The following is a 56310-nucleotide window of genomic DNA, read 5'->3' as shown; positions in this document are numbered from 1 at the left end:
AGGGGAAATCCGCCTCGGCCGGGTCCTGCACCACCAGCACCCCGCCCGCGGCGTGAAAGACCTGCGCCCCCTGCGCCCCGTCGCGGCCCGCGCCCGACAGGATCACCGCCGCGGTCTTGCCCCCGGCGCGCGGCGCCAGCGAGGCGACCATCGTGTCGATGGGCCGATACGGCACCGGGTCTTCGGGGGCATGGGGCGCGGTGCGAAACACGTCGCCCTGCAAGTCCGCGCGGGTGTCCGGCCGGTTCAGGAAGATCGTATCGGGCGCGATCTCGGCCCCGTCCTCGATATGGCGGATGGCCAGCCGGGTTTTCCGCGCCAGCCATGCATCCGTGATCGGGCGGTGATCGGGCGACGGGTGCTGAATGACGACAAAGCACCAGCCCGCGGAATCCGGCGCATGGGCGAAGAAGCGTTCCAGCGGCACCAGCCCCCCGGCCGAGGCCCCGATCACCACCAGCGGGATCGCCCTGTCCCCGGGGGCCTTTTCTTCGGAGTCGGTCATGACCTGTTCCTCCGCTTTCCGGTGCCACCTGCCTGGCACCGCCCCACCCGACGCCAGCGGCGCGCAGCGACGGCGGAGGCGGGCGCGGGGCGACAAAAGCGTCTCACGCCGTGCGATAGGCCCGCTCGGGCGCCGGGCGGCCGAAGTGATAGCCCTGGGCAAGGATGCAGCCCATGCCGAGCAGCATCTCGGCGGTCGGCGCGTCCTCGACCCCTTCGGCGACCAGCGACAGGTTGAAGGCCCGGGCGATCTCGATCAGGGATTTGGCGATCACCCGCTGCGAGGGGCCCTGCCGCATCTCGGCCACGTAACTGCGGTCGATCTTTATCATGTCCACCGGCCAGAGCCGCAGATGACCCAGCCCGCCATAGCCGGTGCCGAAATCGTCCAGCGCCACCCGCGCCCCGCGACGGCGCAATTCGGTGAGGTTCTGGAACACCGGCCCGGTGGTCGCCCCCAGCATGGTGTTCTCGGTCACCTCGACCACGATCTGTTCCCAGCGCAGGCTGTGGCGGGTCAGCAGCGTCTGAACCTCGAACACGAATTCCGGCTTGACCAGATCGGCCATGCCCAGATTGACCGACAGGGTCTGCCCCGGTGCCTCGGCAAAGCCGGCAAAGGCGGCCAGCGCCTTGTCCAGCAGCGCCTCGGTCAGCTTCTCGGCCAGTTCCGGGGCCGAGAACACCGCCGAGAATTGCTGCGGCACCAGCAGGCCCCGGGGCGGATCGTTCCAGCGCGCCAGCATCTCGTAGCCCGCGCGCCGCCCGGTGGTCAGGTCGATGATCGGCTGGAAATAGGGCTCCAGCTCGCCCCGCCGGATGGCCCGCAGGAACCGCGGCCGGATCAGCGTGGCGCTGAAATTGGCGTGGACCGACGCGTCATAGATCTCGCCCGGACGGCACCGGGACTGCTTGGAGGCGTAGAGCGCGGCATCGGCCTGTTCGATCAGGACATCGAGCGGGATCTGCGGGCTGGTCTGCGCCGCGGCGCCGATGCTGACATGCCCGAGGTTGGGCTTGCCCAGCCGCGCCGCGACCCGCTGCACATCGCTGCCGCAGCGGTTCATCTGCGCCTCGAGCTGGTCCTTCACATCGGCATGCAGGGTCACGAGGGCCGCGAATTCGTCGCCGCCGATCCGGCCGATCACCGCGTCGCCGGGCAGGCTGCGCTGCAGCGCCGCGGCGATCTCGGACAGATAGACATCGCCGAACGGATGGCCGTAGACGTCGTTCACCTGCTTCATCCGGTCGACATCGACCATCATCAGCGCATGCCGTCCTGCGCCGTCGCCCAGCCGCTCGTTGCAGCGCGCGCGGAAGGCCTGATGGGTCAGCAGCCCCGACAGCCCGTCCCTCTCGGCCAGCGCCGCCAGCCGCTGCGCGCGCCGCTTCTCGATGCTGTAGGCCAGAAGCAGCTGGTGGGCGCTGCCGCTGCCCTTCACCAGGCTGCGCAGCAGCGCCAGGGCCGAGGCGACGCAGGGCTGTTCCAGCGGCGCCGTCCCCGCCTCGCGGGTGGCGATGACGAAGAGGCCCAGCGCCTCGCCGTCCGGACCATGGATCGGTACGCCGCGCATCACCCCCTCGCCAAGGGGCCATGCCAGCGGCCATTCCGGCGCTCCGCCCGCCTCCGGCGTGGCCAGCGCGCGCGGCCGGTGCCGCAGTGTCCGGGCCAGCGCGCCAATGGCGTCCTGCAGCGGCGCGGCGGGCCCGGCCGGGTCGCAGACGATCACCGTGTCAAAGGCGGGGAAAAACGCGGCGAGCGGGATGAAGGCCGCACCCAGACACGCCGGTGTCAGGCTGAGCCGAAGGACCAGGACGATCTGCTCCCGCAACTCCGAGGTCTCGACGAAACGCTCGTCATCCAATTCCTTACCTCCGCAGGGACTGGGCAATCACACGCAACTACGACGCGAATCTCGCGGTCGAAGGGTTATTAGGACGCTAATCTCCTGTCTTTCTCAAGCCTTGTGATGCGTCAGGCCGAATTGGCCTGCGAATGCCGACACGGTCGACACAGGGTCTGTGCTCTGGCCGCGCCGGTCAGGCCCGATCGGCGAAGATGCGCGGATCGGGGACCCGGCAGGCACTTTCGTCTCGAACGGAGCGCCGCGCTGCGCTATCGGGGGGACGAGCGGCCGGGGCGGCGCCCCCGGCCCGGAGAGTGTGGCGCAACCGTCACACTTGGTGAGCAATATCGGTTGAGTTCGTGATTCACCGTGCTAGGTGACGTGAGGATTTGCGCGGTATGGATGGCTGTGACATTGATACGGAAACATCGCGCGCACATTGGAATTGTGAGAAGATGATGACGACGCACGAGATGGGGCCAGTGGACCGGGGTACAAGTATGCTGAACATGGTCCGTCGGACCCTTTCAAAGGGCGTTGGCGCCTTGGCGCTCGCTCTGGCGGTGGGGGCCTGTTCAGATGGCTACGTCCGCTTTCCGGTGACCGAGCAGGCGCAGCGCTCGCTGGGCCCCGATATCGAGGTCGTCGTGCTGGATGCGACGAACATCGACGGCTTCACCCGCCCTGCGCGCGGCTTCGCGGGCACCGACCTGCCGACCGGGCGCAACTGGACCTATATGGTCGGCGCGGGCGACATCCTGTCGGTGATCGTCTTCAACCACCCCGAGCTGACGCTCCCGGCCGGTGAATCGCGCAGCGCCGCGGAGAGCGGCTTTCAGGTCGGCGCCGACGGCACCTTCAACTATCCCTATATCGGCCAGGTGCAGGCTGCCGGGCGCCCGGTCGACCAGATCCGCAGCGATATCACCCAGCGCCTGCGCGAATTCATCCCCGACCCGCAGGTCGATGTCCGCATCGCCGATTACAACGCCCAGGCCATTGTCGTCTCGGGCGAGGTGCGCGAACCCAACCGCCAGCCCCTCACCGCCGTGCCCCTGACGCTGATCGAGGCCGTGAACGCCGCGGGCGGTTTCACCGACGCGGCCGATCTGCGCGCGGTTTCGGTGCAGCGCTCGGGCCGGGTGCATACCGTCGATGTTCAGGGCTTCCTCAGCGCCGGCATGCGGCAGAACAACCCGGTCCTGCGCAACGGCGACATCGTCAGCGTGCCGCGCCGCCGGGCCGAGGAGGCCTATCTGCTGGGCGAGATCGCGCGGCCGGACGTCATGGACCTTTCGGTCGAGCCGATCACCCTGACCCAGGCCGTGACCCGGCGTGGCGGTCTGCAGCAGGGCCGGGCCGATGCCCGCGGCGTGCTGGTGTTCCGCCGTCAGCAGCTGCTGGAAGGCGGCGTGACGCGGGTCTGGACCCGGGTGTTCCAGCTGGATGTCTCGGATCCCGCGGGCCTGCTGCTCGGCACCCGATTCGTGCTGGAGCCGGGCGATGTGGTCTATGTCCTGCGCTCGCCGCTGCAACGCTGGAACGACACGATCAGCCGCCTGCTGCCCAGCGCCCAGGCCCTGAACCTGGCGCAGGATCTGCAGCCGGAATAAGCCCCGGGGCCAGGCGCCCGGGCCGGGAACGGCGCCCCCCGGGCGCCGTTTTTCGTGGCGGTCCAAAGGCCTGGGTCAGGGGGTCGGCGGATCGGCGCGCAGCCCGGCCCGAAGCCCCGCAAAGTTGTTCACAACTTTCGCGATAGGATTGAGGGAATCCGTGAATTCGACTATGATTTTAACCGTTCAAGTGGCGTTCAGTTCGGTTTTGCTTGACCTTCGGGCACCTGGCGCCGCGTCGATGATGACGTTCCCGAGCGTGACAGGGGCATCACTGCGAGACTGTTGACCCAGACCAAGGACCCCTTCTGACCGATGACGGAACGCAGGCCCTCGCTTTGCGAGCTCTTACTGCTTCACACGGATATTCTTTGAGGTTTTTTCAGATGTTTAGTGCTTTTGTCGACAGCGAGGAGCTGGCCGCCCTTCTGGTGGCCGCGACGGTCTGCGGCGTCCTTGTTATCAAGACCCGCAGCAGCTGGTCGCGGCTGATGCGCGTGGGTGACCTCGGCGCCATCCAGGCCGCCCATTCGACCCCGACACCGCGCCTTGGCGGCATCGCCGTCTTCGTGGCGGTCGTCACGGCGGCGCTGCTGGGCCTGCCCGGCTGGGATTCGCTCTGGGTCCTGCTGCTGGTCGCCTCGGTGCCGCTCTTCCTGTCCGGCGCGGCCGAGGATCTGGGCTTTCCCGTCGCGCCGGTCGGCCGGCTGGCTGCGGCGCTGGCTTCGTCGGTGCTGGTGGTCTGGTTCGGCGAGACCTGGATCACGCACACCGGCGTGCCGTGGCTGGATCTGTTCCTGGCCTGGTCGCCGCTCGCCATCGTCGTTTCGGTGGTTGCCGCGGCCACCGTGGCGCATGCCTTCAACCTGATCGACGGGCTGAACGGCCTCGCGGGATCGGCTGCCTTCATCTGCGCGCTGAGCCTGCTGGGCACGGCGCTGTCGGTCAACGACATGGAGATCGCCGTCATCGCCTCGGTGCTGGCGGCGGCGGTGCTGGGCTTCCTGCTGTTCAACTTCCCCTTCGGCTCGATCTTTTTTGGCGATGCCGGGGCCTATACCGTGGGTTTCCTGCTGGCCTGGATGGGCATCCTGCTGGCGGGGCGCCACGCGGATGTCACGCCCTTCGCGATGGTGTTGGCAATGTTCTGGCCGCTGGCTGACCTGACGCTGGCAATCTTCCGCCGCTATCAGCGTCACTCGCCCCTCGCCGCGCCGGACCGGCTGCATTTCCACCATCTCGTGCTGCGCAGCCTGGAGATCGCCTTTTTCGGCCGGGCGCGCCGCAACATCGCCAATCCCGTCGCCACGGCGGTGATGCTGCCGCTGATCGCCGCGCCTGCCGTGGCGGGTTTCCTGCTGCATGACCAGCCGGGCGAGGCGGCGGTGACGCTGGCCTGCTTCTTCGCGCTCTATTTTACCGTCTATCTGATCGGCATGCGCCTTGCGATGCACCGGCTGCGCAACGGCTCCGTCAAGGGCCGGCGCGAGGGGCCCAGGGGCCTGCACGCGGCCCAGTGACCCTGTGTGACCGCGGGGCGCGCGCGGCCGGGGCGCCGGTCAGGCCGTCGGCTTGCGGGCGACGATCTTCTGATAGGTGATCGGACCGCGCCTGACCTCGGGCGCGACGCGGTCGCCGAAGCAGACGTGATAGCCGACCAGCCCCGCCACCGCGTTGCGGGCGAAATAGCGCGGGATCACCCGCAGCGCCATGCGCCACTTGCGCTCGGTGAAGGCCTTCGTGGCCCGGCTGTGCAGCCGCACGAGCCCCGCCCGCGTCTGCTCGGTCACATCCTCGGCTGCCGTCACCTCCAGCTCCGCCGCGGCGAAGGCCTCCTGCCAACGCCCTTCGTCATGAAAGCCACGGGCTACGGCGGTGGTGATCTCGTAAAGCTTGGTCGCCGTGACCAGATCCTCGGGGAAATTGGCGAAACCCGGCTTGCGATGGGCGTCGAACAGGACCACATGGCCGCCCGGACGCAGATGCCGGGCAATCAGCCGGGCGACAGGCCCGGGGTCGTTGGCATAGCACAGCGTCTCGATGCCGAAGATGGCGTCGAACTGGCCCAGATCCTCGGGCAGATCCTCGAAACTGGCCTGACGGAAGCCGAGGTTCGGCAGCTTGCGGGCCTTGGCCTCGGCACGCTCGACATGCTGTGCCATCAGGTCGGTCCCGAGGAACGAGACATGCGGCAGGCGTTCGGCCAGATGCAACGAATTGGCCCCCAGCCCGCAGCCCAGTTCCAGCACCCGCTGGCCCGGCCGGTCGTCCAGATGCCGTGCCACCTCGGCCGCCTGGGCGAAAAAGGCCTCGCCCTCGCTCAGCGTGCCGTCGTGCAGCGGCAGATGCATGCATTGCCACGGGTTGTAGAGCCGCGAATAGCCCGGCAGCGATTGCCGGTAGTAGGAATCGACGAATTCATCCCCGCTATCGGCGATGATCCGGTCGATCCCGAACGAGCGGTCGATCAGCGCCAGCGAATGGCTCAGGGAAAAAATCAGCGGCGCCTCGCTGATGACCTGCGGGACAGGCGTCGCATCGTCGGCCGCAGCCTTCATGTCAAGATTCGTCACGGAAAGAACTTTCGAGGATCAAGAAGGGAAGGTCGCGTCGCAATTTCGCGGCGTCTGTAGCAAACTCGGTACAACAAGGTCCAGATCGGGTTTGCCCTTGCCCGACGGGGTCGGAATGTCCCGTGCCCGTCAAAGCGCCGTATCCCGTCCTGCGTGCCGTCGCGGACCCGGGCTGGCGATAGAGCAGGGCGCACCCGGTGACGACAGCGAATCGCGGGCCCAACGCCCCCCGGACGACTGAACGGGCGCGCCGCGCCCGCGTTTTCAATCGGTCCGCTGCTTGTATTCGTAGCGATAGCCATAGGCATAGCCATAGCGGCTGCTGTTGCGCGCCTTGCGTGGATCGAAGCCGTTCAGCACGGCACCATTGTAGCGCAGCCCGGCCGAGGCATAGATCTTCATCGAGGCGTCAATCTCTTTCGGATGGGTCAGGTCGTGGCGGGCGATGAACAGCGTGGCCCCGGCCTCGCGCGAGACGATGACCGGATCGGTCACCGCCAGCGTCGGCGGGCAGTCGAGGATCGTCAGGTCGAAATTCTCGCCGCACCAGTCCAGCAGCTCGCGCATCTGCGCCCGCAGCAGCAGTTCGGAGGGGTTGGGCGGGTATTTGCCGGTTGGGATGACGTAGAAATCGGGGACCGGCCCCATCAGGATGACGTCCTCGACCGCGCGTTCGCCCGACAGGATGTCGGCCAGGCCCGGCTGCGAGCGGGGCAGGTTGAAGAAGCGGCGCAGCTGGCCACGGCGCATGTCGGCGTCGATCAGGCAGACGCGCTGCCCGGCCTGCGCGGCCACCACGGCCAGGTTGGTCGACACGAAGCTCTTGCCCGCCGAAGGATGCGCCGAGGTGACGGCCAGCGTCGGGGATTTGGCATCGAGCATGCCGAAATGCAGGCTGGTGCGCAGCGAACGGAAGGCCTCGATCGCCATATCGTCTGGACGCTCCAGCGCCAGGATCGGCTGCTGGTCCTTGCGCTTGCCCATCGTGTCGGAATGCGGGCTGTAGTTGATGGTGGCGAACATCGGCAGACCCAGCTGCTCGATCTCCGAGGCATCCTGGACACCCTTGTGCAACGCATTGCGCACCAGAACCAGCGCGATCCCCGCGATCATGCCCAGTATCAGGCCGATCATCAGCACCTGCGCGCGGCGGGGGGCGATCGGGTTGAGCGTGGCGGCGGCGGTATCGACGATGCGCACGTTGCCGATGGTGCTGGCGCGCAGGACCTCGACCTGTTGCGCGCGGGTCAGCAACTCGGTGTAGAGCTGCTGGGCCAGTTCCATGTCGCGGGTCAGGTTGACGATCTGGCGCTGGGTCTCGGGCAGCTCGCCCACCTGGGCACGAAGCTCGGCCAGCCGGGCCTCCAGCCGGGTGCGCTCTTCGATCAGCAGCCGGTAGGTGGGATGCGACGGCGTGTAGCGCTGCGACAGCTCGTCCTCGCGCAGGCGCAACTCGGCGATCTGTCCCTCGATATTGGTGACCGAGGTGAGCAGCGTCTGCGTCTCCAGCGTCAGATCGACCGAGACCTGCTGCTGGCGGAAAGCGTTCAGCGCAGCCTCGGCATCGCGCAGCGTCTGCTCGGCCTGCGGGATCTGCTGGCGGATGAAATCGAGGCTGCCTTCGGCCTGCGCCGCGCTGCGCGACACGTTCTGGCCGCGATAGGCGTTGAGCACCGCGTTCAGCGCGCGGACGTTCTCGCTGGAATCGGCGCCGGTGATCCTCAGGTCCAGGATCCCGGAACTGCGGCCGCGCTCGCTGACGCTGAGGCGGTCGCGCAACGAGGTGATCGCTGCGCTCTCGTTGACCTGCATGAGCGTGTAGACCCGGCCCTCGGGCGCCTCGATGCGGCCCACGGTCAGGTAAAAGCCGATATCGGGCAGGGCGAGCGGTTCGCCGACGCGACCCTCGCGGGATTCGCCATCCGGTGTGGCCAGCGTGAAGGTGCCTGCCTCGCCCACTGTCAGCTCCAGCGGCGTGTCCAGCCACGACGGCGGGACCGTCAGCTGCTGCAGCACCAGGCTCTCGCCTGGGCGGGCAAAACGCACGGGCAGGAAGGCGCCGATCACGGGCAGGTTGTAGCGGGCCACCATCGTGCCGAACCCCGGCGCCAGTGCCGGCTCGACGCGCCAGTCCAGGTTGAGGCTGGCCACCGCCTGACCGACCACCAGCCGCGAGCGGATGATCTCGATCTCGGTGACGCTGCGCGGGTCGTTGGCGCCGAGCAGGTCGCTCATCTCGCTGGGCAGCGCCAGGGCGTTGCTGTTCTCTTCCAGCTGCAGGAGAGCGTCGGCCTGATAGGTCGGCTCGGTGTTCAGCAACATCACGAAGGCCAGCACCAGGGCGATGCCCATCGCCAGCATCACCTGGATCTTGCCCTTCCAGATCTTGAACACGATCTCCAGGACGTCGATCTCGCCGTCGTTGCGGGAGGCCTTGTTGTCCTGGGGCGGCGGCGCGGCAGCCTGGCTGCGGCGCGCGCTGGCGTTCTGGTCTTCCAGCATTCTACCGACCCTTTCCCGGCACCAGTTTGCTCGCCCACCCGTCGGCGGCCTTGGCAATGAGATCATACACAGTTTCGTGGAAAGCGCGCGGGTGACGATAGGGGTCGGGAATGCCCTTGCCGCCCACCCAATGGTCGAACAGCATGACCCGGCCCGACAGGTCGGGGGCACGGCGGGCGATCTCGTGCCGGTGGCCGGGTTCCATGACCAGGATCAGATCCGCCTGCTGGCCCAGCTCGCGGGTGAACTGGCGCGCCGAATGGCCGTCCAGGCTGAGGCCGTGCTCGGCGGCGACCTCGGTTGCGGTCTCGTCGGCGGCATGGCCGACCAGCGCGCCGATCCCGGCCGACGTCACGACGGTGGCGGCGCCGCTCTCGGCCAGGCTCTTGGCCAGCAGTCGTTCGCCGACCGGCGAGCGACAGATATTGCCGACGCAGACCACCAGAATGTGATTGACCTTCATGTCAGGATCTCAGCTTTTCGGAAGGGGGGGCTGCCCGGGATGCGCGCCCATAAACGGAGCGCGGCCCACTTGGCAAGCCGGAAACACCCGTGTCCCCGAGCAGTTCCCGATACCCGCGCTTTCAGCGCATGGGGAAGGATCGGGCCCGCACAGAAGATTTCGTACAAGACGCTGTATATCAATGAAAACGGGCCAAAATCGATGGAAGACGCCCGTTTCTAGCACAAACCAGGCCTCAAGAGAAAGGCTTGTCTTGCAGTTGCAGCATGGCGTGGGCAATCGCCTGCCGTCCGCGCAGGCCGTTCAGAACACGGGAAAAATCCGTATCGCAGCCGCCGGTTTGGGGGCCGCTGACTGACACGTGAACGGGGCCGGTCCGTGCCCGGGCGGGCTGGACCGGCCCGACGGGTCACAGGCTGGTGCGCAGCGCCCAGAGCTCGGGGAAGAGCTGCACCTCCAGCATGCGCCGCAGATAGGTCACCCCGCCGGTCCCGCCGGTGCCGCGCTTGAAGCCGATCACCCGCTCGACCGTGGTCACGTGGTTGAAGCGCCAGCGGCGGAAATAATCCTCGAAATCCACCAGCTTCTCGGCCAGTTCGTAGAGTTCCCAATAGCGGTGCGGGTCGGCATAGACCTGGCGCCAGGCTTCCTGCACCGGCTCGGACAGCTGCCAGGGGCGACGCAGGTCGCGCTCCAGCACCTCGGCCGGGATCTCGAACCCTGCCTGGGCCAGCGCCCGCACCGCCACATCATAGAGCGAGGGCTTGGCCAGTTCCGCCTCCAGCGCTTCGGTCAGGTCGGGGCGATGGGCGTGGGGTTTCAGCAGCGCGGTGTTGCGGTTGCCGACGCTGTATTCGATCAGCCGGTATTGCCAGGACTGAAAGCCCGAGCTTTCGCCCAAAGCGCCGCGAAAGGTGGTGTACTCGCTGGGGGTCATGGTCCTGAGCACATCCCAGGCGCTGTTCAGCTGCTCGAAGATCCGCGCCACGCGGCTCAGCATCTTGAAGGCGGGACGCGTCTGCCCCGCTGCCAGCACGGCCCGCGCCGCGCCGATCTCGTGCAGGGCCAGCCGCATCCACAGCTCGCTGGTCTGGTGCTGGATGATGAACAGCATTTCGTCATGCGCGTCCGAGCGCGGGTGCTGCGCGCTCAGGATCGCGTCGAGGCCGAGGTAATCGGTATAGGACATGCGGCCGTCAAAGGCCATTTGCGCGCCCTCGCGCGCGGGATCATAGGCGTCGGTCATTTCGGACTCCGGGTCGGGAAAGGGCAGGGAAGGGCGGTTTCAGCCCGCCCGCCCCGCATCCCGCGCCCCGACCATGGCCAGCCGCCGCCAGATGGCGATCCAGCCCGCCGCGCGGCAGACCGGCGGCAGATCGGCCCGCGCCCTCATGCCGCCGCCCCCTGGGTCAGGTCCAGCGCCATGTGGAACCGCTCGAACGGCGCGCCATTGGGCAGGGCCATCGGCTCCACCCGCTCGACCTGCCAGCCGCGACGGCCGAGGAACCGGCTGGAATACTCGTTGGCATGGACCGTCAGCCGGGATAGCCCCAGCGCCCGGGCCCGCAGCAACAGCCGTTCGTACAGCGCCGCGGCATGGCCCTGGCCCATCGCCTCGGGCAGCACGAAGGCGGTGTCCAGATGCCCGTCCGGCATCAGCGACATATAGCCGGTCAGCTGGCCGTCAACCTCGCTGACCCAGCAGTCCTGATCCAGCAGCTTGTCGCGGGTGGTCAGGTCAGGCGTCGCGCGCGGCGCCCAGCCGTCGCGCATCTGCTGGTCATAGCGCACCGCCCCCTCATGCACGGCGCGGCGGAAGACGTGGAAACACGCCTCGCGGTCGCTGGGCCGGTAGGAGCGGATGCGGATCATGTCACCTTCGCGCGGGTCTTGAATTCGGGCCGGTCCCAGGCGTTCGTCGCCAGGATCTCGGCCAGGATCCTCACCGCACCTTCGACCTCGGCAAGGCCGATGTAAAGCGGCGTGAAGCCGAAGCGCAGGATATCGGGCGCCCGGAAATCGCCGATCACGCCCTGCGCGATCAGCGCCTGCATCACCGCGTAACCCTCGGGGTGGCGGAAACTGACCTGACTGCCGCGCATCGCCGGATCGCGCGGCGTGGCCAGTTCCAGACCGGGGCAGGCGGCCTCGACCCCCTGGATGAAGGCCTCGCAGAGTTCGATGGATCGGGCGCGCAGATCGGCGATCTCGACCCCGTCCCACACGTCCAGCGCGGCGTCCAGCGCGGCCAGTTGCAGCACCGGCGGTGTGCCCACGCGCATCCGCTCGATCCCGGCGCCGGGGCGATAGTTCAGGTCGAAGGCGAAGGGCGCCTCGTGCCCCAGCCAGCCGGACAGGGCCGGGCGCGCGACCTCGGCATGGCGGGGCGCGACATAGATGAAGGCCGGGCCGCCGGGGCCGGAATTGAGGTACTTATAGGTGCAGCCGACCGCGAAATCCGCCTTGCCCTCGGCCACTTTCACATCCGTGGCCCCGGCCGAATGCGCCAGATCCCAGACCGCCAGCGCGCCCACCGCATGGGCCTTGGCGGTCAGCGCCGCCATGTCGTGCCGCCGCCCGGTGCGGTAATCGACCTCGGTGATCATCAGGACCGCGACCGTTTCGTCGATGGCGTCGAGCACCTTGTCCGGCGCGACCGTCTTCAGCGAGTAGTCCGGCCCCAGCGTCCGGCACAGCCCCTCGGCCATATACAGGTCCGAGGGGAAGTTGCCGGTATCCGACAGGATCACCCGGCGCTTGGGGTTCATCTCCAGCGACGAGGCCAGCGCCTGATAGACCTTGATCGACAGCGTGTCGCCCAGCACCACATGCCCGGCCTCGGCCCCGATCAGCCGGGCGATCCGGTCGCCCAGCCGGGTCGGCAGATCCATCCATCCGGCCTTGTTCCAGCCGGTGATCAGCATCTGGCCCCATTCATCGACCGCGGCCTGTTGCAGGCGGGCGGGCACCGCGCGGGGCAGCGGCCCCAGCGAATTGCCATCCAGATAGATCACCCCTTCGGGCAGGTCGAACAGGGCGCGGGTGGCGGAGAAATCGGTCGGCACGGGACAATCCTCTGGCGCGTTTCCCGGGAAGGCTAGACCCTGCCCGGTATAGTTTCAAGTTTAAAATAATGGCGGTGCAGGGTGGATCGGCGATTGACAGGCGGGGGTCGGGTCTGGCATCCCTGACGCAGTAATGAATAATGAGTAATGAGTAACACGCAAGACCCACCCGCAGAGGAACGGCAAGAATGAGCGAGATTCGCATCGGCATCGACGTTGGCGGCACCTTCACCGATTTCGCGCTGGCCACGCCCGGGGGGCTGCGCACGCTGAAACTGCCGACCACGCCCCGCGCCCCGGAACGCGCCATCCTCGACGGCGTGCAGCAGATCCTGCGCGAGGCTGCAATCGCGCCCGAGGCCGTCACCGGCATCGTCCACGGCACAACGCTTGCCACCAACGCCATCATCTCCCGGCACGGCGCCCGCACCGCTTTGGTCACGACCGAGGGTTTCCGCGACGTGCTGGCCATGGGCGACGAGGGGCGTTTCGACCAATACGACATCACCATCGTCAAGCCCGAGCCGCTGATCCCCCGCTGGTGGCGCTATGGCGTGCCCGAACGCCTTGCCGCCGATGGCGCGGTGCTGCTGCCGCTTGATGAACAGGCGCTCCATGCCCTCGCCCGGACCCTGCGCGACGAGCGGATCGAAAGCGTCGCGCTGTGCTTTCTGCATGCCCATGTAAACCCGGCCCATGAACGCCGCGCGCTGGAGGTGCTGCAACCGCTGCTGCCCGGCGTGCTTTTCAGCCTCTCGTCCGAGGTCTCGCCCGAGATCGGCGAATACGCGCGCTTCTCCACCACCGCCGCCAATGCCTTCGTGCAGCCGCAGGTGGCGACCTATCTCGACCGGCTGGAGACGGGGCTGGCGGCGCTGGGCCTGACCGCGCCGGTGTTCATGTTCCTGTCGAACGGCGGGCTCTGCCATCTGGATCTCGCCCGCCGCTTCCCGATCCGGCTGGTCGAATCCGGCCCGGCGGGCGGCGCGGTCTTTGCCGCCCAACTGGCCCGCGATCTGGGCGAGGAGGCGATCCTCGCCTTCGACATGGGTGGCACCACGGCCAAGATCTGCCTGATCGACAAGGGCGTGCCCCGCCGCAGCCCCTCGTTCGAGATGGCGCGCGAACATATGCACCGGCAGGGCAGCGGCCTGCCCGCCCGCATCCCGGTCATCGATCTGGTCGAGATCGGGGCGGGTGGCGGCTCGCTGGCCCGGGTCGATGCTCAGCGCCGGTTGCAGGTCGGTCCCGAAAGCGCCGGTTCGGACCCCGGCCCGGCCTGTTACGCCCGGGGTGGCACGCAACCCGCCGTGACCGACGCCAACCTGCAGCTTGGCCGCCTTGCGCCGGAGGATTTCGACGGCTCCGGCATCCTCATTGACCCCGGCCTCGCCACGCAGGCGCTGGAGGCGGGGGTGGGCGCCCCCCTCGCCCTCGACCCGCTGGCCGCCGCTGCCGCGCTGGCCGAGGTGGTTGAGGAGCAGATGGCCGGTGCCGCCCGCGAACATGCGCGCGAGAAGGGCGTCGACTTGCGCCCCCGGCCGATCATCGCCTTCGGTGGCGGCGGCGGCGTCCACGCCGCCCGCATCGCCCGCAAGCTGGGCGCCACACGGGTGATCGTGCCGCAGGGGGCGGGCATCGGCTCGGCCATCGGGTTCCTTCAGGCGCAGGCGGTCTATGAACTCTCGCGCAGCGTGGCCATGCCGCTCTCGGCCTTCGACGCCGGGCGCTACAACCGCCTCTATGCCGAGATGGCGGCCGAGGCTGGCGCCTTCGTCACCGCCGCCGCCCCGGGCGCGCAGCAGGTCGCGCAGCGCACGTTGTTCCTGCGCTACAAGGGGCAGGGCCAGACCCTGCAAATCCCGGTGGAGGATGCCGACCTCACCGATCAGGACGCCCCCCGCCTGCACGCGCTGTTCCAAAGCCATTACGCCGCGCTCTACAAACGCGCGCTGGAGCGTATCCCGGTCGAGATTGTCGCGCTCAGCCTGCGCGTTGCCGCCGAAGGCACCGCCCCCACGCCCGCCGTCACCGACCGGCTGGACCGCCCGCTGCCGGAGACCGCGATGCTCTATGACCTGACGACCGGCGCCATGGTCCCCGCCCGCCAGATCCTGCGCGCCGACCTCGGGCCCCGGCCGCTGCAAGGCCCCGCGCTCATCAAGGACAAGGGCACCACCATCCACGTCCCGCGCGGCTTCGACGCGCGGACCATCGAGGGCGGCCATGTGCTGCTGACCTACACCGGGCAGGAGGGCTGACATGAACCCCGCACAGGACGAAATCCGCTTTCAGGTGATCTGGTCCAACCTCATCGCCATTGTCGAGGAACAGGCCCGCACCCTGATGCGCACCGCCTTCAGCCCGGTCGTGCGCGATTCGGGCGACCTCAGCGCCGCGCTCTTCGACCGGGCTGGCAACATGCTGGCGCAGGCCCAGACCGGCACCCCCGGCCACGTCAATTCGACCGTCGCCGCCGTGCCGCAGATGCTGGCCGTCCATCCCGCCGAGACGCTGGAAGAGGGCGATCACCTTATCACCAACGATCCCTGGATCGCCTCGGGGCATGTCCACGACATCACCGTCACCTCGCCCGTGTTCAAGGACGGGCAGGTCATCGGCTTTTTCGCCTGTACCTGCCACCAGCTCGACATCGGCGGGCGGGGGCAGGGGCCGGACGGCGCCTCGGTCTTTGAGGAGGGGCTGGCGATCCCGGTGATGAAGCTGATGAGGAAGGGCGTCGTGAATGACGACCTGATGGCGATGATCCGCGCCAATGTCCGCACCCCGGACGAGGTGGAGGCCGATATCCTCTCCTACGTCGCCGCCAACGAGGCCAGCGCGCAGGTGCTGGTCGAGGCCGTGGCGCAGCTGGGCCTGACGGATCTGGAGGCGGTGGGCGCCGAGATCCTCGCCCGCTCCCGCGCGGCGATGATCGCCGAGATCCGCAAGCTGCCCAAGACCTCGGCCAGCAACACCATCACCCTCGACGCCTTCGGCACGCCGATCACCATCACCTGCACCCTGACCATCGGCGAGGATGAGGTGCTGCTGGATTTCGCGGGCACCAGCCCCTCGCACCCCAAGGGGATTAATCTGGTCTACAATTACACCAACGCCTACGCGTCCTTCGGGGCGCGCTGCATCATCGGCGCGTCGGTCCCCAACAACTCGGGCTCGCTGTCGACCGTCCGTGTCGTGGCGCCCGTGGGCTCGATCCTCAACGTCACCCGCCCCAACCCGGTCAGCGCGCGGCACATCATCGGCCAGTTCCTGCCCGAGGCCGTGCTGGGCTGTCTGGCGCAGATTCTGCCCGACAAGGTCCCGGCCGAGGGCTCGGCCGGCCTCTGGGGTATCCAGCTGAGGGGCGGGCCCGAGGTCGCGCGGCATTTCCCCGGCGACTGGCAGGGCCCGGCCTGGGAGACGCTCTTCTTCAACGCGGGCGGCGGCGGGGCGCGGCCGATGGCGGACGGGCTGTCCACCACCGCCTTCCCCTCGGGCGTGCGGGCCATGCCGGTCGAGGTGGTCGAAAGCCACGCCCCCATCGTGCTGTGGAAAAAGGAATTGCGCCCGGGGTCGGCGGGCGACGGCACCTTCCGCGGCGGCTATGGGCAAAGCATCGAACTGGCGACCCGCGACGGTAGCCCCGTGGCGCTGTTCGCCATGTTCGACCGCACCACCGTGCAGGCGCAGGGCCGTCAGGGCGGCACCGCCGGGGCGATGGGGGCGCTGGGCCTCGCCTCGGGCCAGCCGTTGCAGCCCAAGGGCGTCCAGATCGTCGGCCCCGGCGAAAGGCTCCGGTTCGAGGTCCCGGGCGGCGCGGGTTTCGGTGATCCGGCCTTGCGTGACCCGCAGGCGCGCGCGCGCGACCGCCACTCGGGGCTGGAACCGGGCTGAGGGGCGTTGTCGCGCCTCCGCCCGACCCGTAAGATCGCCCGGCCCTTGACCGCAGGACGCCGCATGAACGCCAGCCCCCCGACCGACCGACCCCGCGTCCTGCGCCGCGAGCGGCTCAGCGATCAGGTCTTCGACTGGGTGCTCGAGTCCATCCGCTCCGGTGATTACGGCCCTGACGATCTGATAACCGAACCCGCCCTCGCCACGGCGCTGGAAACCTCGCGCACCCCGATCCGCGAGGCGCTGTTCCGCCTCGTCGGCAACGGCATCCTGACCGAACGCGGCCGTGGCTATTGCCTGCCGCTGCTCAGCCCCGCCGAGGTCGCGCATATGTTCCACACGCGGCTGCTGGTCGAGGCCGACATCCTGCGCCAGATCCCGGACCGGCCCGATGTGACCGCGCTGAACGCCGCCTCCGAGGCCGAGAAAGCCGCGATCCGGGCCGACCAGCCCCGCGATTTCATCGCCGCCAACACCGCCTTCCGACGCGCGCTGTTCGACCTCTGTCCGAACCGCTTCCTCACCGAGATCGCCGATCATTGCAACGACCGGCTGCAAGCCTATCGCAGCGTGACCATGGCCGAGGCCGCCACGCGCCAGGCCGTGGCCCGGGACCACGCCGCCGTTGTCGCCGCGCTGTCCAAGGGCGACCGCGAGGGGGCGGCCGCGCGCTATCTCGACACGCTGGGCCGGGCGCAGGCGGCCTATGCGGCGGTTGCCGGGGCCGCCTGACCCTCTGGCCCTGCGCGCGGAAGGGCGATAGACCGCCGCCTCCGCGACAAGGAGGCCCGCAGATGACCGACGACGCAAACGGCTGGGAAGCATCGGCCGCCGCCTGGATCGCCGATATGGGCGAGACGGGCGATTATTCGCGCCAGCATATCCTCGACGCGCCGATGCTGGCCCGCGCCCGGCTCAGCGGCGCCCGGACCGCGCTGGACGTGGGCTGCGGCGAGGGGCGTTTCTGCCGGATGCTGCGGGCCGAGGGGATCGAGGCCGCCGGCATCGACCCCACGGCCGGCCTGCTGGCCCAGGCCCGCGCCCGCGACCCGCAAGGCCGCTACGAACTGGCCAAGGCCGAGGCGCTGCCCTTCGCCGATGCCAGTTTCGGTCTGGTGGTCAGCTACCTGACCCTGATCGACATCGCCGATATCGACAGCGCCATTGCCGAGATGGCCCGCGTCCTGACCCCCGGCGGCAGGCTGCTGGTGGCGAACCTCAACCCCTTCACCACGGCGGGCGGCTGGGTCGAGGACGCGCAGGGCAACCGGCAGATGCAGGTCCGCGACTACCTTTCGACCCGCGCCGACCGCGTGGGCTGGCGCGGGATCCAGATCGTGAACTGGCACCGGCCGATGCACCGTTACATGCAGGCCTTCCTCGCGCAGGGCCTGCGGCTGGTGCATTTCGACGAACCCGCGCCCCATGGCGGCGACCCCGACCGCGCCCGGCGCTATCACGATTGTCCCTATTTCCACCTCATGGAATGGGTCCGGGACTGAGGCCCCTCACCCCGGCCTGCGGATTTCCGGCGAATGTTTTTCGATATCGGAAGGATCGGCCCCGGCCGTCTTTCCGCCGCTCCCGGCTGCCCTCATGCTGCGGCTAACGCGCTGAAAACCCATGACGGAGAGCTGCCCCGATGAGCCGTGCAATCGACGTGACGAACCCAAGGACCGGGCTCGTCGACACCAGGATCGAGGCCCTGGACCTGCCCGCCCTCGAGGCCAAGGCCGCCCGTCTGCGCGCCGGTCAACGCCGATGGCAGGAGATCGGGCTTGAGGGGCGCAAGGCCGCCATGCTGGCGCTGTGCGACGCCGTGGACCGCCATTACGACGCCATCGTCGACGCGCTGTCGGTGGATACCGGCCGCTACGGCATGTCGGTGGCCGAGGTCGAGGGGCTGAAAGGCATCACCCGCATGCGCGTCGCCACCGCCGAGGCCGCGCTTGCCGCCGCGACCGGTGCCTCGGGCGACGGCGCGCTCAGCTTCCGCCAGCAATACGTGCCCCAGCAACTGGTCGGCATCATCTCGCCGTGGAACTACCCGCTGATCCTGTCGATGATCGACGCGATCACGGCGCTGCTGGCGGGTTCGGCCGTGCTGGCGAAACCCTCCGAAGTCACGCCCCGCTTCATCGCCCCCTTCATGGCGGCCGTGGCCGAGGTCGAGCATCTGCGCGATGTCCTCGATTACGTCGCGGGCGATGGCGAGACCGGCGGCGCGGTGATCGACGTGACCGACATGGTGGTCTTCACCGGCTCCGTCCCCACCGGCCGCAAGGTGCATGAACGCGCCGCCTCGCAGTTCAAGACCGCGTTTCTGGAACTGGGCGGCAACGACCCGGCGGTGGTGCTGGACAGCGCCGATGCCGACGAGGCCGCCGAGATCGTGGTGCGCGGCGCGATGGAGAATTCGGGCCAGCTGTGCTGCTCGATCGAACGGGTCTATGCCGGGCGCGACATCTATCCCACCTTCGTGGATCGCGTGGTGGCCCGGACCCGGGCGCTGACGCTCAACACCGAAGGGCTGCAATCGGGCGAACTGGGTCCGGTCATCTTCCGCCGTCAGGCGCAGATCCTGCAGGCGCAGCTGGACGATGCCGTGGCCAAGGGCGCCCGCGTCCTGACCGGCGGCAAGCTGATCGAGAAGGACGGCGGCATCTGGTGCGAGCCGACGGTGCTGGTCGACGTGACGCAGGACATGGAGATCATGCAGGCCGAGACCTTCGGCCCGATCATCCCCATCGCCCGCTTCGATGAACCCGAGGAAGCGATCCGCCTCGCCAATGACACCATTTTCGGCCTCTCCGCCACCGTGATCGGCGACGAGGACGAGGCGGTCGCGGTGGGCGAGCGGATCAACGCGGGCGGCGTCTGGATCAACGATTTCGACACCATGGGCGGCGTCGGCGACCGGGCCGAGAAGACCGCTTTCGGCGCCTCCGGCCTCGGCGGCACCCGCTATGGCCACGGCGGCTTCCACCGTTTCCTGCGCAAGAAGGCGCTCATCATCCGCAAGTCCGAGGAGGCCTGAGCCATGAAGGACCGCATCTTTTCCGGCTCTCCGGCCGAGGATTTCGCCGGTTTCGCCAAGGCGGTGATCGACGGCCCGGTGATCCATGTCTCGGGCAGCCTCGGCCCCGATGCCGACGGGACCTTCCCCGACAGCGTCGAGGCGCAGCTGGAGAACGCGCTGGCATCGGTCGCCAAGGCGCTGGGGCAGGCCGAAGCCAGCCTCGCCGATGTGAAGACCGTCCGCGTCTACATCACCGAGCCCGGTTTCGCGAAGGGCGTGGCCATGGTGCTGAAGAAACACTTCGACGCCGTGCGCCCGACCAACACGCTGCTGGTCTGCCAGCTTCCCGCCCCGGGGGCCAAGGTCGAGATTGAGGTCTCGGCCTCGCGCCGGTAATCTGGGACGGATCGCCAGCACGGGAGGAAGCGGCCCGCCATGACCGGCCAGCGCGACAGTCAATCCGCCGCGAAAAGCCTGTGGCGGCGCGAATTCGGGGACGACAGCGGCACGCTGGCGGGGGTGTTCCGCAGCCTCGCCGCGCAGCCCGACCGCTATGACACGCTGGCCGACCCCGCGCAGAGGCTCTTCTCGGCCCGGGTCGATCTGGCGCCCGGGGCGGGCAGCGGTTTCTACCGCTTCCTTTCCGTCCGCGATCAGATCTTCTGCGGCATCACTGAATGCACCACCCTCGATGAACGCCACGAGGAGGTCCGCGACGAGGGCCTGATCGAGCTGCATTTCCAGATCGAAGGTCCGGTGCGTCTGAGCTGGGACGTCGAGGAGGGCAGCCCGCCCCCGGCGCAGGGCAACGACCATCCGGTGCATGAGGCGACGATGGTGGCGCTGCGCTGCCCACCCGACCTCAGCTACACCGTCCGCTTCCCGGCGGGCAGTTACCGGCTGCTGGGGATCTACGTCGCCCCCGACCTCTTGCGCGACAGTTTCGGGCTCGATTCGAACGCCGTGGAACGCCTTTTCGCGCCCTTGCCCGGGGAAATCCCGCTGGTCGAGCGCAAGATCAACAGCGCCTTCGTCCGTGCGTTGCAGGCGCTGTGGGACATTCCCTTCGACGGCCCGCGCGACCTGATGCTGGCCTCGGCCAAACTGACCGAGATCATCTGTCTGGTCGCCGACGCGCTGGACGATGGCTCGGACGAGGGCACGCAGAGCTTTTCCCAGCGCGACCTCGCCATGTTCGAGCGCGCGCGCGAGATGCTGGCGACCGATTTCTCCAAGAACTATTCGGCCACCAACCTCGCCAAGGAACTGGGCACCAACGCCACCAAGCTGAAGGCCGGGTTCAAGTTCTTCTACGGCACGACGATCTTCGAGTACCGCAAGAAATACCGCATGGATTACGCCCTGACCCTGCTGGAACAGGGCGATCTGTCCATCGCCGAGATCGCCCAGACCGCCGGCTACAAGCGGCAGGCCAGCTTCACCTCGGCCTTCAAGCTGCATTTCGGCGTGTTGCCATCCAGCGCCAAACACGCCGCGGCCCCGGCCAAGGGCCGCGACGCCTCAGACTGACGCAAGGATCTGCGCCGCCGCCCGCTCGCCGCTCGCCGCGGCGCCGGTGAGCAGCGATTGCGCCAGATAATCGCCGCAGAACGCCAGCCCCCCGGTCTGCCGCGCCCGGAAATCGGCCACATTGCGCGCATAGCCGGGGTAGAAGGTCGGGAGTTTCCGCTCGATCCATTGCTCCACCCGATCCTCGCAATCCGCGTTGAGCGAGGGGTAGAGCTGCACCAGCCGCTCCTCGATGATCGCATGCAGATCGCCGGTGCGCCCCTCGGCCTTTGCCCGGGCATTCGCCTCGGGCGAGAGTTGCGCGTAAAGCTGCGCCGCCTGCCCCTTGGCCGGATTGGCGGCGCTTTGCTGATAGGTGGCAATGGTCCCGGCAGCCTCGCGCGTGAAGAAATTCATCTTCGGCGCCACATTGCCCTTCAGCCGGTAATGCACGATCCCCAGCGAATTGTAGCGCACGCCGTTGAAGAACGCTCGATCCTCGGCCCCCAGATCCGGCATCAGACCGGCGACCAGCGAGCCCTCGACCGCCATCACCACCCGGTCGGCCCGCAGCGTCTCGCTTTCGGTCGCGACCGCGTAACCCGCCCCCGCCTTGGTCACCGCGCGCACCCGCGTGTTGCAGCGCAGATCGAGCCCCCGGGCCAGCGCATCGGGCAAGGTCGCCATGCCCTGCTTGAAGACGTAAACCGTGTCCTGCCCGATCAGATGCGGCGTGGTCGAGGCGAAGAAGGCGCCGGAAATCTCTTCCGAATTCCAGGACCGCGTGCCCCGGAACACCGGATCGACCATCCGCGCCAGTACATTGGCGCCGGTCTTCTGCCGCGTGTAATCGGCCAAAGTCATCCCGTCCGCCGCCAGGGCGCTCGCCGCGTCGTCGGGATCGGTGCGCGCCTTCGCCAGCAGCATCCCCGCCCCGAAGGCGATGAAGCGCAGCCGCTCGGCCAGGGTCAGGCCCGGGGTCAGCAGGCTGGCCGGTCCCGGCATCAGCTCGATCCGCCATTCCTCGCCCGCGCCCAGACATTGGGCCGAGAGGTTGCGCACCGGCACCAGTTCCCCGGTCAGGCCCAATTCATCCAGCAGCGCGTTGAAGGGTCTGGAGAACGGATAGACCAGCCGCGCCCCCGCGTTGTACCGAATCCCCCGCGTCTCGCGGTCGCCGACGCGCCCGCCAGGCACTGCGCCGGCCTCCAGCACGGTCACGGCATGGCCCGCCCGATGCAGGCGATAGGCGGCGGTCAGCCCGGCGATCCCGGCGCCGATGACGATGATATCGCTCATGGTTTCAAGGCCTCCTCGCCGGTCATCAGTTCAATCAGCGTCGGCCCGTCCTCGGCCAGCGCCGCCGTCAGGGCCGGGCCGAAGTCGGCGGTCGTCCGCACCTTCCAGCCCTTCACCCCCATCGCCCCCGCCAGCGCGGTGAAGTCGACCGGCGCCAGCGCGGTGCCGCTGCGCCGCCCGAACATCCGGCTTTGCGAGGCGGCGATGGCCCCGTAAAGGCTGTTGTTCACCACGATGGTCAGGACCCGCAGGCCATAGAGCGCCGCCGTCGCCAGCTCCTCGCCCTGCATCAGGAAGCAGCCGTCGCCCGCCACCGCGACCACCCGCCGCCCGGGCTGCGCCGACTGCACGCCGATGGCGGCGGGCAGGCCATAGCCCATGGCGCCGCTTTTCGGCCCCAGCTGCGTGCCGAAGACCTCATGCCCGAAATATCGCTGCGGCCAATGGGCATAGGCCCCGGCGCCGACGGTCAGCATCGCGTCGGCGGGCAGCGCCGCCCGCAGCGCCCGGAACACCGCGTTCAGGTCCAGAGGGCCGGGGCAGGGCCTGCCGGTGGTGAACACCTCCCGCGCCGCGCGCAGGTCGCGTTGCCAATCGCCCGTCTCGCGCCGCTTTGGCCCCCGGGCGCGCAGGGCGGCCAGCACGTCGCCCGGATGCGCCAGCAGGGCCGAGGTGGTGCGATAGACCGCGTTCAACTCGGCCGGGTCGGGGTGGACATGGTGAACGGCCTGCGCGGGAACCGGCGCCTCGATCAGCCGGTAGCCTTCAAAGACATTGGCGCCGAAGGTGTTGATCTCGCCCAGCCGCATCCCCAGCACCAGCAGGCAATCGGCCTCGGCCACCTTGCCCGCCAGCGCCGGATCGGCGCCGATGCCGAGTTCGCCCACCATCAGCGGATGGCTGGCCGGCATCAGGTCGCGGCGGCGATAGGCGGTGGCGACCGGGATGCCGCTTTCCTCGGCGAAGAGCGACAGGCAGCGGGTTTCCTCGGCCCGCCAGCCGGTGCCACCGACGATCATCAAGGGGCGCTGGGCGGCGGCGAGGGCATCGGCCAGCCGGTCCAGATCCTCGCCCGGGGCCTGCGGACGCGGCGGCGCCGGGGGCGTGGCGGGGAGCGAGGCGGCGGGGATCTCCTCGTGCCAGACCTCCTCATGCAGGGCCAGCACGACCGGCCCGTGACGGCCGGTCAAGGCCTCGACCCAGGCGCGCGAGAGCATCTCGACCAGCCGCGACGCGCTGTCGCAGGATCCCACCCATTTGGCCGAGGGCGCGAAGGCCTGCACGAAATCGGCATTGGCCAGATAGGGCTCGCGCCCCGCAATCGCGCCCGAGGGCTGGCCCAGGATCAGGATCATCGGCGCCCCGTCGGTCCGCGCCGTGTGCAGGGCCAGCGCCGCGTTCAGCGCGCCGGGCGCCCGGCCGACCAGACAGATCCCCGGCCGCCCGGTCACCTGCCCCGCCGCCTGCGCCGCCACCGCCGCGCCCGCCTCGTGCCGACAGGAAACCAGCGGCACGCAAGCGCCTTCCAGCGCGTCGACCAGCTCCAGTATCCCCTCGCCCGGGACATGAAAGGCCGGACCCTCCGCCCAGTCGCGGATCAGAAGGGCCAGCGCCCCGGCGCCCGTCAGGTGATCCATCTCGCGTTTCCCGTTTGTTGATTTCGCACAGGTTTTCACCCGGGCCGGGGCAGTTGCAACGGGCTTCACCCCCTGATTGCGGGCCAATCCGGTGAAATGACCGATAACAGAAAAATCAGAACTGGAATCTGAAACCCCCCTACTGGCGAGAACGGGGGCACGCCGGAATACTCCAGGAACCGCAACAAAGACGCCGGAGACAGAGCGAATGCTCGCCCGGTGTCCTGCCGGGGCAACCGGGCCATTCGACCCGCGCAACAGGGAAATGACATGACCAAGACACCGACCTCCCCGACCTTCGCCATGAGCCGCCGCGCCCTGCTGCTGGCCTCGGGTGCGGGCCTCGCCGCCGGAATCCTGCCCTTCGGCCCGCTGAAAGCCCAGCAATCGGGCACCCTGGCCATGTGCGTGACCCCCGAACCCAACGCCATGTGCGCCGCCTTCAACACCGCCTCGCCGGTCACCGTCGTCTCGGGCAAGATGCTCGAAGGCCTGCTGAACTACGATTTCAACGTCTCGCCCACCCCGGCGCTGGCGACCGCTTGGGAGGTCGCGGCGGACGGCCTGTCCATCACCTTCTCGCTGCGCGAAGGCGTGATGTGGCACGACGGCCAGCCCTTCACCTCGGCCGATGTGCAATACACGATCATGGAGATCCTGAAGCAGCACCACCCGCGCGGCCGCTCGACGCTGGCCAGCGTCACGGCGGTGGAGACGCCCGACGACCACACCGCCATCCTGCGCCTCAGCCAGCCTGCGCCCGCGTTGATGTACGCGCTGGCCGGCTGGGAATCGCCCATGCTGCCGAAGCATGTCTATGAGGGGACCGATGTCCTCCAGAACCCGGCCAACAACGCGCCCGTGGGCACTGGCCCCTTCGTCTTCCAGACCTGGGAGCGCGGTTCGCATATCATCATGACCGCCAACCAGAATTACTGGGGCGAGGGCGAGCCGAAGCTGGAACGGCTGGTCGTGCGCATCATCACCGACCCCTCGGCCCGTGCCGCCGCGCTGGACGCGGGCGAGCTGCATCTGGCCGGTGACGGCCCGATCCCGGTCAACCAGGTCCAGCGCTTCATGGACAGCGCCGACTTCCAGGTCGACACCCGCGGGACCGAGATGAACAACTCGCTCGACATGATCCACACCAACCTGCGCAACGAGCATCTCGCCAAGCTGGAGGTCCGTCAGGCCCTGATGCACGCCATGAACCGCGAGGCGATGCTGGGCGTGGTCTATTACGGTCTGGCCGAGATGCTGACTGGCCCGATCCCGGAAACCCTGCCCAACTTCTACACCGCCGATGTGCCGAGCTACGACTACGACCCGGCCCGCGCCAACGCGCTGCTCGATGCCGCCGGTTACGCCCGGGGCGCCGACGGCATGCGCTTCAGCCTGCGGCTGATCGCGCCGACGGTGGGCGACACCTATGAACGGATGGGCCAGTTCCTGAAGCAGAACTTCCGCGACGTGGGCGTCGATCTGGAGCTGATCTCGGCCGATATCCCGACCTTCATCCGCTCGGTCTTTGGCGAATACGACTACGATCTGACGCTCTATCCGGGCTCGGTCACCGCCGACCCGACCATCGGCTCGCAGCGCTTCTGGTGGTCGAAGGCCGCCTCGCAGGGGACGCCCTTCGTCAACTCGACCGGCTATGAAAGCGCCGAGATGGATCAGATCCTCGAGGACGCCTCGGTCGAACCCGACCCCGAGGCCCGCCGCGCCCTCTTCGTGCGCTTCCAGCAGCTTGCCATGACCGATCTGCCGATCCTGCCGGTGGCGCGGCCGATCTATGTCACCATCGCCGCCGCCAATGTCGTGAATTTCGTTCCCGGCCCTGACGGCATCCGCGCCCCCTATGGCTCGCTCGCCTTCACCGGATGAGCGATCCGCAGCCAACCCTGCCGCCTGTCGGCGTCCTGTTGCTGGACACCCGCTTCGCGCGGCCACCCGGTGACATCGGCAATGCAAGCACCTTCGGCGGCAGGGTCCTTTACGAAACCGTGGGCGGGGCCAGCATGACCCGGATCCTGCAGGGCGATCCTGAGGATCCGGCGCTGGCCGAGGGGTTCCGTGCCGCGCGCGACCGGCTGGTGGCGCGGGGGGCGGAACTCCTCACCACCTCGTGCGGGCTGCTGGTCTTCCAGCAGGCGCGGCTTTCGCAGGGTTGCCCGGTGCCCTTCACCGCCTCGTCGCTGTTCCAGATCCCGCTCCGGCAGGCGCAGCACGGCAAGGTGGCGGTGATGGGGCTGCTTCAGGGCTCGATCACCCCGGCGCATCTGGCCGCGGCCGGGGTCGCGCCCGACCTGCCGGTCGGCGCGCTGCCCGAGGATGCGCATCTGCTGAACGTCCTGCGCGCCAACGACCCCGACCGCCCCATCGACGCCGCCCGGGCCACGGCCGAGCTGATCGCCGCCGCCCGCGCCCTTCTGGACCGCGCGCCCGACACAGGGGCGCTGGTCCTCGAATGCACCAACCTGCCGCCCTATCAGGCGGCGCTGGCCGAGGCGCTGGACCTGCCGGTCTATGGCTTCTACGACTGGCTTGTGGCCATCCATCAGGGGCAGGCCCTGCCTGATGGCCGCCTGCCACCTGCATGCCCTACGGAAATCCCCGCATGAAACCGATCCGACGCCGCTTCCCCTGGGCCTTTCTGGCCAAGCGGGTGGCCTATGGTGCGCTGGCGATGCTGGCCATTGCCATCATCAACTTCTTCCTGCTGAAACTCGCCCCCGGCGACGCGGCCGAGGCCCTGGCCGGGCAGGCAGGCACCGCCGACCCCGCCTATATCGCCCAGCTTCGCGCGCAATTCGGACTGGACCAGCCGCTGCTCAGCCAGCTCTGGGCTTTCCTGGTGCGGCTGGCGACGCTGGATCTGGGCTATTCCTATGTCTTCAACGAGCGGGTCTCGGTGCTGATCTTCAGCCGGATGCCCGCCACGCTGATGCTGATGGGTGCGGCGATCGTCATCGCGGTCATCGGCGGCATCGTCTTCGGTGTCACCGCCGCGCGCTATGCCAACCGCTGGCCGGACCGGGTGATCTCCTTCGTGGCGCTGCTGCTTTACGGCACGCCGCCCTATTGGATCGGCCTGATGATGATCCTGATCTTCGCCGTGACGCTGGGTTGGACGCCCACCTCCGGCATGGAAAACGTGCTGGCCTTCAACACCGGCTGGGACCGGGTGGCGGATATCGCCCATCACCTGATCCTGCCCGCGCTGGCGCAATCCATCTTCTACCTCGCCATCTACATCCGGCTGGTCCGGGCGGGCATGCTGGAGGTCCTGTCCCTCGATTTCATCCGCGTGGCCCGGGCCAAGGGGATTTCCGAGCGCCGCCTCTCCTATCGCCACGCGCTCAGGAACGCGGTCCTGCCGCTGGTCACCGTGGTCGGCACCAACGTTGGCAACTTCCTCGGCGGCGCGGTGCTGACCGAGACGGTGTTTTCCTGGCCCGGGGTCGGGCGGCTGATGTTCGACGCCATGTTCCAGCGCGACCTGAACCTGCTGCTCAGTATCCTCGTGCTCAGCTCGTTCTTCGTGATCCTCGCCAATCTGATCGTGGACCTGCTCTATGCCGTCATCAACCCGACCGTGGAGCTGAAGTGATGGACCGCCTGAAATCCCTTCTCACCGCCATCCTGCGCGACTGGATGATGCTGCTCGGCCTCCTGCTGCTGGCGACGGTGTTCTTCATGGCCGCCACGGCGCCCCTGTTCTTCCCGCAGCCCCCCGACACGATGATGGGCCCGCCGCTGCAATGGCCCGGTCAATACGCCGGCGCGCCCCTGGGCACCGACGGGTTGGGCCGCAACATCCTGGCGGGGCTGTTCTACGGCGCGCAGATCTCGCTTCTGGTCGGCTTCGCCTCGGTCACCGTCGCCATGGTCTTCGGCATCCTCGTCGGCGCCTTCGCCGGCTATTACGGCGGCTGGATCGACAACCTGCTGATGCGGGTGACCGAGCTCTTCCAGACCATCCCGCAGTTCATGCTGGCCATCGTCGTCGTCGCCGTCCTCGGCCCGTCCATTCAGGTCATCATCTTCTCGCTCGCCGTGGTCAGCTGGCCCGCCATCGCCCGTCTGGTGCGCGGCGAGTTCATGGTCCTGCGCGAGAAAGCCTATGTGCAGGGCTGCATCGTCGTCGGGATGAGCGACATGCGCATCATCTTCACCCAGATCCTGCCCAACGCCATGTCCGGCGTCACCGTCATGTCGACCATCATGATCGCCACCGCCATCCTGATGGAAAGCGCGCTCAGCTTCCTCGGCTTCGGCGATCCCAATGTCACCACCTGGGGCACGATGATCGGCATGGGCAAGAACAACCTGCGCGATGCTTGGTACATCATGACCATCCCCGGCATCGCCCTGCTGCTGACCGCGCTGGCGCTGAACCTGGTGGGCGACGGGCTGAACGATTACCTCAACCCGCGGCTTCGCAGCCAGAGGGGGCAGTGATGAGCAACCCCATCCTCCAGGTCGAGAACCTGCAGATCTGCGTGCGCAAGAAACCCGGCGTCCTGATCCTGCGCGGCGTCTCGTTCCACGTGAACGCGGGCGAGACGCTGGCCATCGTCGGCGAATCCGGCTGTGGCAAGTCGATGACCTCGCTCGCCATCATGGGCCTTCTGCCCGATGCGGTGGAAAAGCTCTCGGGCACCATCCGCTTCAAGGGCCGCGAGCTGCCGATCACCGACAACCGCGCCATGCGCAAGGTCCGCGCGGCCGAGATCGGCATGGTCTTTCAGGAACCGATGGCCGCGCTCGATCCGCTCTATCCGGTCGGCAAACAGGTGCTCGAGGTGATCGAGGAGCACGAGAAACTCCCCCGCGCCATGGCCTGGGCCCGGGTCATCGACCTGCTGACCAAGGTCGATCTGCCGAACCCCGAGACCCTCGCCTGGTCCTATCCGCACAAGCTGTCCGGCGGGCAATTGCAGCGCGTGGTCATCGCCATGGCGCTGGCCTGCAACCCCGATGTGCTGATCGCGGACGAGCCCACCACCGCGCTGGACGTCACCGTTCAGGCGCAGATCATGCGGCTTCTGAAACGGCTGCAACGCGATACCGGCGTGGCGATCGTGCTCATCACCCACAACCTCGGGCTGGTGGCGCATACCGCCGACCGGGTGATGGTCATGTACGCCGGCAACAAGGCCGAGGAAGCGCCGACCCGCGACCTGTTCCTCAACCCCCGCCACCCCTATACCCGCGGTCTGCTGGACGCGACGCCGAACCCTGAGCGCGCCTCGGCCCAGGGCGGTGTCCTGCGCGAGATCCCCGGCACCGTCCCCTCCATCGCCGACCCGATGCCCGGCTGCCGGTTCGCTCCGCGCTGCCCCAATGCCAGCGACCTCTGCCATGCGCGCTTCCCCGATCCGACCTATGAGGGCGCGCATGGTTACGCCTGCCACCACCCCGTCACCGACGCGAGGGTCTGACATGACCAACCCCCTCCTGCGCATCGACGACCTGCACGTCAGCTTCCGCGTCGGCAAAGAGATGATCCACCCGGTGCGCGGCATCTCGCTGCATCTGAACCGGGGCGAGACGCTGGCGCTGGTCGGCGAATCCGGCTGCGGCAAGACCACGCTCGCCCGCACCATCCTCGGCCTGCAAGCGCCGTCCTCGGGCGTGATCGAATACGACGGCAACGATATCGCCGGTCTCGACCGCTTCCAGCTCAAACGCTTCCGGCCGCATATCCAATGCGTGTTTCAGGACCCGTTTTCCTCGCTGAACCCCCGCAAACGGGTTGAGCAACTGATCCGCGAGCCCTTGGACATCCACCAGATCGGCGACAAATCCACTCGCCTGAAACGCGCGCATCAGATGATGGAGCGGGTGGGCCTGCCCATCGACTGGGGCCGCCGCTTCCCGCATGAATTCTCGGGCGGGCAGCGCCAGCGGATCGGCATCGCCCGGGCGCTGGTCATGCAGCCGGACCTGCTGATCTGCGATGAACCGGTTTCCGCGCTGGACGTGTCGATTCAGGCGCAGATCATCAACCTGCTGTGGGAACTCAAGCGCGACATGGGCCTGAGCTATCTGTTCATCAGCCATGACCTGATGCTGGTGGAAACCTTCGCCGACCGCGTGGCGATGATGTACAAGGGCGAGATTGTCGAGACCGGCCCCGCGCGGCAGGTCTGGTCCAACCCCCAGCACGAGTTCACCCGCCGCATGATCGACGCCATCCCGGTCCCCGATGTGACCCGCCCCACGCCCCCCGCCTTCCGCATCGACGCGGAATGAACGGCGAAGACGCGCTATGGGCGGCGATCACCGCCGCCTATGCCCGCCCGGGCATCGCCCCCCTCTGCCTGCGTCTGCAGGATCAGGGCGGCATCGACGTGATGGTCCTCTTGGGCCTGTGCTATGCCGCCCGGGAGCTGGGCGCGCCCCTGTCCCCGGCCGAGGTTCAGGCGTTGCGCAGCCGGTCCGAGCCCTGGCGCGCCGCCGCCGTGCGCCCGGCAAGGGCGCTGCGCATCGCTCTGCGGGCGCCGGTGGCCGGGGTCGGGGACGATCAGCGCGAAGGGTTCCGCGACCGGCTGAAAGCGGTGGAACTGGCGGCCGAGCGGGTGCAGGCCGGGATCATCGCCGAGTGGCTGGCGGCGCGGGGTGCCGGCGCCGCTGATCCGCTGCCGGGCCTGCGGTCCTTCCTCGGCGGGACGCCGGTGACCGAGGGCGAGATCGGGCAGTTGCTCGATGCCTTCGGCCCGGATCAGGGGGCGTCCAGATAGATCCGCACCGCGTCCTGCACATGCCGGAAGCGGTCGCCGCCCAGATGCTTGCCGCCGTACCAGCGCGTCACCACCACCAGATGATCCGTCACCCCCGCGCGCTCCAGCATCCGCAGGATGACCATCCCGGCGCCCGCCTCGCCATCGTCGTTCTTCAAGGCGCCGTCCGCGGTCAGCAGGCCCCAGGAATGATGCGTCGCCTTGGCGAATTTCTTCTTGCGGCACAGCTCCTTGATGAAGGCCTTCGCCTCGTCCTCGCTCTGGCAGGGCCCGCCCGAGACGGCGTATTTCGACCCGCGGTCGCTGATTACGTTCTCAAGGATGCGCATGGGGCAGGGGATAGACAGATCGCGCTGGCCGGGCAAGGGTCGCGGCATGGGACACTCCTGCCAAAGGCGTAACGGCCCCGGCCAAACCCTTGGAATTCCTGACTCCGCCATCTTGCCCCACGCATGGGACACCCCTAGTCTTTCCAGCGCCGGACCAGATCCGTCTCGATCCCGAACAGGTCCAGCACCCGGCCCAGGCTGTGGTCGACGATATCATCGAGGCTTTCGGGACGGTTGTAGAAGGCGGGCACCGGCGGGGCGATGATCGCCCCCATCTCGGCCAGCTGGGTCAGGGTCCTCAGGTGCCCCAGATGCAGCGGCGTCTCGCGGACCATCAGGACCAGCTTGCGCCGCTCCTTCAGCACCACATCCGCCGCCCGGGTCAGCAGCCCCGAGGTGACGCCGGTCGCGATTTCGGACATCGAGCGCACCGAACAGGGCGCGACCACCATCCCCAGCGTGCGGAACGACCCGCTGGAGATGCCGGCCGCGATATCCTTCGCCGCGTGAACCCGGTCGGCCAGATCGTGGACCTGCGCGACTTTCAGATCCGTCTCATGCGCCAGCGTGATCTCGGCCGCCGGGGTCATCACCAGATGCGTCTCAATGGGCGTGTCGCGCAGGATCTCCAGCAGCCGCACGCCGTAGCGCACCCCCGACGCACCGGAAATCCCGACGATCAGCCGATCCGGCGCGCGGCTCATGCCAGCCAATCCTTCAGGTCGATCCCGTCCTGCCCGGGGATCGACTTGCGCGCGAATTCCGCCTCGCGCCCCCAGGGCATCGTCGCGTCGATGCACAGCCGCCCCCAATGGTCCTTTTTCGGATCGCGGTAAAAGCCCGGAATGTCGTTCAGGATCATCGCCCGCGTATCGGCCCGGCCCCGCGTCAGATAGGCCCACATCACGTCGTCGAGGTCGTGGATATCCACATCCTCGTCCACCACGATCACCACCTTGTTGTAATCGAGATGCGAGGCCAGCGCCGCCAGGAACACATGCTGCGCGTGCCCCTCATAGGCCTTTTTGATCTTGATGATCGAGATCATCACGTTGGGCCGACAGCTCACGTCGATCACCCCGGGCACCGCCGCGTTGACCGCGCGGTAAACCCGCGCCGCCGTCACCGCCTCCAGCGGGCGCAGATCCTCGGGCGAGCCGCAGAGGAGCCCGTGCAGCACCGCGTCCGGCCGGTAGCTGACATGCGTGACCTCGAAGACATGGTTGGGGCCGATTTCCACATAATTGCCCATGAATTCGCCAAAGGGACCTTCCGGGCGGCGTTCATGCGGCAGGAAGCGGCCTTCGACCACGATATCGGCGCTGGCGGGCACCTCCAGATCGAGGGTCACGCATTTGCGCATCGCCAGCGGCTCGCCCCGGATCTGCGCTGCCATCGCCAGTTCCGACGCCTCATAGGGCAGCGAGGCGCAGGCCGAGAGGAAGATCTCGGGCGGGGCCGAGAGGATCAGCGCCGCCTCCAGCGCCTCGCCCTTCTCCTCGGCGGCGCGCTGATAGCGGGCGAGGTCATGCGTGCCGCCCAGCCGCACCCGCAACTCCTGATCGGAAATCTGCTGCGAGCGGTGGAACGACAGGTTCGCCACCCCCGTCTCGGGGTCACTGGCCAGGAAGATCGCGCTGGTGAAATAGGGGCCGCCGTCGCGCCCGTGCCAGGTGATCGCGGGCAGGTCGGACAGTTTGCCGGAGATGAACCCGCCCGCCTCGGCCCCGGTCGCGGGGCGGGTGAAGCTGCCGGGCGGCGCGGCGATGCAGGCCTCGGTCAGGGCGATCCAGCGCTGGCAGAAGGTCTGCTCGCCGGTGCCGATCATGTCACAAAGGCGCTGGTGGCTGCCGAAGATGTTGGACACCACCGGCAGGCTGCTGCCCTGCACGGTCTCGAACAGCACCGCCTCGCCCCCCGCGCGCTGCACGGCCCTTGTCACGGCGGCAAGCTGATGCTGCGGGTCCACGGGCTTGGCGACGCGGCGCAGATCGCCCCGGGCTTCGAGCGTTTTCAGCAGGCTGTGCATGGATCGGGTGCTCCGGTTCGGGATCTCTCTGCCCCCGATTAGACGCGAAACCGGCCGGGTGGGGCCAGCGGCAGGGCTTCACCGATCGGACATTTCCTTTTCGATAGCGGGCAAATCTGCCGCGTTTCACCCCTGGGCGCTGGCTTTCTGCAAGATCGTGCGCAGCGCCTCCAGATCGGCGGCGTCGAGCCCGGCGAAAAGGCCGTTCACCTCGCGCTCATGTGCGGCTGCCATCGCCTCGAAGACGCGCATCCCCTCATCGGTCAGCGTGGCCCGCACCGTGCGGCGGTCATTGGCCACCGGCGTGCGGATCACCAGCCCGTCGCGTTCCAGCCGGTCGACCACCGCCGTGGCGTTCCCGTTCGAGACCAGCAGCGCCCGGCTCAGGTCCGACATGCTCAGCCCGTCCCGCCGTCGCCAGAGGGCGGCCATCACGTCGAAGCGGGGCAGCGTGGTGTCGTGGTTGACGCGCAGATATTCGCGCAGCTGGTTCTCGGCCTGCCGGGTCACGTTCAGCAGCCGTATCCAGGCCTTGAGGCGGCGTTTGCTCAGCGGGTCCTGGGCCGGTTCGGGGGCGGCGTCCAGCAGAGGGCTCTCGGTCATGCGGCAGCTCCGGTCATGGGTCGCGGGGCGGGTGAGAGGGCTTCCGCGCGGTTATTTCAAGTCTGAAAGTTTAAGCGCCCGCGCGCGCGGATCAAGCCTTGTCATGGTCGCAGAGGGTGGCCGGGGGAAAAGTTTCAAGTTTAAAACTTTAATGTTGAAACGTGCCCCGAATGGTGCTTTCCTGAGTCCCGAAGCGGAGGGTCGATCCGGTCCTCTGCCGGGGCCCGGCCCCGCCATGTCCGCGTTGAGCGAGGGACGATCCATGCGTGTAGCCTGTCTTGGCGGCGGTCCCGCCGGCCTGTATTTCGCCATTTCGATGAAGCTGCGCGATCCCGCGCACGAAGTGGTGGTGATCGAGCGCAACCGCGCCAATGACACCTTCGGCTGGGGGGTGGTGCTGTCCGACGACGCGCTGTCCAATCTGGCGCAGAACGACCCGACCAGCGCCGAGGCGATCCGCTCGCATTTCGCCTATTGGGACGATATCGCGGTGATCCATGACGGGGTGCGCACCGTTTCCGGCGGGCATGGCTTTGCCGGCATCGGCCGCAAGCAGATGCTGATCCTGCTGCAACAACGCGCCCGCGAGCTGGGGGTGGAGCTGCGTTTCGAGACCGAGTTCAAGACGGCCGAGGAATACCGCAAGGATTACGATCTGGTGGTCGGCGCCGACGGCATCAACTCCCGCGTGCGTCAGGAATATGCCGAGGTTTTCAAGCCGGACGTGGAGCTGCGGGCCTGCAAGTTCATCTGGCTGGGCACGCATCAGAAATTCGACGACGCCTTCACCTTCATCTTCGAGAAGACGGATCACGGCTGGATCTGGGCCCACGTTTACCAATTCGACGCCGATACCGCGACCTTCATCGTCGAATGTGCCCAGGACACCTGGGAGAAATTCGGCTTCGAAGGCATGTCGAAGGAAGAGATCGTCGAGAAATGCCGCGAGGTTTTCGCGTCGCATCTGGGCGGGCATGAGCTGATGTCGAACGCCAACCATCTGCGGGGCTCGGCCGTGTGGATGAACTTCCCCCGCGTGTTGTGCGAGAAATGGCACCATGAGAATGTCGTGCTCTTGGGCGATGCCTCGGCCACGGCGCATTTCTCGATCGGCTCGGGCTCTCGGCTGGCTTTCGACAGCGCCATCGCGCTGGCCGATTACCTGCATTCCGAACCGACCATGGAAGCGGCGTTCGAGCGCTACCAGGCCGAGCGTCGTCTGGAAGTGCTGCGCCTGCAGTCGGCGGCGCGCAACTCCTTGGAATGGTTCGAGGAAGTCGAGCGTTACCTCGATCTCGACCCGGTGCAGTTCAACTATTCGCTGCTGACCCGCTCGCAGCGGATCAGCCATGAGAACCTGCGCCTGCGCGACCCCGAATGGCTGCAAAGCGCCGAACGCTGGTTCCAGAACACCGCCGGCGCCGCGCCCGATGCGCCGCTGCGCGCGCCGATGTTCGCGCCGTTCCAGCTGCGCGACATGGCGCTGAAGAACCGCATCGTCGTCTCGCCCATGGCGCAATACAAGGCCGTCGACGGCTGCCCGACCGATTGGCACCTGATCCATTACGGCGAACGGGCCAAGGGCGGCGCGGGCCTCGTCTATACCGAGATGACCTGCGTCTCGCCCGAGGGCCGGATCACCCCCGGCTGCCCCGGCCTCTATGCGCCGGAACACGAAGCCGCGTGGAAGCGCCTGACCGCTTTCGTCCATGCCGAGACGGATGCCAGGATCTGCTGCCAGATCGGCCATTCGGGGCGCAAGGGCTCGACCAACCTTGGCTGGGAGGGCATCGACCTGCCGCTCGACAGCGGGAACTGGGATCTGGTCAGCGCCTCGGCCCTGCCCTGGTCCAAGCGCAACGCCATGCCGCGCGAGATCACGCGGGCCGAGATGGATCAGGTGAAGGCCGAATTCGTGGCCTCCACCGAAATGGCGGTTCGCGCGGGCTTCGACATGATCGAGCTGCACGCGGCGCATGGATACCTCGTGTCGTCCTTCATCTCGCCCACGTCGAACCAGCGCAGGGACGACTACGGCGGCTCGCTGGAAAACCGCATGCGCTGGCCGCTGGAGGTCTTCGCGGCGATGCGCGCCGTGGTGCCGGAAGGCACGCCGATGTCGGTCCGTATCTCGGCCAACGACTGGGTGGGCGACGCGGGTGTGACCCCCTCGGAAGCCGTTGAAATCGCGCGGATGTTCACCGAAGCGGGCGCCGATCTGATCGACGTCTCGGCCGGCCAGACCACCATCGAGGCTCGCCCGGTCTATGGCCGCATGTTCCAGACGCCGTTCAGCGACCGGATCCGCAACGAGGCCGGGATCCGCACCATGGCGGTCGGCAATATCTCCGAGGCCGACCACGCCAACTCGATCCTGATGGCGGGCCGCGCCGATCTGGTGGCGGTGGGCCGCCCGCATCTGAACGACCCCTACTGGACCCTGCACGAGGCGACCCGCATCGGCGACCGCACCGCGCCCGACTGGCCGATGCCCTATCTCAACGGGCGCGATCAGGCCTGGCGGCTGGCCGACCGCGAAGCCGAGACGATCCGGGCATGAGGCGCGTTCTGGTCACCGGCGGCGGGTCGGGCATCGGCCGCGCCATCGCCCGGGCCTTCGCGGAAGCGGGCGATGCCGTGACGATCTGCGGGCGGCGTCTGGATGCGTTGCAGGAAACGGCGGAAGGCTTCGCCATGACCCTGCGGCAGGCCGACGTGACGGACGAGGCGCAGGTCGCGGCGCTGTTCGACCAGCCCTTCGACGTAGTGATCGCCAATGCGGGCGGCGGCCCCGCCGCCAAGCTGCGCGACACCACGCTGGCGCAATGGAACGACACGCTGGCGGTAACGCTGACCGGCACCTTCCTGACCTTCCGCGCGGCGCTGAACGGCATGCAGCCGGGCGGACGGCTCATTGCCATCGCCTCGACCGCCAGCCTGAAGGGGGGCGCGGCGATTGCCGCCTATGCCTCGGCCAAGCACGGGGTGCTGGGGCTGGTGCGCTCGGTCGCGCAGGAGGTGGCGAAACAGGGCATCACCTGCAACGCGATCTGCCCGGGCTTCGTCGATACGCCTCTGGCCCAGACCGCCATCGAGGGTCTGATGGCGAAGAAGGGCCTCGACCGCGCCAAGGCCGAGGCCATGGTCGCCAGCGGCAACCCCATCGGCGGGCTGATCCGCCCCGACGAGGTGGCCAGCGCCGCCCTCTACCTCGCCTCGCCCGAGGCGCGCATGATCAACGGACACGCGCTGAGCCTTTCGGGCGGCGAAATCTGACAGGAGCACCCATGCCCCAGCACTTCCTTCTCAGCATCGAAAACGGCATCGCCACCGTCTCGCTCGACCGGCCCGAACGCAAGAACCCGCTGACCTTCGACAGCTACGCGGAACTGCGCGACTGGTTCCGGGGGCTGGTCTATGATGATACGGTCAAGGCGGTGATCTTCGCCCCGAACGGCGGGAATTTCAGCTCGGGCGGTGATGTGCATGACATCATCGGGCCGCTGACCCGGATGAGCATGAAGGAGCTTCTGGCCTTCACCCGCATGACCGGCGATCTGGTCAAAGCCATGATCGGCTGCGGCAAGCCGATCATCGCCGCGGTGGACGGGGTCTGCGCGGGCGCGGGCGCAATCATCGCCATGGCGTCCGACCTGCGGGTGGCGACGCCCTCGGCGAAGACCGCGTTCCTGTTCAACCGCGTGGGGCTTGCGGGCTGCGACATGGGCGCCTGCGCGATCCTGCCGCGCATCATCGGTCAGGGCCGGGCGGCGGAACTGCTGTATCTGGGCCGCGCGATGACGGCCGAAGAGGGCTACAACTGGGGCTTCTTCAACCGCGTGGTCGAACCCGATCAGCTGATGGCCACCGCGGGCGAGTTCGCCCGGCGCATCGCCGAGGGACCGAATTTCGCCAACATGATGACCAAGACCATGCTGGCGCAGGAATGGTCGATGGGGCTGGAACAGGCCATCGAGGCCGAGGCCCAGGCCCAGGCGATCTGCATGCAGGGACAGGATTTCACCCGGGCCTACGAGGCCTTCGTGAAGAAGGAAAAGCCGGTGTTTCAGGGCGATTGAAAGGCGGGGGGCCAGCCCCCCGCACCCCCCGCTCAGGGGGAGCACGCTCCCCCTGAGAACCCCCGTGCGTATTTGGAGCAAAGTGATATGGCGGATCGGAGCTTTCTGGACTGGCCGTTCTTCGAGGAAAGGCATCGGGCGCTGGCGGCGGAGGTCGAGGATTTCGCCGCCGGGCTGGACATCGACCACGCGGATACCGATGCGGCCTGCCGGGCGCTGGTGACGGCGATGGGCGCGGCCGGGATCGCCGCGCATTCGGGGGCGCCGGACGGGCGGCTCGATGTGCGAAGCCTCTGTCTGATCCGCGAGACGCTGGCGCGCCACGATGGGCTGGCGGATTTCGCCTTTGCCATGCAGGGGCTGGGGACCGGGGCGATCTCGCTCTTCGGGACCGAGGAACAGCGCGCCGACTGGCTGCCGCTGACCCGGGGCGGCGAGGCGATCTCGGCCTTCGCGCTGACCGAGCCGCAATCGGGCTCGGACGTGGCCAATTCCACCATGACCGCCACGCGGGACGGCAATGATTATGTCCTGAACGGCGAGAAGACCTGGATCTCGAACGGTGGCATCGCCGATGTCTACACGCTGTTTGCCCGCACCGGCGAGGCGCCGGGCGCCAAGGGGCTGTCGTGCTTCATCGTCACCCCCGACCTGCCCGGCTTCGAGGTGGTCGAGCGGCTGGAAACGATCGCCCCCCATCCCCTCGCCCGGCTGCGCTTCACCGATTGCCGGGTGCCGGCCAGCGCCATGATCGGCGGGCCGGGGCAGGGGTTCCGCATCGCCATGTCGGTGCTGGATGTGTTCCGCTCGTCCGTCGCCGCCGCCGCGCTGGGCTTTGCCCGCCGGGCGCTGGATGAGGCTTTGGACCGGGTGACGAGCCGGCAGGTGCAGGGCGCGCCGCTGTTCGAGTTGCAGATGGTGCAGGGGCATATCGCCGACATGGCGGTCGATGTCGACGCCTCGGCGCTGCTGGTCTACCGCGCCGCCTGGACCAAGGATTCGGGCGCCCCCCGGGTCACGCGCGAGGCGGCGATGGCCAAGCTTTTCGCCACCGATCAGGCGCAGCAGGTCATCGACCGGGCGCTGCAATTGCACGGCGGCGATGGCGTGCGCCATGGCCAGATGGTCGAGAGCCTTTACCGCGAGATCCGCGCGCTGAGGATCTACGAGGGCGCGTCGGACGTGCAGCGGGTGGTGATCGCCCGCCAGACGCTCGCCGCCCATCAGAAATGACCGCATGACCGGGAAAACCCGGCGTGATCCAACAGGAGACCCGAGATGCTGAGACCCTCCGCCCATGTCGACAGCTTCACGCGCGACAACCTGCCGCCCCTGGAGGCCTGGCCCGAGCTGCGGCTCGAGGGGTTCGACTATCCCGACCGGCTGAACGCAGGCGTCGAGATGACCGATACCATGGTTGCCAAGGGCTTTGGCGACCGCACGGCGCTGATCGGCAACGGGCGGCGGCGGACCTACAAGGAACTGGCCGACTGGACCAACCGTCTGGCCCGCGCCATGGTCGAGGATCTGGGCGTGAAGCCCGGCAACCGGGTGCTGATCCGCTCGGCCAACAACCCGGCGATGGTGGCTTGCTGGCTGGCGGCGACCAAGGCGGGGGCGGTGGTCATCAACACCATGCCGATGCTGCGGTCCGGCGAGCTGGCGAAATATGTCGAGGCGGCGCAGATCACCCATGCGCTGTGCGACACGCGGCTGATGGATGAACTCACCGCCTGCGCCAAGGACAGCCCCTGGTTGAAGACGGTGGTGGGGTTCGACGGCACCTCGAACCATGACGCGGAACTGGACCGGCTGGCGCTGGAAAAGCCGGTGACTTTCGAGGCGGTGCAGACCGCGCAGGACGATGTGGCGCTCATTGGCTTCACCTCGGGCTCGACCGGGAAACCCAAGGCCACGATGCATTTCCACCGCGATCTCCTGATCGTCGCCGATGGCTATGCCCGCGAAGTGCTGGGCGTGGTGCCCGAGGATATCTTCGTGGGCTCGCCGCCCCTGGCCTTCACCTTCGGCCTCGGGGGCCTCGCCATCTTCCCGCTGCGCTTCGGCGCTGCCGCGACGCTCCTGGAGAACGCCACCCCGCCCAACATGATCGAGATCATCCAGAAATACCGGGCGACGGTCTGTTTCACCGCGCCCACCGCCTATCGCGCCATGATGCGGGCGATGGACGAGGGGGCGGACCTGTCCTCGCTGCGCGCCGCCGTCTCGGCCGGTGAGACGCTGCCGGGCCCGGTCTATGACGAATGGATGGCCAAGACCGGCAAGCCGATGCTCGACGGGATCGGCGCCACCGAGATGCTGCATATTTTCGTCACCAACCGCTTCACCGACCACCGCCCGGCCTGCACCGGCAAGCCGGTCACCGGGTACGAGGCCCGCGTGATCGGCCCCGATGGCGCGGAACTGCCGCCCGGCGAGCCGGGGCGGCTGGCGGTCAAGGGGCCGACCGGCTGCCGCTACCTCTATGGTGACCGGCAGGGCGAATACGTGCAGAACGGCTGGAACATCACCGGCGACACCTTCGTGATGGATCACGATGGCTATTTCCACTTCGCCGCGCGCAACGACGACATGATCGTCTCGGCCGGCTACAACATCGCCGGGCCCGAGGTGGAGGCGGCGCTCCTTGCCCACCCGGCGGTGGCGGAATGCGCGGTGATCGGCGTGCCGGATGAGGCGCGCGGTACCATCGTCGAGGCGCATATCGTGCTGGGCGCGGGCGAGACACCGTCCGACGCGCTGGCCAAGCTTCTGCAAGAGCACGTCAAGGCGACCATCGCGCCCTATAAATATCCCCGTTCCATCATCTTCACACGCGCCTTGCCCAAGACCGAAACGGGCAAGATCCAGCGTTTCCGCCTGCGTCAGTCGGGCTGAGCCAGTCAACCGGAGTACCACCATGAAACCGACCGTCATTCACCCCGAGGGCTGGGCCCCGGCGCTGGGCTATGCCAATGGCATGCTGATGGCCGACGGCACGCTGCATGTCGGCGGCCAGATCGGCTGGAACGCCGACAAGGTCTTCGTCGCCAAGGATTTCATCGGCCAGATGGAACAGGTGCTGGCGAATATCCTGGCCGTGGTCCAGGCCGCGGGCGGCGAGGCCGGCGACATCGGCCGCCTGACCTGGTTCGTCAAGGACAAGGCCACCTACCTCGCCCATCAGCGCGAGATCGGGGCGGCCTATCGCCGGGTGCTGGGCAAGCATTTCCCGGCCATGTCGCTGGTCGTGGTCAAGGATCTGGTCGAGGACGAGGCGCTTCTGGAGATCGAGGCCACGGCCTACATCGCCCCGAAAGCCTAACCCGCGGTCAGGCCCCGGCGAAAGCGCTGGCGGAAGGCGCTGGGCGTTTCGCCGGTCCGGGCCACCAGGAAGCGGGTGAAATAGGACGGGCTGGAGAACCCCAGCTCATAGGCGATGGCGCTGATCGGCTCGGGGCTGAAGGCCAGGCTGCGGCGGGCCCGCAGCACCCGCTGTTCGGCCAGGATCTCGCTGGCGGTGCGGCCGGTGACCTCGCGGATCGCCCGGGTCAGATGCGTGCGCGTGACCGACAGGCTGCGGGCCAGCGCGGCGGCGTCGGGCAGGGGGGCGGTTTCGTCCACCAGCCGCTGGAAGCGCGCGACCAGCTGCTGCTTGCGCCCGGCGATGCCGGTGGCGGCCGCGCCCTCGGCCGCCAGCCCGCGCCCCATCTCGATCAGCAGAAGCCGGAACAGCGCCTCAAGCGCCATGCTGCGGTCGGCGCTGGTGCCGGTGCTCTCGCCTTCGATCCGGGCGACGAGGGGCAGCAGCGTTTCGGTCAGGCCCGGTCCTGACAGCACCTGCGGACGGGCGATCCAGCTGTCCAGCCACGGCGCCTCGGCGGCGATGCGGGCGGTGTCGCTGGCGGGCAGCGTGATCGACCAGCCCTGCATGCCCACGGGATAGCGGAAGGCATGGCTGCACAGCGCCGGCAGCCAGAGCACGGCGGGCCCCTCGATCCGGGCCGGGCTGTGGTCGACCAGCGCCTCGACAACGCCACCCGCAAAGACCAGCACCTGCGACAGGCCCTCGTGGAAATGCGCCTCGACCGACCAGTCATGGATATGGCTGCGCGCCGCCAGCCGCTCGCAATGCAGGAAGCCCAGATGCGCCGAGGCATCGCCGAGGACGAAGCGGTGACGGTCGAGATAGGGGCGCGTCATGGCAATCCCGAGGTTGCGAATTGAAAAGTCTTTATCACCTGCGTGGCTTGTCCGCACAGGCCCCGCGGGGTGAGATGAGGGCAGGACAGGCACAGAAGTTCTGCGCCACGGGGAGGGGAAGACCATGGTCAAGATCATCATTGCCGGGGGCGGGATCGGCGGGCTGACGGCGGGGCTCTGCCTGCATGAGGCGGGTTTCGAGGTGAAGGTCCTCGAATCCGTGGCCGAGATCCGGCCGCTGGGTGTCGGCATCAACGTCATGTCCTCGGCCTCAGGGATCCTGCGCGGTCTGGGCCTGACCGAGGCGCTGGATGCCATGGCCATCCAGACCCGCTGCATCGAGTACCGCACGCGCTTCGGCCATCTGATCCAGTCCGATCCGCGCAACATGGCGGCGGGTTTCCCGGCGCCGCAATACTCGATCCACCGGGGCGAGCTGCAGTTCCTGCTGCTCGATGCGCTGCGGGCGCGGGCCGGGGCGGGCGCGGTCGAGACCGGGCGCCCGGTCACCGGCTACCGGCAGGATGCGGCGGGCGCCGAGGTGCTGTTCGCCGATGGCAGCAGCCTGCGGGGCGATCTGGTGGTGGGGGCCGAGGGGCTGCGCTCGCCGATCCGGGCACAGATGCATCCGGGTGACGGGCCGCTCAATTACGAGGGCACGATGATGTTCCGTGGCGCGGTCGAGATGCCGATGATCGGCGACGGCCGCACGATGGTCATCGCCGGGGATCACGATTGCAAGTTCGTGACCTATCCGATCAGCGAACAGGCCCGCCGGAAGGGTCGCGCGCTGACCAATTGGGTGGCCGAGATCCGCCATTCCGCCCCGCGCCACATCGACGACGCCGATTGGCGGCGGGGGGCGACGATGGATTACATCACCCCGTTCCGCGCCTTCCAGATGCCCGACATGGATATCGCCGCGATTCTGGAAGCCACGGAGATCGTGACGGAATTCCCGATGATCGACCGTGACCCGCTGCCCTTCTGGACCGAGGGGCGCGTGACGCTGCTGGGCGATGCCGCGCATCCGATGTACCCGATCGGCGCCAATGGCGCGAGCCAGGCGGTGCTGGACGCCCGCGCGCTGGCCGATGCGCTGACGGCGGCGCCCGGTCCCCTGGGGCTGCGCGCCTACGAGGAGGCGCGCCTGCCCATCGCTGCCAATGTGGTGCGCGCCAACCGGCTGGGCGGGCCCGAGCAGGTGCTGGATATCGCTGCCGCGCGGGTCACCGGGCCGCAGGACCGGATCGAGGATCTGATTACCCAGGCCGAGCTGGACGAGGTGGCCGCCAATTACCGCCGCATCGCCGGGTTCACCAAGGCGGGCGGCTGAGGTCAGAGACCCTCGGCCGCGGCGATCTCCAGGATCCGGGTGCGGACATGGCGCAGGAGCGGGTCGCCATCGGCCAGCTGGTGCCATTGCAGGGCGATCCTCAGCTCGGGCAGGGGCATCGGCGGCGGGTACATCCGCAGCGGCATCATCGCGCAGACGATCTGCGCCAGCCGCTGGTGGACGATGGCCGCCCGCTGCGTGCCCAGCACGAAGAACGGCACGCTGGAGAAATTCGTCGCCAGCACGTCGATCACCCGGCTGTTGCCGAAGCGGTCGGCCAGCGCCGTCTCGTAGCTGGGCGGCCCGTCGATCAGCTGGACCGAGACCTGCGGCAGGGCCATGAAGGTCTCCAGATCCAGCGCCTCGCCCACCCGGGCGTTCTGCGCGTCGACAATCACCGCATAGCCATCGGCGAAGAGCAGGTGCGAGGGATGGTCGGGCGCCAGGAACCGTTCCGGCATCACCGCAAGGTCGACCTGCCCCCGGGCGATCTGGCGCGTCGCGTCGGACGAGGGGGTCACGAAAGTGAAACTGATCCCCGGGGCCTCGGCCTGGATCGACTGCACGACGCGGGCGAAAAAGGCGATCCCCACGTAATCCGAGGTGATGACCCGCAGGCTGCGCCGGGCGGTCGACAGGTCCAGCCGCGGCTGTTCGATGATCGTCGTCTCGATCTGCATCAGCGCCGCGCGGATCGCCACGGCCAGTTCCTGCGCCCGGGGCGTCAGGGTCATCTTGCGGCCGACCGGCACCAAGAGATCGTCGCCGAAGAATTCGCGCAGCCGGGCCAGCGCGCCCGAGGTGGCGGATTGGCTGAGGAACAGCTTGTCCGCCGCGCGCGAGACATTGCGCTCGGTCAGCAGATGGTCCAGCGCCACCATCAGATTGAGGTCGAGCCCCTTGAACCGCATGCAGTCTCTCCGCGCGCCCGGGCTCCAAGGGGGCAAAGGCCGGGCGCGCTGTCAATGGGTCACGGCAGATGCGCCACCGCCCGCACCCAGCCGGCCGAGGCCCCCTCGACCTTGACCGGGAAGGCGCTGACCCGAAAGCCGGTGGCGGGCAGCAGGGGCAGATTGGTCAGCTTCTCCATATGGCAATAGCCGCGCTCCATCCCGGCCTTGTGCCCCTCCCAGATGATCGAGGGATCGCCGGAAGCGGCGAAGCGCTCGCGGGTGTGGCGGAAGGGGGCGTCCCAGCTCCAGGCGTCGGTGCCGGTCACGCGCACGCCCTGTTCCAGCAGCCACAGCGTCGCCTCGCGCCCCAGCCCGCAGCCCCGGTCCAGGAAATCCGGCTGGCCATAGGCCGCGCCCGCCGCGGTGTTGACCAGCACGATGTCGAACGGCGCGAGCCGGTGCCCGATCCGCGCCAGTTCCGCCTGCACCTCGGCGGCCGAGCAGACATGCCCGTCCGGCCGGTCGCGGAAATCGAGCTTCACCCCCGCCCCGTAGCACCAGTCGAGCGGGATCTGGTCGATGGTCAGCGCCGGGGCGCCGCCGTCCATCGTCGGGTGGAAATGCCAGGGCGCGTCCATATGCGTCCCGTTATGGGTGGTCATCGTCACCCATTCGATGGCCGCCCCGGCGCCCCCCGGCAGGTCCGCCGGGGCAAGGCCGGGGAACAGCATGGCGAATTCCTCGGCCCCCTTGGCATGGTCGAGATAGTCGATCTTCGGCAGCATATGCGGCGGGTCCGAGGCGATCCCGGCTTTCAGCGCGACGGACAGGTCGATCAGGCGGCTCATGGTCACCCTTCGGTAAAGAAACAGGCGGTGAAATCGGCGGGCAGCTTTGCGGCCTTGATGGCGCCCGGCTTCTCGGGATGGGGCACCGCCCAGACGCGGGTATCGGTCAGTTCGGCAATCGGGCTGCCGTCCCGATGCTCGATCCGGTGCGAGAGCTCGATGGACGAGCCCCCGAACCGCAGCACCCGGCTGCTGACCCGCACCACGTCGCCATAGGTCGCGGGCTTCAGATAGCGCTGGCCGGACGAGACCATCGGCCAGCCGACAATTCCGTAGCGCGCCTGCGTCTCGCGCTTGCCCAGACCCGTGGCCTGGGCAAAGAGCGCGTTGGTGTTGGCGTCGCACATCTCGGCGTAGCGGGGGTAATAGACGATCCCGGCGGGGTCGCATTCGCTCCACGCCACCAGCCGTTCGGTCGTGCAGACCAGCGCCGTCCCGCTCATGGCGCTTTCAGCCCCAGCATGGCGCGGGCCTCGGCCGGGGTGGCGATGTCGAGCTGCAACTCGCTGGCGATGCGGACGGTGCGGGCGACCAGTTGCTCGTTCGTCGCCTTCTCGCCCTTGGCGTAATAGAGGTTGTCCTCCAGCCCGACCCGCACATGCCCGCCCCAGAGCATCGCCTGCGTGGTCCCCGCCAGCTGCGCCGTGCCGATGGCCGAGATGTTCCAGATCGACCCGGGCGGCAGCAGCTTGATCATCGATTCGAGGATGTCGTGCGAATAGGGCATGGCGCCCTGGAAATTGCGGTTCGCGCCGAGCACGAAGTTGAAGAAATAGGGCGGCTTGTCATAGCCCTTCTGGATCAGGCGCACGGCGTCGTTGATGATATGGGCGGGGCTGAAGACCTCCCATTCCGGCTTGATGCCTTTGGCCTGCATCGCTTGCGCCAGAACCTCGCAGCGGGCGGGCGTGGTCAGGACCAGCAATTCCTTGCCCGGGACCACGGTATCGACAGCGGTGAAGGCGTCCATGGTGCACATCTCGGCGCCCGCCATCGTGCCCTTCAGGCGTTCGTCGAAATTGTTCTCGCAGATGCCGTCGGGGCGTTCGATCACCATGTCGCCGGTCGAGCCGCCGCCGGTCGAGTTGTTGATGATGATGTCCGAGCCCGCGCGCACCCTGTCGTTGATGGCGCGGTAGATGTCCGGGTTGCAGGTCGCCAGATGGTCGGGGCGGCGCGCGTGCAGCGCGGCGATGGCGGCGCCCGCCCTGGCCGAGGCGGTGACCGAGGCGGCGATCTCGTCCGGCTGGGTGGGCAGATGCGGCGAGGCCTCTTTCGGGGCCATGCCCCCGGTCGGCGCCACGGTGATGATCAGTTTCGAGCTCAAGCGAACCTCCCTTGGATGGACCGGCGGCCGCCTGGGCGGCCCGGTTGGCCGGACCCTAGCCGCCTTCCCGGCAAAGCGTTTCGCCGTATTTTCGACGCGAGCTATCGGTCGGGCCGATAGTTGGTTGCCGGATCGGGGCGGTGCGCAGATGGGTTTCGTATCGGTCTGGCCGATAGTTCGCATCGGAAATTGCCAGTAATCCGATACGTGGCGCTGCGCTAAGGTCCAGCCGGCGCCGAGGATCGGACCCGGCGCGGCATCAGTCGGGGAGTGAGAGATGCACATCGAATCCAAGGGTTTCGCCGCCGCCTTGGCGCTGGCGCTGGGCCTTTCCGCCGCCGGACAGGCGCTGGCGCAAGAGGTCACGCTGACCGTTCACCATTTCCTGGGGCCGAATTCCACCGCCCAGCGGGTGCTGCTGGAACCCTGGGCCCAGCGCGTGCAGGAGCAATCGGGCGGCCGCATCGCGGTCGAGATCTATCCGGCCATGTCGATGGGGGGCGCCGCGCCCGAGCTGTACCGCCAGGTCCGCGACGGCGTGGCCGATATCGTCTGGACGCTGCCCAGCTACACGCCCGGCCTCTTCAAGCGGCTCGAGGTGTTCGAACTGCCGGGCGTGCACCAGAACTCGGCCGAGGCGACGACGCTGGCCATTCAGGACCTGATGCCCGACCTGGCCGAGGATCTACAGGACGTGCATCCGCTGCTGGTCCATGTCCATTCCGGCTATGTGCTGCACATGCGGGGCGGGGCGATCGGGGGCGTCGGCGATCTGCAGGGAATGCGGCTCAGGACCCCCTCGCGCATCGGTGGCTGGCTGATCGAGGCCTGGGGCGCGGAACCCGTCAACATGCCGGTGCCCGACCTGCCGCAGGCACTGTCGCGGGGCGCGGTCGAGGGCGCGCTTCTGCCTTTCGAGGCCGCGGGCCCGATGGGTCTGGCCGAGATCACCGGCGCCTCGGTCGAGGGGCCGGAGGGCGCGCGGGCCGGAACCATGGTCTTCCTCTTTGCCATGAACCGCGAGCGCTACGAGAGCCTGCCCGAGGATCTGCGCGCGGTGATCGACGCCAATTCCGGCCTGACCATCGCTGCCGAGGTCGGGGCGGGTTTCGATGCGTTCGAGGCCGAGATGGCGGCGCGGATGGCCCGGACGCGGCCCGTGGTGCAGCTGAGCCCCGAAGCCTGGGAGAGTTTCCGCGCCCCGGACGAGGCGGTGGCGCAGCGCTGGATCGCCGATGTGGCGGGGCAGGGCATCGACGGGGCGGGGCTGATCGCCCGGGCCCGCGCCGCCATCGCCGTCCACGGCGAGTAACCGGCCGTGATGACCGCGCTGGTCAATTTCTGGGCGATGATCGGCGGGCTGTGCCTGGCCCTGATCGTCGCGCTGACCGCGGTGAATGTCGGCGCGCTCGCCGCCGACATGGTGCTGCGCGGCTGGGACATCCGGGTGCCGGGGATCTACGGCTACGAGGATGTGGTGAAACTGCTGGCCAGCGTCGCGGCGCTGGCCTTCTTCCCGCTCTGCCAATGGCGGGGCGGGCATGTGGCGGTCGGCCTGCTGATCGACCCGGCGCCGCGCTGGATCGGCCGCGTCAACCGCGTCATCGCCCAGGCGCTGACCACCGGCGTCGCGCTGTTCCTGGCCTGGTGGATGGCCATCGGCGCGCTGGAGGTGCGGCGCGACGGGCTGACCACCGGCATCCTCGAATGGCCGCAATGGCCGTTCTACTGGCCGGGCGTGGTGTCGATGCTGCTCTGGGCGCTGGTCGCGGCGGTGATGACCCTGAACGCGCTGAAAGGCGAGGAGGCCGTGCATGGACCCGCGTGAAATTACCGGGCTGGCGGGGCTGGGCGTCCTGCTGTTGCTGATCCTGCTGCGTATTCCGGTGGTGGTGGCGATGATCGCCGTCGGCCTCGGCGGCAGTTACGCGCTGAGCATCGTCGCCCCCTTCCTGCGGTTCGAGCCCTATCTGCGGCAGTTCAAGTCGATGCTGTGGGAAAGCATGGCGAGCTATGACCTGACCATCATCCCGCTTTTCGTGCTGATGGGCTATGTGGCGGGGTTCTCGGGCCTCAGCCGCGACCTGTTCGACGGCATCCAGGCGATGATCGGCCGGATGCGCGGCGGGCTGGCCATCTCGGCCATCGTCGCCTGCGCGGGCTTCGGGGCGGTCTGCGGATCCTCGGCCGCAACGGCCTCGGCCATGGGGCGGATCGCCCTGCCCGAACTGAAGAAGGGCGGCTACGCGCCCGGGTTCAGCGCCGGGGTGCTGGCGGCGGGCGGGACGCTGGGCATCCTCATCCCGCCCTCGGTGGCGCTGGTCATCTATGGGGTGATCGTCGAGGCCTCGATCCTGGACCTGTTCCGCGCGGCGATCCTGCCGGGGCTGATCGCCGTGGTCTTCTTCGTCGCGGTCATCGCCCTCTACACCCGCCTGCGCCCCGAGGCCGCGCCGGTCATCCCGCCGATGCCCCGGGCCGACCGTCTGCGCGCCCTGCTGCGCTTCCTGCCGGTCGCCGGGATCTTCGGCGCGCTGATCTTCGGCCTGGCCTTCGGTCTGTTCACGCCCACCCCGGCGGCGGCCATCGGTGCCTTGGCGGTGATCCTCTACGGCGCCGCACGGCGGCTCATCACCGGCGACGGGCTGACCTGGAGCGGCCTGCGCGAGGCGGTGCTCAGCACCGCCGTCACCTCGGGGATGATCTATGCCATCCTCTTCGGCGCGGCGGTGCTGACCAGCTTCTTCACCCGCTCGGGCCTGCCGATGGGGCTGGCCGATTGGGCGGCAACGGCCGCGATCGACCCCTATCTCATGCTGGTCATCTGCCTTGGCTGCCTGATCGTCATGGGCTGCTTCCTGGAATCGCTGTCGATGATCCTGGTCATCGTGCCGTTCCTGTGGCCGGTGATGCTGGCGGTGAACGGCGGGCCCTATGTCAGCGCCGATCAGGCGGCCTTTGGCCTCGGGCCGGACGAGTTGAAGATCTGGTTCGGCATCCTGATGCTGATCGTCATCGAACTGGGGCTGATTACCCCGCCGGTGGGGATGAATGTCTTCATCATCGGCGCGATCACCCCCTCGACCCCGATGGGCCGCATCTTTGCCGGGGCCTCGATGTTCTTCGCGGCCGAGGTGGTGCGGGTCGGTCTGCTGATCCTGTTTCCGGCCATCCTGTTCGTGCTGATCTGATCACCTCTGTGTCATCGGGGCGAAGGGGCGGCCAGCCTTAAGGTTGGTGTAAGGCGGGCGGGGGAAGTCGGCGGCATGAAAGCCGTTGTCTTCCTTTGCCCGCCTGTCGCCGTCCTGCCCTGTCCCACCGGGCGGAGGTGGTCATGAGCGCCGTCCAGATCGGGCCGCTGGTCTTCGACATCGCCCGGTTCGCCGCCATCGTCGCGGCGGGCGTGCTGGTCGCCTTGGGCGGTCTGGTCGAATGGCTGGCCCGCCGGCAGGGCCGTCCGCTGCCCCTGCCGGTCGGCGGGGCGATGCTGGCCTGGGTGCTGGGCGCGCGGATCCTGCATGTCTATGAAAACCGCGCCGTCTTTGCCGGGGAACCGCTCAGTGCCCTTGCCCTGTGGCAGGGGGGCTTCTCGGTCCTGGGGGGTTTTGCCGGGCTGGGGGTGCTGGTGCTGGCGCTGCTGATCCGGCGGCCCGCCTCGGGCATGGCGCTGGCGGGGGTTCTGACGCTGGCGGCGGGGGCGGGCCTGTCGGTCCTCGCCTTCGCCGGGGCGCCCGCCGTGACGCTTCCGGCCCGTGCCTTCGCGGCGCTGGAGGGGCCGCCGGTGCTGCTGACCCGGCGTGAGGGGCGGCCGTTGGTCGTGAACCTCTGGGCCAGCTGGTGCCCGCCCTGCCGACGCGAAATGCCGATGATGATGGCGCTGGCCGCGGCCCATCCCGGGATCGACGTGGTCTTTGCCAATCAGGGCGAGGACCGCGGCACGATCGAGGATTTCCTCGATCTTCAGGGGTTGGACGGGACGGGTATCGTCCTCGACCCCGACAGCGCCCTGATGCGCGAGCTTGGCGCCGTCGGCCTGCCGACGACGCTGTTTTTTGACGCCGAAGGCCGGGTGAGCGCCCGGGCGACCGGCGAAGTATCCCGCGCCGCCATGCTGTCAGGCATGCGCGCCGCCGGAGGAGACGTGGAATGATCCGACCCATCTTGACCCTGACCCTCGCCCTGCTGATGGGCGCCTGCGCCGCCGTGCCCTATGCCGAGCCGCCGGTGGCCGAGGCCCCGGCCGAGCCGCCGCTGCCGCCCGACATTCTGGCCCGTTACCGTGCGCTGCAGGACGGGGACGAGATCATCCCCGCCGTACCGCTGGAGAACCTGAGCGCCCGCAACGTCCGGCAGGAGGTCGATTACTGGACCGATCACCCGCCGGGGACGATCATCGTCGATCCGCATGACCGCTTCCTCTATCTGGTCGAGCCGGGCAACCGGGCGCTGCGCTATGGCGTGGCGGTGGGCGAGGCCGGGTTCCAGTTCACCGGCGAGGCGCGGATCCCCTATCAGCGCGACTGGCCGCGCTGGACGCCGACGCCGAACATGATCGCCAACCGGCCCGATTACGCCGAATACGCGGGGGGCGTGCCCGGGGGCATCGACAACCCGCTCGGCGCCCGCGCGCTTTATCTGCACCGGGACGGGCGCGACACGCTCTATCGCATCCACGGCACGCCCCAGCCCTGGACGGTGGGGACGGCGGTGTCCTCGGGTTGCATCCGGCTTTACAATCAGGACATCATCGACCTCGCCGCCCGCGTGCGCAGCGGCACCCGTGTGGTCGTGCTCGGCCCCGACGAACGCGGGCTGGGCACCGTCCCGCCCGAGGCGACCCGCAACACCGGAGTGCTCGACTGATGCTGACCCGCCGCATTCTTCTGCTGACCGCCGGTGCCTCGGTGATCCTGCCCGGGACGCTCGCCGCGCAAGAGGCGCCGAGCCTTGACGAGGTCCATTTCGACCCCGATGCGCCGGTGCTGGGCAACCCCGAGGGCGATGTCACGCTGGTTGAGTATTTCGACTACCAATGCCCCTATTGCAAAGCCCTGCACCCGGTGCTGACCGATGTGGTGGCGCGGGACGGCAATGTCCGGCTGATCCTGAAGGACTGGCCGGTGTTCGGCGCGCCCTCGGTCTTTGCCGCGCAGCTGGCCTTGGGCTCGGTGGCGCTGGGCGCCTACGAGGCGGTGAGCCACGCCCTGATGGAAACCCGCGGTTCGCTGGATTTCGAGGCGGTGATGGCGGTCGTCGGCGAGGTGGTGAACCCCGAGGAGGCGCTCGCTTCCTACGATGCAGAGGGGGCGAAATGGGACGCGCTTCTGCGCCGGACCCATGCCCAGGCCGAAGGGTTCGGCTTCATCGGCACCCCGTCCTTCGTGATCGGCACGCAGATCTTTCCCGGCGTGCTGGAGCGTCAGGGGCTGGAGCAGGCGATCCGCGAGGCCCGCGCCTAGACTAGCCCGGGCGCGGCAGCACCAGCCGCACCACCTGCCCGCCCTCGGCGCCCGGCGCGGGGAAATCCAGCGTGGCGCCCAGCCGATCGGCGGCGGCGGCGGCGATGGCCAGCCCCAACCCGCTGCCCCCCACCGGCGCCCCCGGGCCGCGGAAGAAGCGTTCGGTGATGCGGGCGCGGATCGCCTCGGGGATGCCGGGGCCCTGATCCGCGACCGCGATCACGCAGCGCCCGGGCGCACAGCGGGCCGACAGCTGCACGGCGCTGCCCGCGGGGCTGGCGAGGATCGCGTTCTCGGCCACGTTGCGCAACAGCGTGTAGAGCAGGACGCGCGGCAGGAGCAGCCTTGCCGCCTCGCCCCCGGTCACGGCCAGCGTTACGCCCTGTTTCGCGGCCAGCGGCGCCAGATCGCGCTGCACCTCGTCCAGGATCGCCCCCAGCGCGACGGCCTGCGGTGCGGCCTCGCCCGCCTCCAGCGCGCTCAGGTCCAGCAATTGCCGCACCAGCCGGTCCGAGCGCGCGACCGAGGCCTCGATCTCGGCCAGCGCCGCCTGCCGCGTCGCCTCGTCCGGGGCGCGGCGGGCGATCTGTGCCTGGGTCTTCAGCCCGGCCAGCGGCGTCTTCAATTCATGCGCGGCGAAGGCGGTGAAATCGCGCTCATGGGCGCGGGCCTGCCGGACCCGGGCGAAGAGCCCGTCCAGCGCCTGATGCACCGGCCTCAGTTCCGGCGGGGCCGGGGCCAGCGGCAGCGGCGACAGGTCTTGCGGAGAGCGCTGGCGCAGCGCCTCGGTCAGCCGGTCGAGCGGGCGCAGCCCCCGCGACACGCCGATCCAGAGCGCCATGGCCAAGAGCGGCAGGATCACCGCGGCGGGCAACAGCAAGCCGCCGATCACGTCGAAGATCAGCCGCTCGCGCACGGCGATGCTGTCGCCCACCATGATGCTGAGGCCGAGCTCGGCGTTCAGGACGGTGAACACGCGCCAATCCTCGCCCTCGATCACCGAGGTGGAATAGCCCTCGGCCCGGGCCTCGGTCAGCGGGCCGTCGGGGGCGCCGCTGGACTGGCCGACCAGCGCGCCGGTCTCGGACCAGATCTGGCAGGACAATTGCCGGAGGTAGCCGGGCGCCGCGTCGCTGGTGAAGATCTCGCCGGTTTCCGCCAGCGCGATGCGCCGGTCCGACAGCAGCGAAGAGACCATGCGCGCCGCCTCGGCCAGCCGGGTGTCCAGCACCCGTTCGACCTGCGCGCGGGTCGAATGCTCGATCCAGACCACGGCCGAAAGCCAGACGGCGAGCGTCGCCAGCGTCAGCGTCAGGATCAGCCGCAGCCGGATCGACATCAGCCCCCGCTCTCGGCGGCCAGCCGATAGCCCATGCCGCGCACCGTCTCGATGAAGCCCGCCCCCAGCTTGGCGCGCAGCTTGTGGACATGGACCTCGACCGTGTTGCTTTCGACCTCTTCGTTCCAGCCATACAGCCGTTCTTCCAGCTCGGCCTTCGAGCGGATCGCGCCGGGGCGCTCCATCAGGTGATGCAGCAGCACGAATTCGCGGGGCGAGAATTTCACCGGCGCGCCGCGGAAATCCCCGGTCATCGTGTCGAGCCGGGCGATCAGCCCGTTCCATTCAAGGACCGGCCGCGCCCGCCCCTCGTTGCGGCGCAGAAGGGCGCGCAGGCGGGCGGCCAGTTCGTCCAGATCGAAGGGTTTGCCCATGTAATCATCGGCGCCCTGATCGAGCCCGGCGATGCGGTCCGCCACCCGGTCACGCGCGCTCAGCAGCAGAACCGGCCGTCGGTCGCCCGCCGCGCGCATCTGTGCCAGCAGGTCGGTCCCCTCGCCATCGGGCAGGCCGATGTCCAGCACCACGGCGCCGAAGGCCCCGCCGTCGCCCGCCAGCGCCGCACGGGCATCGCCGAGGCAGCCGACCGCCTCGGGCGAGAACCCCGCGAGCCTGAGCCCGACGCCGAGGCCATTGGCCAGGACCGGGTCGTCTTCGATGACCAGAATGCGCATGCGCGACCTCCGGCGCCGGTCTGGACCCGGCACCACAGGCCCGTCTTAAGGCGCCCCACCCGGCAAGGGGAGGGGCCATCCCTGACGATGCCGTGAGGGGCTTATTCCTCGGCCACGCAATCGGCGTAGTGATGCATGGTCCCGTCCGGGCCGATTTCCTGCACCAGCCCGTGGATATCCGTCTCGAACCCCGGGCATTCGCGGGCGAAATCGCGATTGAACCGCAGGTAATCGACGATCTTGGCGTTGAACACCTCGCCCGGGATCAAGAGCGGGATGCCCGGCGGATAAGGGGTCACCAGGCTGGTGGTGATCCGCCCTTCCAGCTGGTCGATCGGTACGCGCTGGGTCTTGCGCCGGGCGATGCAGGAAAACGCCTCGGTCGGCGTCATCGCCGGGTGGTGGTCGGTCAGGTAGATCTCGGTCGACAGCCGCGCCACGTCGTATTTGGCGTAAAGCGTATGGACGTGCTGGCTGAGGTCGCGCAGGCCCATCTGTTCATAGCGCGGCTGCTTGGCGCTGAACTCGGGCATGACCCGCCACAGCGGCTGGTTGCGGTCGTAATCGTCCTTGAACTGCTGCAGCGCCGCCAGCAGCGTGTTCCAGCGGCCCTTGGTGATGCCGATGGTGAACATGATGAAGAAGGAATAGAGCCCGGTCTTTTCCACCACCACGCCGTGCTCGGCGAGGTATTTGGAGACGATGGAGGCCGGGATCCCCGTCTCCTCGAACCGGCCGTCGATGCCCAGACCGGGGGTGATGATCGTCGCCTTGATCGGGTCCAGCATGTTGAAGCCGGGCGCCATGGCGCCGAAGCCGTGCCAGCTGTCCTCGCCATCCGCCAGTTGCACGCCATCCTCGTCGGTGCGGCGCAGCACCCAGTCCTTGTTGCGGCCGATCCCTTCCTCTTCCAGCGCGTCGGGGCCCCAGACCTGGAACCACCAGTCGTTGCCGAACTCGCCGTCGACCTTGCGCATCGCCCGGCGAAAGTCGAGCGATTCCAGGATCGATTCCTCAACGAGGGCTGTGCCGCCCGGGGGCTCCATCATCGCCGCCGCCACGTCGCACGACGCGATGATCGAATATTGCGGGCTGGTCGAGGTGTGCATCAGGTAGGATTCGTTGAACAGGTGACGGTCCAGCTTCACCTCCTGGCTGTCCTGCACCAGAACGTGGCTGGCCTGCGAAATCCCTGCCAGCAACTTGTGGATCGACTGCGTGGAATAGGTCACCGAATGCTTGGTGCGTTCCCGCTTGCGGCCCATGGCGTGATAGGTGCCATAGAACGGGTGGAAGGCGGCATGCGGCAGCCAGGCCTCGTCGAAATGCAGGTTGTCGACATAGCCGTCGAGCGCCTGCTTGATGATCTCGGTATTGTAGAGGACGCCGTCATAGGTCGATTGCGTCAGGGTCATGATGCGCGGCTTGACGGCATCGGCATCGACGCCCTGCAACAGCGGGTTGGCGCGGATCTTGGCCTTGATCGCCTCGGGGTCGAATTCCGAGCGCGGGATCGGGCCGATGATGCCGTAATGGTTGCGGGTCGGGCGCAGGAAGACCGGAATGGCGCCGGTCATGATGATCGAATGCAGGATCGACTTGTGGCAATTGCGGTCCACCACCACCACATCGCCCGGCGCGACGGTATGGTGCCAGACCATCTTGTTCGAAGTCGAGGTGCCGTTCGTCACAAAGAAGCAATGGTCGGAATTGAAGATCCGCGCCGCGTTCCTTTCGGACGCGCCGATGGCGCCGTTATGGTCCAGCAATTGGCCCAGTTCCTCGACCGCGTTGCAGACATCGGCGCGCAGCATGTTTTCACCATAGAACTGGTGATACATCTGCCCGATGGGCGATTTCAGAAACGCCACGCCGCCGGAATGGCCCGGGCAATGCCAGGAATAGGAGCCATCCTCGGCATAATCCAGCAGCGCCTTGAAGAAGGGCGGCTGGATCCCTTCCAGATAGGATTTCGCCTCGCGGATGATGTGCTTGGCGACGAAATCCGGCGTATCCTCGAACATGTGGATGAAGCCGTGCAGCTCGCGCAGGATGTCGTTGGGCAGGTGGCGCGAGGTCTTGGTCTCGCCATGCAGGAAGATCGGCACATCGGCGTTCTTCCAGCGCACCTCCTCGATGAAATCGCGCAGTTTCTGCACCACCGGGTCCAGCTCGGGGCCCGGGGTGAATTCCTCGTCGTCGATGGACAGCACGAAGGCCGAGGCGCGGCTCTGCTGCTGGGCGAACTGGCTCAGATCGCCGTAGCTGGTGACGCCCAGCACTTCGAAACCCTCGGCCTCTATGGCGTGGGCCAGGGCGCGGATGCCCAGCCCCGAGGTGTTCTCCGAGCGGAAATCCTCGTCGATGATGATGATGGGGAACCGGAACTTCATCGATCTTCCTTTCGATCGGAATCGCCTTTGCCGCACTAGTCTAGTGCAGGGGCCTCCCCGTCAAGGCCGCGCTTGGAAAGCCCTCCTCCGCTCCGGCGGCCGCCATGGCAAAACGGCCGGG

51 protein-coding genes (1 of these 51 cut by a window edge) are annotated in these 56310 nt (G+C 68.3%); 29 read left to right on the top strand and 22 right to left on the bottom strand.

Annotated features, from left to right (window positions below; all coding sequences use genetic code 11):
• Together DDE23_RS14920 and DDE23_RS14915 are read right to left on the bottom strand one after the other, a co-directional pair.
• Positions 1-505, bottom strand: partial view of a CheR family methyltransferase gene (locus DDE23_RS14920; RefSeq protein WP_107752534.1) — the beginning only. Its footprint begins 1850 nt before the window's first position; only the first 505 of its 2355 coding nucleotides appear in the window; its start codon is at positions 503-505; its stop codon lies beyond the left edge, outside the window.
• Positions 506-608: 103 nt separating this feature from the next.
• Positions 609-2369, bottom strand: coding sequence for a putative bifunctional diguanylate cyclase/phosphodiesterase (locus tag DDE23_RS14915; RefSeq protein WP_107752533.1), 1761 nt, complete (start codon positions 2367-2369; stop codon positions 609-611).
• Between the two features lie 491 nt (positions 2370-2860).
• Between DDE23_RS14915 and DDE23_RS14910 the strand changes: the two genes are divergently transcribed.
• Both DDE23_RS14910 and DDE23_RS14905 read left to right on the top strand, forming a co-directional pair.
• The gene (locus DDE23_RS14910) at positions 2861-3964 is read left to right on the top strand and encodes a polysaccharide biosynthesis/export family protein (protein ID WP_238149994.1); all 1104 of its coding nucleotides are present in this window, start codon (positions 2861-2863) and stop codon (positions 3962-3964) included.
• Positions 3965-4350: 386 nt separating this feature from the next.
• Positions 4351-5484, top strand: a complete 1134-nt coding sequence (locus DDE23_RS14905) for an MraY family glycosyltransferase (protein ID WP_107752531.1) — start codon at positions 4351-4353, stop codon at positions 5482-5484.
• 39 nt (positions 5485-5523) lie between these two features.
• On the opposite strand, the gene DDE23_RS14900 is transcribed toward DDE23_RS14905, so the two are convergent.
• From DDE23_RS14900 to kynU, 6 genes are all read right to left on the bottom strand, one after another.
• The gene (locus DDE23_RS14900) at positions 5524-6522 is read right to left on the bottom strand and encodes a class I SAM-dependent methyltransferase (RefSeq protein ID WP_107752530.1); all 999 of its coding nucleotides are present in this window, start codon (positions 6520-6522) and stop codon (positions 5524-5526) included.
• A 279-nt stretch (positions 6523-6801) separates the two neighbouring features.
• Positions 6802-9039: a polysaccharide biosynthesis tyrosine autokinase gene (locus tag DDE23_RS14895; protein ID WP_170121869.1), complete on the bottom strand. Its 2238-nt coding sequence runs from the start codon at positions 9037-9039 to the stop codon at positions 6802-6804.
• Between the two features lies 1 nt (position 9040).
• The gene (locus DDE23_RS14890; protein ID WP_107752528.1) at positions 9041-9502 is read right to left on the bottom strand and encodes a low molecular weight protein-tyrosine-phosphatase; all 462 of its coding nucleotides are present in this window, start codon (positions 9500-9502) and stop codon (positions 9041-9043) included.
• 409 nt (positions 9503-9911) lie between these two features.
• A complete protein-coding gene (kynA, locus tag DDE23_RS14885; RefSeq protein ID WP_107752527.1) occupies positions 9912-10748 on the bottom strand; it encodes a tryptophan 2,3-dioxygenase in 837 nt (278 codons plus the stop codon).
• 143 nt (positions 10749-10891) lie between these two features.
• On the bottom strand, positions 10892-11374 hold the full coding sequence (locus DDE23_RS14880) for a GNAT family N-acetyltransferase (protein ID WP_107752526.1): 483 nt from the start codon (positions 11372-11374) through the stop codon (positions 10892-10894).
• Complete coding sequence (kynU, locus tag DDE23_RS14875; RefSeq protein WP_107752525.1) at positions 11371-12567, bottom strand: kynureninase; 1197 nt, start codon at positions 12565-12567, stop codon at positions 11371-11373. The genes DDE23_RS14880 and kynU overlap by 4 nt, the downstream gene beginning before the upstream one ends.
• 188 nt (positions 12568-12755) lie before the next feature.
• Here kynU and DDE23_RS14870 point away from each other — a divergent pair, with 188 nt between their 5' ends.
• From DDE23_RS14870 to DDE23_RS14840, 7 genes are all read left to right on the top strand, one after another.
• The gene (locus DDE23_RS14870) at positions 12756-14828 is read left to right on the top strand and encodes a hydantoinase/oxoprolinase family protein (protein ID WP_107752524.1); all 2073 of its coding nucleotides are present in this window, start codon (positions 12756-12758) and stop codon (positions 14826-14828) included.
• 1 nt (position 14829) lies between these two features.
• Positions 14830-16464, top strand: coding sequence for a hydantoinase B/oxoprolinase family protein (locus DDE23_RS14865; protein WP_107752523.1), 1635 nt, complete (start codon positions 14830-14832; stop codon positions 16462-16464).
• A gap of 63 nt (positions 16465-16527) precedes the next feature.
• The gene (locus tag DDE23_RS14860; protein WP_107752522.1) at positions 16528-17196 is read left to right on the top strand and encodes a GntR family transcriptional regulator; all 669 of its coding nucleotides are present in this window, start codon (positions 16528-16530) and stop codon (positions 17194-17196) included.
• Positions 17197-17258: 62 nt separating this feature from the next.
• Positions 17259-17966, top strand: coding sequence for a class I SAM-dependent methyltransferase (locus DDE23_RS14855; RefSeq protein ID WP_107752521.1), 708 nt, complete (start codon positions 17259-17261; stop codon positions 17964-17966).
• A 140-nt stretch (positions 17967-18106) separates the two neighbouring features.
• Complete coding sequence (locus tag DDE23_RS14850) at positions 18107-19501, top strand: aldehyde dehydrogenase family protein (RefSeq protein WP_107752520.1); 1395 nt, start codon at positions 18107-18109, stop codon at positions 19499-19501.
• A 3-nt stretch (positions 19502-19504) separates the two neighbouring features.
• Complete coding sequence (locus DDE23_RS14845) at positions 19505-19879, top strand: Rid family hydrolase (RefSeq protein ID WP_107752519.1); 375 nt, start codon at positions 19505-19507, stop codon at positions 19877-19879.
• Positions 19880-19918: 39 nt separating this feature from the next.
• Positions 19919-21013 (top strand): helix-turn-helix transcriptional regulator, encoded by a 1095-nt coding sequence (locus tag DDE23_RS14840; protein WP_107752518.1) that lies wholly within the window; start codon positions 19919-19921, stop codon positions 21011-21013.
• Here DDE23_RS14840 and DDE23_RS14835 read toward each other — a convergent pair.
• Together DDE23_RS14835 and DDE23_RS14830 are read right to left on the bottom strand one after the other, a co-directional pair.
• Positions 21005-22291 carry a protoporphyrinogen/coproporphyrinogen oxidase gene (locus tag DDE23_RS14835; RefSeq protein ID WP_107752517.1) on the bottom strand — a complete coding sequence of 429 codons (1287 nt, stop codon included), beginning with the start codon at positions 22289-22291 and terminating at the stop codon, positions 21005-21007. The two genes, DDE23_RS14840 and DDE23_RS14835, sit on opposite strands and share 9 nt — an antisense overlap.
• Positions 22288-23928, bottom strand: a complete 1641-nt coding sequence (locus DDE23_RS14830; protein ID WP_107752516.1) for a thiamine pyrophosphate-dependent enzyme — start codon at positions 23926-23928, stop codon at positions 22288-22290. Before DDE23_RS14830 ends, DDE23_RS14835 begins: the two co-directional genes overlap by 4 nt.
• A 270-nt stretch (positions 23929-24198) precedes the next feature.
• Here DDE23_RS14830 and DDE23_RS14825 point away from each other — a divergent pair, with 270 nt between their 5' ends.
• From DDE23_RS14825 to DDE23_RS14800, 7 genes are read left to right on the top strand one after another with little or no spacing between them, the layout of a single operon-like run.
• Positions 24199-25815 carry an ABC transporter substrate-binding protein gene (locus DDE23_RS14825; protein WP_107752515.1) on the top strand — a complete coding sequence of 539 codons (1617 nt, stop codon included), beginning with the start codon at positions 24199-24201 and terminating at the stop codon, positions 25813-25815.
• Positions 25812-26552: an aspartate/glutamate racemase family protein gene (locus tag DDE23_RS14820; protein ID WP_107752514.1), complete on the top strand. Its 741-nt coding sequence runs from the start codon at positions 25812-25814 to the stop codon at positions 26550-26552. Before DDE23_RS14825 ends, DDE23_RS14820 begins: the two co-directional genes overlap by 4 nt.
• Complete coding sequence (locus tag DDE23_RS14815) at positions 26549-27541, top strand: ABC transporter permease (protein WP_107752513.1); 993 nt, start codon at positions 26549-26551, stop codon at positions 27539-27541. Before DDE23_RS14820 ends, DDE23_RS14815 begins: the two co-directional genes overlap by 4 nt.
• Positions 27541-28392, top strand: a complete 852-nt coding sequence (locus DDE23_RS14810; protein ID WP_192883732.1) for an ABC transporter permease — start codon at positions 27541-27543, stop codon at positions 28390-28392. The genes DDE23_RS14815 and DDE23_RS14810 overlap by 1 nt, the downstream gene beginning before the upstream one ends.
• Positions 28392-29375 carry an ABC transporter ATP-binding protein gene (locus DDE23_RS25435; protein WP_202863269.1) on the top strand — a complete coding sequence of 328 codons (984 nt, stop codon included), beginning with the start codon at positions 28392-28394 and terminating at the stop codon, positions 29373-29375. The genes DDE23_RS14810 and DDE23_RS25435 overlap by 1 nt, the downstream gene beginning before the upstream one ends.
• Before the next feature lies 1 nt (position 29376).
• Positions 29377-30189, top strand: a complete 813-nt coding sequence (locus tag DDE23_RS25430) for an ATP-binding cassette domain-containing protein (protein ID WP_202863268.1) — start codon at positions 29377-29379, stop codon at positions 30187-30189.
• Positions 30186-30677: a TIGR02444 family protein gene (locus DDE23_RS14800; protein WP_107752512.1), complete on the top strand. Its 492-nt coding sequence runs from the start codon at positions 30186-30188 to the stop codon at positions 30675-30677. The genes DDE23_RS25430 and DDE23_RS14800 overlap by 4 nt, the downstream gene beginning before the upstream one ends.
• On the opposite strand, the gene DDE23_RS14795 is transcribed toward DDE23_RS14800, so the two are convergent.
• The 4 genes from DDE23_RS14795 to DDE23_RS14780 all read right to left on the bottom strand — a co-directional run bounded on the left by DDE23_RS14795 (position 30659) and on the right by DDE23_RS14780 (position 33638).
• The gene (locus DDE23_RS14795) at positions 30659-31006 is read right to left on the bottom strand and encodes a YigZ family protein (RefSeq protein WP_107752557.1); all 348 of its coding nucleotides are present in this window, start codon (positions 31004-31006) and stop codon (positions 30659-30661) included. The two genes, DDE23_RS14800 and DDE23_RS14795, sit on opposite strands and share 19 nt — an antisense overlap.
• Positions 31007-31140: 134 nt before the next feature.
• Positions 31141-31710, bottom strand: coding sequence for a UbiX family flavin prenyltransferase (locus DDE23_RS14790; RefSeq protein WP_107752511.1), 570 nt, complete (start codon positions 31708-31710; stop codon positions 31141-31143).
• Positions 31707-33035 carry a UbiD family decarboxylase gene (locus DDE23_RS14785; protein WP_107752510.1) on the bottom strand — a complete coding sequence of 443 codons (1329 nt, stop codon included), beginning with the start codon at positions 33033-33035 and terminating at the stop codon, positions 31707-31709. The genes DDE23_RS14790 and DDE23_RS14785 overlap by 4 nt, the downstream gene beginning before the upstream one ends.
• A gap of 126 nt (positions 33036-33161) precedes the next feature.
• Positions 33162-33638: a MarR family winged helix-turn-helix transcriptional regulator gene (locus tag DDE23_RS14780; protein WP_107752509.1), complete on the bottom strand. Its 477-nt coding sequence runs from the start codon at positions 33636-33638 to the stop codon at positions 33162-33164.
• A 262-nt stretch (positions 33639-33900) separates the two neighbouring features.
• Between DDE23_RS14780 and DDE23_RS14775 the strand changes: the two genes are divergently transcribed.
• The 6 genes from DDE23_RS14775 (at position 33901) to DDE23_RS14750 (ending at position 41042) form a co-directional block, all read left to right on the top strand.
• A complete protein-coding gene (locus tag DDE23_RS14775; protein WP_107752508.1) occupies positions 33901-36198 on the top strand; it encodes a bifunctional salicylyl-CoA 5-hydroxylase/oxidoreductase in 2298 nt (765 codons plus the stop codon).
• On the top strand, positions 36195-36914 hold the full coding sequence (locus DDE23_RS14770) for an SDR family NAD(P)-dependent oxidoreductase (protein WP_107752507.1): 720 nt from the start codon (positions 36195-36197) through the stop codon (positions 36912-36914). Before DDE23_RS14775 ends, DDE23_RS14770 begins: the two co-directional genes overlap by 4 nt.
• Before the next feature lie 11 nt (positions 36915-36925).
• Positions 36926-37717: an enoyl-CoA hydratase family protein gene (locus DDE23_RS14765; protein WP_107752506.1), complete on the top strand. Its 792-nt coding sequence runs from the start codon at positions 36926-36928 to the stop codon at positions 37715-37717.
• An 87-nt stretch (positions 37718-37804) separates the two neighbouring features.
• Complete coding sequence (locus DDE23_RS14760; RefSeq protein WP_107752505.1) at positions 37805-38950, top strand: acyl-CoA dehydrogenase family protein; 1146 nt, start codon at positions 37805-37807, stop codon at positions 38948-38950.
• A 45-nt stretch (positions 38951-38995) separates the two neighbouring features.
• The gene (locus DDE23_RS14755; RefSeq protein WP_107752504.1) at positions 38996-40615 is read left to right on the top strand and encodes an AMP-binding protein; all 1620 of its coding nucleotides are present in this window, start codon (positions 38996-38998) and stop codon (positions 40613-40615) included.
• Between the two features lie 22 nt (positions 40616-40637).
• Positions 40638-41042, top strand: a complete 405-nt coding sequence (locus DDE23_RS14750; RefSeq protein ID WP_107752503.1) for a RidA family protein — start codon at positions 40638-40640, stop codon at positions 41040-41042.
• Here the strand turns inward: DDE23_RS14750 and DDE23_RS14745 are convergent.
• Positions 41039-41920 (bottom strand): AraC family transcriptional regulator, encoded by an 882-nt coding sequence (locus DDE23_RS14745; RefSeq protein ID WP_107752502.1) that lies wholly within the window; start codon positions 41918-41920, stop codon positions 41039-41041. The genes DDE23_RS14750 and DDE23_RS14745 overlap by 4 nt on opposite strands.
• 124 nt (positions 41921-42044) lie before the next feature.
• On the opposite strand from DDE23_RS14745, the gene DDE23_RS14740 reads away from it, so the two are divergent.
• Positions 42045-43256 (top strand): FAD-dependent monooxygenase, encoded by a 1212-nt coding sequence (locus DDE23_RS14740; RefSeq protein WP_107752501.1) that lies wholly within the window; start codon positions 42045-42047, stop codon positions 43254-43256.
• A 2-nt stretch (positions 43257-43258) separates the two neighbouring features.
• Here the strand turns inward: DDE23_RS14740 and DDE23_RS14735 are convergent, their stop codons facing one another.
• The 4 genes from DDE23_RS14735 to DDE23_RS14720 are packed head-to-tail and all read right to left on the bottom strand — an operon-like array spanning position 43259 to position 46324.
• Entirely contained in the window at positions 43259-44167 is a 909-nt protein-coding gene (locus DDE23_RS14735) for a LysR family transcriptional regulator (RefSeq protein ID WP_107752500.1), read from the bottom strand.
• Between the two features lie 59 nt (positions 44168-44226).
• Positions 44227-44997 carry a cyclase family protein gene (locus tag DDE23_RS14730; protein ID WP_107752499.1) on the bottom strand — a complete coding sequence of 257 codons (771 nt, stop codon included), beginning with the start codon at positions 44995-44997 and terminating at the stop codon, positions 44227-44229.
• 2 nt (positions 44998-44999) lie between these two features.
• Complete coding sequence (locus tag DDE23_RS14725; RefSeq protein ID WP_107752498.1) at positions 45000-45440, bottom strand: acyl-CoA thioesterase; 441 nt, start codon at positions 45438-45440, stop codon at positions 45000-45002.
• Positions 45437-46324 (bottom strand): beta-keto acid cleavage family enzyme, encoded by an 888-nt coding sequence (locus DDE23_RS14720; RefSeq protein ID WP_107752497.1) that lies wholly within the window; start codon positions 46322-46324, stop codon positions 45437-45439. Before DDE23_RS14720 ends, DDE23_RS14725 begins: the two co-directional genes overlap by 4 nt.
• Before the next feature lie 277 nt (positions 46325-46601).
• Here DDE23_RS14720 and DDE23_RS14715 point away from each other — a divergent pair, with 277 nt between their 5' ends.
• The 6 genes from DDE23_RS14715 (at position 46602) to DDE23_RS14690 (ending at position 51783) form a co-directional block, all read left to right on the top strand.
• The gene (locus tag DDE23_RS14715) at positions 46602-47636 is read left to right on the top strand and encodes a TRAP transporter substrate-binding protein (RefSeq protein WP_107752496.1); all 1035 of its coding nucleotides are present in this window, start codon (positions 46602-46604) and stop codon (positions 47634-47636) included.
• A gap of 9 nt (positions 47637-47645) precedes the next feature.
• A complete protein-coding gene (locus DDE23_RS14710) occupies positions 47646-48152 on the top strand; it encodes a TRAP transporter small permease (protein WP_107752495.1) in 507 nt (168 codons plus the stop codon).
• Complete coding sequence (locus tag DDE23_RS14705; protein ID WP_107752494.1) at positions 48139-49515, top strand: TRAP transporter large permease; 1377 nt, start codon at positions 48139-48141, stop codon at positions 49513-49515. Before DDE23_RS14710 ends, DDE23_RS14705 begins: the two co-directional genes overlap by 14 nt.
• Before the next feature lie 143 nt (positions 49516-49658).
• Positions 49659-50474, top strand: coding sequence for a TlpA disulfide reductase family protein (locus DDE23_RS14700; RefSeq protein ID WP_107752493.1), 816 nt, complete (start codon positions 49659-49661; stop codon positions 50472-50474).
• Positions 50471-51187: a L,D-transpeptidase gene (locus DDE23_RS14695; RefSeq protein WP_107752492.1), complete on the top strand. Its 717-nt coding sequence runs from the start codon at positions 50471-50473 to the stop codon at positions 51185-51187. The genes DDE23_RS14700 and DDE23_RS14695 overlap by 4 nt, the downstream gene beginning before the upstream one ends.
• Positions 51187-51783 (top strand): DsbA family protein, encoded by a 597-nt coding sequence (locus DDE23_RS14690; protein WP_238149993.1) that lies wholly within the window; start codon positions 51187-51189, stop codon positions 51781-51783. The genes DDE23_RS14695 and DDE23_RS14690 overlap by 1 nt, the downstream gene beginning before the upstream one ends.
• Position 51784: 1 nt before the next feature.
• On the opposite strand, the gene DDE23_RS14685 is transcribed toward DDE23_RS14690, so the two are convergent.
• The 3 genes from DDE23_RS14685 to DDE23_RS14675 all read right to left on the bottom strand — a co-directional run bounded on the left by DDE23_RS14685 (position 51785) and on the right by DDE23_RS14675 (position 56189).
• Positions 51785-53122 (bottom strand): ATP-binding protein, encoded by a 1338-nt coding sequence (locus tag DDE23_RS14685; protein ID WP_238149992.1) that lies wholly within the window; start codon positions 53120-53122, stop codon positions 51785-51787.
• On the bottom strand, positions 53122-53796 hold the full coding sequence (locus tag DDE23_RS14680; RefSeq protein ID WP_107752554.1) for a winged helix-turn-helix domain-containing protein: 675 nt from the start codon (positions 53794-53796) through the stop codon (positions 53122-53124). The genes DDE23_RS14685 and DDE23_RS14680 overlap by 1 nt, the downstream gene beginning before the upstream one ends.
• 101 nt (positions 53797-53897) lie before the next feature.
• Positions 53898-56189 carry an arginine/lysine/ornithine decarboxylase gene (locus DDE23_RS14675; protein WP_107752491.1) on the bottom strand — a complete coding sequence of 764 codons (2292 nt, stop codon included), beginning with the start codon at positions 56187-56189 and terminating at the stop codon, positions 53898-53900.
• Positions 56190-56310 lie beyond the last annotated feature (121 nt).

The organism is Pararhodobacter aggregans, from assembly GCF_003075525.1.
Classification (GTDB): domain Bacteria; phylum Pseudomonadota; class Alphaproteobacteria; order Rhodobacterales; family Rhodobacteraceae; genus Pararhodobacter; species Pararhodobacter aggregans.
This window is presented reverse-complemented; position numbering and strand designations above follow the sequence as displayed.

Excerpts from the sequence above, each read along its gene's own strand:
- DDE23_RS14825 (WP_107752515.1), top strand. The coding sequence starts at position 24,199 with ATGACCAAGACACCGACCTCCCCGACCTTCGCCATGAGCCGCCGCGCC.
- DDE23_RS14840 (WP_107752518.1), top strand. The coding sequence starts at position 19,919 with ATGACCGGCCAGCGCGACAGTCAATCCGCCGCGAAAAGCCTGTGGCGG.
- DDE23_RS14895 (WP_170121869.1), bottom strand. The coding sequence starts at position 9,039 with ATGCTGGAAGACCAGAACGCCAGCGCGCGCCGCAGCCAGGCTGCCGCG.
- DDE23_RS25435 (WP_202863269.1), top strand. The coding sequence starts at position 28,392 with ATGAGCAACCCCATCCTCCAGGTCGAGAACCTGCAGATCTGCGTGCGC.
- DDE23_RS14745 (WP_107752502.1), bottom strand. The coding sequence starts at position 41,920 with ATGACGCGCCCCTATCTCGACCGTCACCGCTTCGTCCTCGGCGATGCC.
- DDE23_RS14740 (WP_107752501.1), top strand. The coding sequence starts at position 42,045 with ATGGTCAAGATCATCATTGCCGGGGGCGGGATCGGCGGGCTGACGGCG.
- DDE23_RS14775 (WP_107752508.1), top strand. The coding sequence starts at position 33,901 with ATGCGTGTAGCCTGTCTTGGCGGCGGTCCCGCCGGCCTGTATTTCGCC.
- DDE23_RS14845 (WP_107752519.1), top strand. The coding sequence starts at position 19,505 with ATGAAGGACCGCATCTTTTCCGGCTCTCCGGCCGAGGATTTCGCCGGT.
- DDE23_RS14810 (WP_192883732.1), top strand. The coding sequence starts at position 27,541 with ATGGACCGCCTGAAATCCCTTCTCACCGCCATCCTGCGCGACTGGATG.
- DDE23_RS25430 (WP_202863268.1), top strand. The coding sequence starts at position 29,377 with ATGACCAACCCCCTCCTGCGCATCGACGACCTGCACGTCAGCTTCCGC.
- DDE23_RS14890 (WP_107752528.1), bottom strand. The coding sequence starts at position 9,502 with ATGAAGGTCAATCACATTCTGGTGGTCTGCGTCGGCAATATCTGTCGC.
- DDE23_RS14760 (WP_107752505.1), top strand. The coding sequence starts at position 37,805 with ATGGCGGATCGGAGCTTTCTGGACTGGCCGTTCTTCGAGGAAAGGCAT.
- DDE23_RS14880 (WP_107752526.1), bottom strand. The coding sequence starts at position 11,374 with ATGATCCGCATCCGCTCCTACCGGCCCAGCGACCGCGAGGCGTGTTTC.
- DDE23_RS14795 (WP_107752557.1), bottom strand. The coding sequence starts at position 31,006 with ATGCGCATCCTTGAGAACGTAATCAGCGACCGCGGGTCGAAATACGCC.
- DDE23_RS14820 (WP_107752514.1), top strand. The coding sequence starts at position 25,812 with ATGAGCGATCCGCAGCCAACCCTGCCGCCTGTCGGCGTCCTGTTGCTG.
- DDE23_RS14765 (WP_107752506.1), top strand. The coding sequence starts at position 36,926 with ATGCCCCAGCACTTCCTTCTCAGCATCGAAAACGGCATCGCCACCGTC.
- DDE23_RS14900 (WP_107752530.1), bottom strand. The coding sequence starts at position 6,522 with ATGAAGGCTGCGGCCGACGATGCGACGCCTGTCCCGCAGGTCATCAGC.
- DDE23_RS14685 (WP_238149992.1), bottom strand. The coding sequence starts at position 53,122 with ATGTCGATCCGGCTGCGGCTGATCCTGACGCTGACGCTGGCGACGCTC.
- DDE23_RS14700 (WP_107752493.1), top strand. The coding sequence starts at position 49,659 with ATGAGCGCCGTCCAGATCGGGCCGCTGGTCTTCGACATCGCCCGGTTC.
- DDE23_RS14815 (WP_107752513.1), top strand. The coding sequence starts at position 26,549 with ATGAAACCGATCCGACGCCGCTTCCCCTGGGCCTTTCTGGCCAAGCGG.
- DDE23_RS14705 (WP_107752494.1), top strand. The coding sequence starts at position 48,139 with ATGGACCCGCGTGAAATTACCGGGCTGGCGGGGCTGGGCGTCCTGCTG.
- DDE23_RS14710 (WP_107752495.1), top strand. The coding sequence starts at position 47,646 with ATGACCGCGCTGGTCAATTTCTGGGCGATGATCGGCGGGCTGTGCCTG.
- kynA (WP_107752527.1), bottom strand. The coding sequence starts at position 10,748 with ATGACCGACGCCTATGATCCCGCGCGCGAGGGCGCGCAAATGGCCTTT.
- DDE23_RS14860 (WP_107752522.1), top strand. The coding sequence starts at position 16,528 with ATGAACGCCAGCCCCCCGACCGACCGACCCCGCGTCCTGCGCCGCGAG.
- DDE23_RS14715 (WP_107752496.1), top strand. The coding sequence starts at position 46,602 with ATGCACATCGAATCCAAGGGTTTCGCCGCCGCCTTGGCGCTGGCGCTG.
- DDE23_RS14830 (WP_107752516.1), bottom strand. The coding sequence starts at position 23,928 with ATGGATCACCTGACGGGCGCCGGGGCGCTGGCCCTTCTGATCCGCGAC.
- DDE23_RS14800 (WP_107752512.1), top strand. The coding sequence starts at position 30,186 with ATGAACGGCGAAGACGCGCTATGGGCGGCGATCACCGCCGCCTATGCC.
- DDE23_RS14835 (WP_107752517.1), bottom strand. The coding sequence starts at position 22,291 with ATGAGCGATATCATCGTCATCGGCGCCGGGATCGCCGGGCTGACCGCC.
- DDE23_RS14750 (WP_107752503.1), top strand. The coding sequence starts at position 40,638 with ATGAAACCGACCGTCATTCACCCCGAGGGCTGGGCCCCGGCGCTGGGC.
- DDE23_RS14695 (WP_107752492.1), top strand. The coding sequence starts at position 50,471 with ATGATCCGACCCATCTTGACCCTGACCCTCGCCCTGCTGATGGGCGCC.
- DDE23_RS14905 (WP_107752531.1), top strand. The coding sequence starts at position 4,351 with ATGTTTAGTGCTTTTGTCGACAGCGAGGAGCTGGCCGCCCTTCTGGTG.
- DDE23_RS14680 (WP_107752554.1), bottom strand. The coding sequence starts at position 53,796 with ATGCGCATTCTGGTCATCGAAGACGACCCGGTCCTGGCCAATGGCCTC.
- DDE23_RS14870 (WP_107752524.1), top strand. The coding sequence starts at position 12,756 with ATGAGCGAGATTCGCATCGGCATCGACGTTGGCGGCACCTTCACCGAT.
- DDE23_RS14910 (WP_238149994.1), top strand. The coding sequence starts at position 2,861 with ATGGTCCGTCGGACCCTTTCAAAGGGCGTTGGCGCCTTGGCGCTCGCT.
- DDE23_RS14855 (WP_107752521.1), top strand. The coding sequence starts at position 17,259 with ATGACCGACGACGCAAACGGCTGGGAAGCATCGGCCGCCGCCTGGATC.
- DDE23_RS14790 (WP_107752511.1), bottom strand. The coding sequence starts at position 31,710 with ATGAGCCGCGCGCCGGATCGGCTGATCGTCGGGATTTCCGGTGCGTCG.
- DDE23_RS14725 (WP_107752498.1), bottom strand. The coding sequence starts at position 45,440 with ATGAGCGGGACGGCGCTGGTCTGCACGACCGAACGGCTGGTGGCGTGG.
- DDE23_RS14780 (WP_107752509.1), bottom strand. The coding sequence starts at position 33,638 with ATGACCGAGAGCCCTCTGCTGGACGCCGCCCCCGAACCGGCCCAGGAC.
- DDE23_RS14865 (WP_107752523.1), top strand. The coding sequence starts at position 14,830 with ATGAACCCCGCACAGGACGAAATCCGCTTTCAGGTGATCTGGTCCAAC.
- DDE23_RS14770 (WP_107752507.1), top strand. The coding sequence starts at position 36,195 with ATGAGGCGCGTTCTGGTCACCGGCGGCGGGTCGGGCATCGGCCGCGCC.
- DDE23_RS14735 (WP_107752500.1), bottom strand. The coding sequence starts at position 44,167 with ATGCGGTTCAAGGGGCTCGACCTCAATCTGATGGTGGCGCTGGACCAT.
- DDE23_RS14675 (WP_107752491.1), bottom strand. The coding sequence starts at position 56,189 with ATGAAGTTCCGGTTCCCCATCATCATCATCGACGAGGATTTCCGCTCG.
- DDE23_RS14730 (WP_107752499.1), bottom strand. The coding sequence starts at position 44,997 with ATGAGCCGCCTGATCGACCTGTCCGTCGCGCTGAAAGCCGGGATCGCC.
- DDE23_RS14690 (WP_238149993.1), top strand. The coding sequence starts at position 51,187 with ATGCTGACCCGCCGCATTCTTCTGCTGACCGCCGGTGCCTCGGTGATC.
- DDE23_RS14850 (WP_107752520.1), top strand. The coding sequence starts at position 18,107 with ATGAGCCGTGCAATCGACGTGACGAACCCAAGGACCGGGCTCGTCGAC.
- DDE23_RS14785 (WP_107752510.1), bottom strand. The coding sequence starts at position 33,035 with ATGCACAGCCTGCTGAAAACGCTCGAAGCCCGGGGCGATCTGCGCCGC.
- DDE23_RS14755 (WP_107752504.1), top strand. The coding sequence starts at position 38,996 with ATGCTGAGACCCTCCGCCCATGTCGACAGCTTCACGCGCGACAACCTG.